This window comes from Streptococcus hillyeri (assembly GCF_041081565.1).
Lineage (GTDB): Bacteria > Bacillota > Bacilli > Lactobacillales > Streptococcaceae > Streptococcus > Streptococcus hillyeri.
On sequence record NZ_CP163513.1, the window covers coordinates 1 to 57,671 of the forward strand.

A 57,671-nucleotide genomic window follows, 5' to 3' on the forward strand; every position below is an offset into this window, starting at 1 on the left:
ATGACCGATAATGAACAACGATTTTGGGATCGGGTCTTGGAATTAGCAAAGGGTAAATTTTCACAGGCTGTCTTTGATTTTTTTATCGCTGATGCTAAACTCATACGAATCTCTGACCAGGTGGCCACTGTTTTGATGGAAGAAAAAAAAGAACTGTATTGGAAGAGTAATCTCACTGATATTGTTCTAACAGCAGGGTTTGAGGTGTTTAATCAGGAAATCTTAATTGATTATATCTTTGAGGAGCCGATTGAACAAGATGAGTTATCAGAAGAGTTCCAATCACCAGTGACACCCTTAATTCCAAGTGATATTCTCTATCAATCACCCGTTATCTCAGATTTAAATCCTAAGTATCGCTTTGATAATTTTATTTCTGGTAAAGGTAGCCAATGGGCACTTGCTGCGGCACTTGCTGTTGCTGGAAGTCCAGGGACTGTCTACAATCCTCTTTTTATCTGGGGAGGACCTGGTTTAGGTAAAACTCACCTACTAAATGCTATTGGTAATAGTGTCTTAGAGGATAATCCACGCGCCAGAATCAAATACATTACAACTGAGAATTTTATCAATGAATTTACAACTGCTATCAGACTAGGGACAATGGAAGAGCTGAAAGAGGCTTTTCGTCATTTAGATGTTCTACTGATTGACGATATTCAGTACATGGCTAAAAAGACTATGGCTGGAACTCAGGAAGAGTTCTTTAATACCTTCAACGCCCTCCATTCAAATAACAAGCAGATTATCCTTACTAGTGATAGGGCTCCCGAGCAGTTAAATGACCTAGAAGAGCGTCTCGTATCACGTTTTAGCTGGGGATTAACGCAAGATATTACCCCACCTGATTATGAGACTAGGATTGCTATTTTACAAGATAAGATTCAGGATTATCCGTATCAGTTTTTACCAGAGACGATTGAGTATCTTGCAGGACAATTTGACTCTAACGTTCGTGAACTTGAAGGAGCTCTCAAAAATATTAGCTTAGTTGCCAGCGTCAAAAGAGTTGACACCATTACTGTCGACATTGCAGCAGAAGCTATCCGAGCAAAGAAACAAGAACCACTAACAATATCTGTCATTCCAATCGAAACGATACAGACAGAGGTTGGTAAATTCTATAACGTATCTGTCAAAGAAATCAAATCAACCAAACGAAACCAGAATATTGTAATGGCACGTCAGGTTGCCATATTTCTTGCGCGTGAAATGACTGATAACAGTCTTCCTAAAATTGGTAAAGAATTTGGTGGAAGAGATCATTCAACTATCCTTCATGCTTATAACAAAATCAAAAATATGTTAAAAACAGACGATGGTCTTCGTATTGAAATTGAAACACTACGACAAAAAATAAAATAGCTTGTGGATAAGTAGCTTAGTTTTAAGAGAGTTTTCCATAAGTTATACACAGCCATAACCCCTAATAAACAGTAGCCAAAGTCTATTTTTCCACGTTATCCACAAGACCTACTACTACTACTAAATTTAATACTTATAAAATAAAGGAGAATCCATGATTCATTTTTCAATTAATAAAGCCTATTTTTTACAAGCCTTAAACGCAACTAAAAGAGCCATTTCATCTAAAAATGCTATTCCAATTTTATCAAGCTTAAAATTAGAAATCACAAAATCAACGATTACATTGACGGGATCAAATGGACAAATTTCGATTGAAAATACCATTTCAATTCAAGATGAAAATGCAGGACTCCTTATTACACAACCAGGTGGTATCTTATTAGAAGCTAACTTCTTTATCAATATTGTTTCAAGTTTACCAGATGTGACTCTTGATTTTGAAGAAATTGAACATCATCAAGTTGTTCTAAGAAGTGGGAAATCTGAGATCACCCTTAAAGGAAAAGATATTGATCAATACCCTCGTTTACAAGAAGTTACAACCACAAATCCGCTCTTATTTGAAACACACATTTTAAAACAAATTATTTCCCAAACAGCTTTTGCAGCAAGCACTCAAGAAAGTCGCCCTATTTTAACAGGGGTACACATGACGTTAAAAAATCATAATGCTTTTAAAGCTGTTGCGACAGACTCGCATCGTATGAGTCAACGTCAGATTGAGCTTGAAAAAGCGACAGATGATTTTGATGTGGTAATTCCAAGTCGTTCTCTACGTGAATTTTCAGCTGTATTTGGTGAGAATGTTGAACAAGTTGAAGTATTTTTATCACCTAGCCAAGTTCTTTTCAGAAGTGAACATACGTCATTTTACACGCGATTGCTAGAAGGAAATTACCCAGACACAGACCGTTTGTTGACAAATACTTTTGAAACGGAGGTTACGTTTAATTCTTCTGCTCTTCGTCAATCAATGGAGCGTGCACAGCTTATTTCAAACGCTAGTCAAAATGGGACTGTTAAATTAGAAATTAGTAATGGCAAGGTGAGTGCTCATGTTAATTCACCTGAAGTTGGTAAGGTTAATGAGGAAATTGATGCAATCAGTTTATCAGGAAATGATTTGACAATAAGCTTTAACCCAACTTACCTTATTGATGCTCTTAAAGTCTTGAAGAGTGAGACGGTTGTTATTCGCTTTATTTCACCAGTTCGTCCATTTACGTTGATTCCTGGTGACGATACGGAAGACTTTATTCAATTGATTACGCCAGTACGTACAAACTAAGTTAGATTTACTTTAAGATTAGTTTAAGGAAAGAGAATTATACTATAATTATCCTAAAACTTTTTCATATCTCCGAAAACATCCAGCGTAAACGTCTGGGTGTTTTTTTTGGTATAATGGCAGAAAGGAAAAGGAGTGTAGCAATGTATCAGGTAGGATCGCTTGTAGAAATGAAGAAGCCGCATGCGTGTACGATTAAATCAACTGGAAAAAAAGCTAATGAATGGCAAGTGACACGCGTTGGAGCAGATATTAAGATTCAATGTACCAATTGTGAACATATTGTTATGATGAGTCGACATGATTTTGACAAACGTTTGAAGAAGGTAGTGCAACCGTAAAAGTATTGATTTTATAAGCTTTTTAGCAGTTGCGCAACAACTGGTTGCGGTAAAAAGTGCTAGTCTAATGCCCTAATGTTTAGCTATAATAAGACTAGAAAGAGAAAGGTGGTAATGGTTATGACCTTATTTGCAGAACAGCTCAAAAAACTGCGGCAGGAAAAGAATATCTCGCAAGAGGATTTAGCACAAGAACTCTTTATCTCTCGTCAAGCCATTTCAAAATGGGAGAATGGCGCTGCCACACCAGATTTGGAAAATTTAGTCAAACTATCTGAAATCTTAACTGTTAGTCTGGATGAACTGGTTAAGGGAGAAAAAAGAAGTTCTGATAATCAAGAAGATGATGATGACAATTTACATCTTCTAAGAGGACGTGAATACGTGATTAATCCTGAAACTGGAAAGTATGAGAAAAGAGACGGCTTAGCCATTTTTATCGACCTCATTTCAGAATACTGGTGGGGCATCTTTTTTGTGCCACTCTTTGTGATGTGGATAAAAATATTAATCGATTTATTTTAGTGGCTCTTGCTATTCAGAAAGCTTTTTTTGTCATTTTTTGGTATAATACTCGTGATTGAAATTTTGAATGGAGAAACAAAAAACATGGCTTTAACAGCAGGTATCGTTGGTTTACCAAACGTTGGGAAATCAACCCTATTTAATGCGATTACAAAGGCAGGTGCAGAGGCTGCTAACTATCCTTTTGCGACTATTGACCCAAACGTCGGTATGGTAGAAGTACCCGACGAGCGTTTACAGAAATTGACAGAATTGATCACCCCTAAAAAAACCGTTCCAACAACTTTCGAATTTACTGACATTGCAGGTATTGTCAAAGGGGCTTCAAAAGGTGAGGGACTTGGGAATAAATTCTTGGCTAATATTCGTGAAGTAGATGCCATTGTTCACGTTGTTCGTGCCTTTGATGATGAAAATGTCATGCGTGAGCAAGGGCGTGAAGATGCCTTTGTCGATCCTTTGGCAGATATTGAGACCATTAACCTTGAGTTGATTTTAGCTGACCTTGATAGCATTAACAAACGCTATGCGCGTGTGGAAAAAATGGCGCGTACGCAAAAAGATAAGGATTCTGTGGCTGAGTTTAACATCTTGCAAAAAATCAAGCCTGTTCTTGAAGATGGTAAGTCAGCGCGTACGATTGACTTTACAGATGATGAACAAAAAATCGTCAAGCAACTCTTCCTTTTGACCACTAAACCAGTGCTTTATGTAGCAAATGTTGACGAAGATAAAGTCGCTGAACCAGATGATATCTCTTATGTGCAACAAATTCGTGAGTTTGCGGCAACAGAAAATGCTGAAGTGGTTGTCATCTCAGCGCGTGCAGAAGAAGAGATTTCAGAATTGGATGATGAAGACAAGGCTGAATTCCTAGAAGCTATTGGATTGACGGAATCAGGTGTTGATAAATTAACACGTGCTGCTTATCACTTGCTTGGTCTTGGAACCTATTTCACAGCTGGTGAGAAAGAAGTCCGCGCTTGGACCTTCAAACGTGGTATCAAGGCACCACAAGCAGCTGGAATTATCCACTCAGACTTTGAGCGTGGCTTTATCCGTGCAGTAACCATGTCTTATGACGACCTTATCCAATATGGTTCTGAAAAAGCGGTTAAAGAAGCAGGACGTCTTCGTGAAGAAGGAAAAGAATACGTTGTTCAAGATGGTGACATCATGGAATTCCGTTTTAATGTTTAAACATATTATTAAAGTATGAGGCCTGTGCCTTATGCTTTTTTCTGCTAGATGAGAGGAGTTAATAACAATCACATGGTAAAACTTATTGTAGGTCTGGGAAATCCAGGCTCTAAATATCATGAAACTAAACATAATGTAGGCTTTATGGCAATCGATTTATGGGCTAAGGCTTTAGGTGTCACTTTTACAGAAGAAAAAGTCTTTAAAGCAGAAGTGGCTTCTAGCTTTATTAATGGTGAAAAGGTTTATCTAGTCAAACCAACCACATTTATGAATCTTTCAGGAATCGCTGTGCGAGCGTTACTAGCTTACTACAACATTCCTATCGAAGACTTCATTGTCATTTATGATGATTTGGATATGGAAGTTGGTAAGATTAGGTACCGTCAAAAAGGCTCAGCCGGTGGGCATAATGGCATCAAGTCCATTATTGCAGAATTGGGTACTCAGGAATTTGACCGTATCAAGATTGGTATTGGTCGTCCAAAACAGGGAATGACAGTCATCAATCATGTTCTTGGTCGTTTTGAGACTGATGATTATATCACAATCACAATGACCTTGGATAAGGTAGTTGAATCTTTGAAGTATTATTTGAAAACAAATGATTTTGAAGGGACAATGAGGCGGTATAATGGCTAATATTGTAGAGTTATTTGGTCAGCATAAAACGCTTGTCGAATGGCGAGATAAGGCGTCATTATTGGGACGTCAGCTGGTCATGGGATTATCGGGAAGTAGCAAGACTTTAGCTATTGCTTCTTATTTTGCAGAAGAAGGGGGCAAGCTCGTTGTTGTTACAGCTACCCAACATGAGGCAGAGACCTTAGCGGCTGATTTGACCGGTTTGATTGGCGAGGAAAATGTTTTTCAATTCTTTGCAGATGATATTGCTGCTGCAGAATTTATCGTGGCTTCTCAGGAAAGAGCTATATCGCGAGTTGAGGCTCTCAATTTTCTAGTGGACGATAAGGCGTCCGGCGTTCTCTTAGTTAGCTTGGTTGGTACTCGGATTTTACTGCCAAATCCAATGGACTATGTTGCTCAGCTATTGAGCCTAGCAGTCGGTGATGAGTACGATTTAGAGGCTTTAACCAAGCAATTGCTCATGATGGGTTACACCAAGGTTAGTCAGGTGATGAGTCCTGGTGAGATTAGCCGCCGTGGTGATATTTTAGATATCTATGATAGTAAGAGTGATAAAGCTTACCGCTTAGAGTTTTTCGGTGATGAGATTGACGGGATTCGTCTATTTGATAGTGACACCCAAAAATCTTTGGAAACCTTAGATGAGGTGAGGTTGTCTCCAGCGGAAGAAGTGATTCTAACAAGAGATGATTTGGCGCGTGGTCAAAAACGACTGGAAAAAGCGTTGCAGAAAACAGCTAAGGACAATCCTGCCCATGACTGGTTAGTCGAGCTGATTTCGGTAACCGCAGATGGGCATAAGCACCGAGATATTCGCAAATTCCTTTCGTATTTCTATGAAACGTCTTATACCTTGTTGGATTATATTCCTAAAGGAACACCACTCTTTATTGATGATTTCCAAAAATTGGTTGATCGCAATGCCCGTTTTGATTTGGAAGTTGCTAATTACTTGACAGAGGAACTTCACCAAGGAAAGGCTGTGAGTGATTTAACTTATTTTGGAGAGAGTTATCAGATCATTCGCCAGTATCAGCCAGCAACTTTCTTTTCTACCTTTCATAAGGGGCTTGGGAATATCAAATTTAACCAGTTGCATAACTTGACCCAGTATGCCATGCAGGAATTTTTCAATCAATTCCCTCTCCTGGTTGATGAAATCAATCGTTACCTCAAAAATAAGGCAACAATTGTGATTCAAGCAGACAGTCAAGTTGGTCTGGAAAAATTACAAGAAACCCTTCGAGAGTATCAACTAGACTTACCAATTGTGGCTGCAGATGCTATTGCGATTGGTCAGGCACAGCTGGTCGTAGGTCATCTGTCACATGGGTTTTACTTTGCTGACCAAAAATTGGTACTCATTACAGAAAAAGAAATTTTCCATAAGACCATCAAGCGTCGTATCCGCCGTCACAACATCAGCAATGCCGAGCGCCTTAAAGATTACAATGAACTGGAAAAGGGAGACTACGTTGTTCACCATGTGCATGGTATTGGACGTTTCATGGGGATTGAAACCATTGAAATTAAAGGTGTCCACCGAGACTATCTCACGATACAATATCAAGACGCCTCAACCATTTCCTTACCTGTCGAGCAGATTGAGAGCCTCTCAAAATACGTTTCGGCAGATGGCAGAGAACCGCAAATCAATAAACTTAATGATGGACGATTTAAGAAAACCAAGCAGAAGGTTACCAAGCAAGTCGAAGATATTGCGGATGACCTCTTAAAACTCTATGCCGAACGTAGCCAATTAAAAGGCTTTGCCTTTTCACCGGATGATGATAATCAACAGGAGTTTGACGAGGATTTTCCTTATGTGGAGACAGAAGATCAGCTACGCTCCGTCAAAGAAATTAAGACTGACATGGAAAGTGACCGACCAATGGATCGTCTTTTGGTTGGAGACGTTGGATTCGGTAAGACAGAAGTTGCCATGCGGGCAGCCTTCAAAGCGGTTAATGATGGTAAGCAGGTAGCTGTTTTGGTACCGACAACAGTCCTTGCTCAGCAACATTATAATAATTTCAAGGAACGCTTTGAGAATTATGCGGTCAATGTCGGTGTCCTCAGCCGTTTCCAAAGCAAGAAAGAGCAGACACAGACCATTGAGAAATTGAGTAAGGGGCAGGTGGATATTATAATTGGTACCCATCGTCTCTTATCAAAAGATGTGGCATTTTCAGATTTGGGGCTGATTGTGATTGATGAGGAACAACGATTTGGAGTAAAACACAAAGAAAAATTAAAAGAGCTGAAAACTAAAGTTGATGTTTTGACGCTAACGGCAACCCCGATTCCAAGAACACTGCACATGTCCATGTTGGGCATTCGTGATTTATCCGTTATTGAAACCCCACCAACCAACCGTTACCCTGTCCAGACCTATGTGATGGAAACCAATCCTGGAGTTATTCGTGAAGCTGTTATGCGTGAAATGGATCGTGGGGGTCAGGTATTTTACGTTTACAACAAGGTTGAAACGATTGAGCAAAAAGTGTCTGAACTTCAAGATTTATTACCCGAGGCTAGCATCGGTTTTGTTCATGGACAGATGAGTGAGGTGCAGCTCGAAAATACCTTACTTGATTTTATTGAGGGACAGTATGATGTTTTGGTAGCGACAACGATTATCGAGACAGGTGTCGATATTTCTAACGTCAATACGCTTTTCATTGAAAATGCTGATCACATGGGCCTATCAACCCTCTATCAGCTAAGAGGGCGTGTCGGGCGCAGTAATCGTATTGCCTATGCCTATCTCATGTACCGTCCAGATAAGATTTTGACAGAAGTTTCGGAAAAACGTCTTGATGCTATCAAAGGCTTTACAGAGCTTGGTTCTGGGTTTAAGATTGCCATGCGAGATTTGTCGATTCGTGGGGCTGGTAATATTTTAGGGGCATCGCAGAGCGGTTTCATTGATTCCGTTGGTTTTGAATTGTATTCACAGATGCTAGAAGAAGCGATTGCTAAGAAGCAGGGCAAATCGCAAGCACGTCGTAAAGGCAATGCGGAACTCAACCTTGCTATTGACGCCTACCTTCCAGCTGATTACATCTCAGATGAACGTCAAAAAATTGCCATTTACAAACGGATTCGTGAAATTGAAAATCGCAAGGATTATCAAGAATTACAAGAAGACCTTATCGACCGTTTTGGAGACTATCCAGATCAAGTGGCTTATCTTATTGAAATCGGCTTAGTCAAAAGTTACATGGATGCTGTCTTTGTTAATATGGTTGACAGAAAAGACAATCAGTTGATTGTTCGATTTGAGAAGGTTGCTCAAGCCCTATTTTTAACACAAGATTACTTTGAAGCCCTATCGAAGACAAATTTAAAAGCTCGTATCAGTGATGATAAGGGACAGATGGAAATTATTTTTGATATTCGTGGCAAAAAAGACTACGAAATTCTTGAAGAACTCCTTAAATTTGGCGAAGGTTTTGTCGCCATTAAAGAACGAAAAAATCAAGAAAAAGAAGCTTAAAAAGCCTATAAAATTAACGTGTCAAAGCCTTTTGACAAGGAAAATGCTAGACTGACAAAGGGTTTGTATGGTAACATTTCTAAAAAGTCCTAGAATAAAATTATCAAGGAGATCGAAATGGAACTACACAATCGTTTGGTTGATTTACGGAAAAGTAAGCAGCTTTCCCAAGAAGAATTGGCAGAGAAACTTTATGTTTCACGCCAAACCATTTCTAACTGGGAACGTGGTAAGACTTATCCAGACATTAACTCACTCTTATTGATAGCTACCTTTTTCGATGTCTCCTTGGATAAGCTAATCAAAGGAGATGTTGATATTATGAAACATCAAGTTGACCAATCGCAGTTCAAGAAGTGGCTGATAGCCACTGGACTATCGATTTTGACTCACTCATTTATTCAACCACTTGGCCGTTTTTACCAAATAGAGAATTTTCAAATTCTAAATTTTATATCCTTATTGCCCATATTTTATTGCCTGTATAAGCTGTATCAACTGATGAAAAACCATAAGTTACAAACTTACAGTCAAATTTTAGATTTTATGAGCGATAAAGAAAAAAGTAGATTTTCTTGGCTAAGAGAGGGAAAACTTGTAGTAACAATCATTTTTATACTTTGGTTTCTAATCATTTTAGGACAGTTTATCTGAACACTATTATTTTACTAGGAGATTACTTCTTCCCTTTTTCGCAGGCAAGATGAAAATTTCTTGACAAATATTATAGGAAACGTTTACAATTTAATTGTGAACTTTATTAATTAATACTCATTCAAAATCAAAATTAGCAGTTTAAGTAAAATCAAGAACCAATAAATGGCTTGATTTACCAGAGCTTCTTTCGCCATAGTGGTATTCTTATCAAGAGTTTACTCTTGATAAGAACGGACTTTTTGAGACCTAGGCTCAAAAAGTAGCAATGAAACTCCGTAGGAGGTTGCTTGCGTCCGCACCTTTTTAGAAAGAAGCAAAAAAGTAATTTTTGATTTTTGTTAAGCATAAAAGGAGATAGCGATGAAAAAGAAGTTATTTACAGTATTAGCCCCTTTGGCTTTAATGGTGTTTAGTCCAGTAGCCTTTGCGGCAACAAAACCTCTTGCCAATACGACATTAGGGAATCAATACCCTTATCAATTATCCTATTTCTTAGAACTTGATGTGGATGGTAATCGACGTAGCTCGGCTATGTACATTGGAAATGGTTATCTGTTGACAGCTGCCCATGCTATAACAGATGATTCAGGTCAGGTGCCTAGTTACAGGGTTTTTGGATATGCTAATGGTAAAAATTTAGATACTCGAACAGACCATTCTGATATTGATAGTGGAGCTGCTGATAAGGTATTTCAACCAATGCCAGGTTATCTTGGAAAAGGTGATATGGCATACGATATTGGATTAGTAAGACTCACAAGACCAAGCCAGAGAACAACTGCGTTGAACACAAGTCAGGTACGCTTTGGTGTCTATAGCCAATTATCTAAACTAAAAGGGAAACAGTTTACTATTATCAGTAATAGTTTAAATGTTGGTGGGCGATGGGCCTATGAAACAGGGACAATTGCAGAAGTAAGAAACGATGGTTTACTACGAGCAAATATTACGGCTGTGCAAGGACAATCTGGTTCACCGATTATTGTCGATGGTGAAATTGTTGGTGTAGCAACTGGAACGTTACCGAACGGTCAATTGATTATTACTCCTTTGACGACAGAAATTGCTGATAATTTATTACGTCCAAATGGCTTTACATCTATTTCAATCAAATAGTAAATCAAGAAATTATTCTGTATGCGACATACAATTATGAAGAGGAGCGTGAAGCTCCTTTTTCTATGACATTTTGGTAACAAAACAGATTGGCTCTGCTATTTTTCTAAAAAAGTGATAAAATAAAAAGGTTAGTGAGTATGAGGAGGATTCTTATGAGATTAGATAAATACCTAAAGGTATCAAGAATTATCAAACGCCGAACAGTTGCGAAAGAAGTAGCTGATAAAGGGCGTATCAAAGTAAATGGTGTCTTAGCGAAATCATCCACAGATCTCAAATCAGGAGATGAAGTTGAAGTACGTTTTGGTAATAAATTATTAACGGTTCGTGTTTTAGAAATGAAAGATAGCACTAAAAAAGAAGATGCGGCTAAAATGTACGAGATTATTAGTGAAACAAGGATAGAAGCTGATGCGTAAGAAACAAAGTATTGTTCAATTGAACAATGAATTTATTCAGAATGAAAATCAGCGTCTTCGTTTTGAAGAAGAAGAAATTAGCAAGCGTCACCGTTTTATCGGCTTTATCATGGTGATAATTGTGTTTCTTTTCATTCTACCTACTTATAACTTGATGTCTAGTTACGTTGACTTACAAGAGAAAAAAGAAAATGTTGTGCAGCTCAAAAAAGATGTTGAAGAGCTGACCGAGCAGATGAAAGCAAAGAAAGCTTTGGCAGAGCAGTTAAAAAATGAAGAGTTTATTCTGAAATATGCACGGGCAAAATATTATTACATTCGAGATGGAGAAGTCGTTTACTCGACACCTGAATTACTACCAAAATAATGGACAATTTAATTAAAACAGTGGAAACTTTTTTAGCCTATTCTGAAGAAAAACTAGAAGAATTGGCTGATAAAAATAGAGCCTTGAAAGCTGAGCGAGAGCAATTTGATAAGATGCCTAATAAAAAGAACATTAAAGGGAGCTAGACAGATTAGTTATCGACCAAGATTTATCTACTCGTCCAAAATCTTAGAATTCTAATATCATTGATAGAGCACCGAACGAAGTGAGGCTAAAATGTTTCTTTCGCTATAGTAGTATTCTTATTAGTGAAACTGTCCAGTGGATAGTTTCAGCCTGAGCTTAGAAATCAAAAAGCGAAGAATTTACTCTTAATAAGAACGGACTTTTTGGGAGAACTACAGAAATTGAGAATCAATTTCGTAGTAGTTCCCCCGCAAGGATGATTAGGTTGGACGCTGTCGAGTAGTCGACAAGTACAGCCAATCATCTACTGCGATAGAGGGGCTCAAAAAAATAGCAATGAAACTCCGCAGGAGGTTTTGACGCTGAATTCTTCAGCTTCATTTCCCACCTCCAAAGGTCTCCTAGACCTTTGGAGCGTCCGCACTTTTAAGAAAGAAACAAAAAAGTAATAAGTATAAACTAATGACAAAATAAATTGAAAGGGGAAGGTTATGAAAAAAGTATTTGCTTTATTTTTAGCATTTGCCTTTTTTGTTCCCCTGAAAATTGTCAGTACAGAACAAGTGGTCACAGAAGTGTCTAATGGTATCCAGTATCAATTGACGCAAACCCTTACCAATCAAGTTCTTGATTATAAGGACATTCCGAAGCGCCCCCTAACCTTAGTTGAAGTCGCAAGTTATACTGACATTAATTTGACTGATTTTGCTAACGTTATTCCTGCTGAAACACCTTTAAAAATAAAAAAACTTCTAGTAAATAATCAGTTGATACCGGTTTTTGAACTTTCAGATGGCACCTATCTCCCCGCCAGGCAAAATCTCATTATTTCTGATGTTGTTCTGGAAGAGGATAATTTTGAGGGGACATTTTGGCTAGAGAATAGTTTTTCTGTCTATAACACCCCCTACTATGTAGGGGCAAAAGCCATGTCTACCAAACTACAGCCTTATACTGCTGTAAAAGTGACCCAAAAAGCTCAAACTCTAAGTGGTCATTATTATTATGTTGACAATCAAGGATGGATTTCAGAAGACTTTTTATCACAAACTGATAACCGTATCAAAAAGGTTCAAGAAGTCCTAGAGCGCAAATACAATAAGGCAAATCTATCAATCTATGTCGAACAAATCTCGACAGGTCTATCCGCTGGTATTAATCCAGATAAAACCATGTATTCTGCCAGTGTAACCAAACTTCCTTTACTATATTACACTCAACGTCAATTGGATCAGGGAAAAATTGCTTTAAGTGACAAACTCAAATACGAAGCGAAGATCCACGAATTTAAAGGAGCATTTGATCCAGAAGGAAGTGGCTCTATCAGTAAAACGGCAGACAATAAAGATTACACGATTGAAGAACTCATGAAAAAAGTTACCCAAGAATCCGATAATGTAGCAACTAATATCTTGGCCTACCATGTTACGAAACAATATGGTGCTGATTACCAGAAAGTAATGTCAGAATTTCCAAAATGGGATATGGAAAAACGTGAGGTATCTTCAAAAACAGCAGCGAGTGTGATGTTAGCCATTTATGAACAGGGTGGTGATGTTATTGACTATCTCTCTCATACGCGCTTTGATGACCAACGAATTTCCAAAGATATAGATGTTCAAGTTGCACATAAAATAGGTGATGCCTATGATTTTAGGCACGATGTGGCTATTGTTTATACTGACGAGCCATTCATACTATCTATTTTTACCGAAAATACTAGCTATGATGAGATTTCAACGATTGCTAAGGATATTTACACAATTTTAAAATGACCTATCAAACACTTTTTCAAGAAGTCGTCAAAAATCATTTTTTTGACCACCATAACAAAGTATTAATAGCCTTATCAGGTGGAGTAGATTCTATGAATTTACTGCACTTTTTGTCTTTATACCAGAAAGAGTTAGGAATCAGTCTTGGGATAGCCCACATCAACCATAAACAACGTCCTGAGTCAGATGTTGAAGAAGATTACCTCCGACATTTGGCTGAGAACCAAGGATATCCGTTTTATCATGCGGATTTTTCAGGGATTTTTTCGGAAAAAGCCGCGCGTGATTTTCGTTATGACTTTTTCAAGAAAGTAATGATTGAAGAAGGTTATACAGCACTAGTCACAGCTCACCATGCCGATGATCAAGCTGAAACCATGTTGTTGAAACTTTTACGTGGCAGTAGATTACGCCATCTCACAGGGATCAGAGCTGTTCAGGAGTTTGGGCCAGGTCAACTCATAAGACCATTTTTGACGCTCAAAAAATCTGAACTTCCAGATGTTTTCCATTTTGAAGACTCTTCAAATACAAGCCGAAACTATTTTAGAAATCGTGTAAGACATGACTATCTGCCACAATTAGAAAAAGAAAACCCACAATTTTCAACCTATTTAGCAGATTTAGCCAGAGAAAATCAGATTTTCCAAACGGCCCTTTTGGAATTAACGCAGGGATTTGACGTGACTGATTTAAGATTTTTCAAGTCGCAAAGTAAGGCTTTAAAAGAAGTTTTACTGGGAAATTATTTAGAAGAGTTTCCAAAACTACAACTCACTAAAGTTCAGTTTACACAGTTACTGACCCTTTTAGAAAATAGCAATACTTATCAAATTCCCTTAAAAAATGGTTACGAATTACTAAAAGCCAAAGAGACCTTTTGTATTCAAAAAATCAGCCCTACGACCGATAGCACTCTCACCTCTAAAGTGCTAAAATTTCAAGAAATAGTAATTTTTAACGGCTTTCAATTTTCATTTCTAGAAGATGGAGAAGGAATCCCACTTTTTAGTCAGTCATCTCTAATTCTTAGAGGGCGTCAACCTCAAGATAAAATTAATTTTGGAACGTTTTCTAAAAAATTGCGCAGGCTTTTTATTGATGAAAAGATCCCTAAAAAAGAGAGAGAGAAAGCTATTGTTGGAGAACAAGAGGGAAAAATTGTCTTTGTACAGACACCGAATAATCTTTATTTGAGAAAATTTGCTGAAAGTGATACAATGAAAGCTGCTTTAAATATAAAAAAACTATAAAAGGTGACAAAATGTTAGAACAAGATATTAAAAAAGTTCTTTTTTCAGAAGAAGACATTATCGTGAAATGTAAGGAGCTAGGCGCTCAACTGACAAAAGATTATGCAGGTAAAAATCCCCTCCTAGTTGGTGTTTTAAAAGGTGCTGTACCATTTATGGCAGAATTGGTAAAACATATTGACACGCATGTTGAGATGGATTTCATGGTCGTTTCAAGCTATCATGGTGGTACAAGTTCTAGTGGTGAAGTCAAGATTTTGAAAGATGTTGACACGAATATTGAAGGACGAGATGTCATCTTTATTGAAGATATCATTGATACTGGTCGCACTCTTCTTTATCTTCGTGATATGTTCAAATATCGCAAGGCAAAGTCAGTTAAAATTGCTACCCTTTTTGATAAACCAGAAGGACGTGTTGTTGAAATCGAAGCAGACTATGTTTGTTACAATGTTCCAAATGAATTTGTTGTTGGTTTTGGCTTGGATTACAATGAAAATTATCGTAATTTGCCATACGTTGGTGTTTTGAAAGAGGAAATTTATAATAAGTAAGAGAGAATAGATGAACAATAAAAAACCAAATGGACTCATGCGCAACTCTTTTGTGACCATTTTGTTGCTAGTAACAGCTATCTTTAGTTTTCAATTTTTATTTAGCGACATGGGTGCGGATAGTCAAAAAATTAATTATTCAACCTTAGTAAAACAATTAGAGGAAGGTAAAGTCAAAGAACTGACTTATCAACCAAGTGGTGCTATCGTAACCGTTTCAGGAACCTATACTAAAGCACAAAAAGTTGAAGCAGATACCTCTTTTCCATTTCTAGGAAATCGTAGTGCTAAGGTAACCAATTTTACAAGTACCTTTCTAGCAAGTAATATTTCTTTTGAAAAATTAGAAACTGCTGCAGATAAAGCTGACACAGAAATCACCGTAAAACAAGAAAGTTCGATGGGGTCTTGGATAAGTACCTTGTCACTTTGGATTCCGATGGGATTTTTGATTTTCTTCATGTTTAACATGATGGGAGCTGGGCAAGGTCGTGGCGGAAATAATCCAATGAGTTTTGGACGTAGCCGTGCCAAAACATCAAGTAAGGATTCTATTAAAATTCGATTTACAGATGTTGCCGGTGCCGAGGAGGAAAAACAAGAGCTTGTTGAAGTTGTTGACTTCCTTAAAAATCCTAAAAAATATAAGGCTCTAGGTGCTCGTATTCCAAAAGGCGTCCTTCTTGAGGGCCCTCCAGGGACAGGTAAAACCCTTCTTGCAAAAGCAGTTGCTGGTGAAGCGGGTGTGCCGTTCTTCTCAATTTCAGGTTCTGATTTTGTAGAGATGTTTGTCGGTGTCGGTGCGAGCCGTGTTCGCTCACTTTTCGAAGATGCTAAAAAAGCAGAGCGTGCTATCATTTTCATCGATGAAATCGATGCTGTCGGTCGTCGTCGTGGTGCTGGTATGGGCGGTGGTAACGATGAACGTGAACAAACCCTGAACCAACTCCTGATTGAAATGGATGGTTTTGAGGGCAATCAAAATATTATTGTTATTGCCGCAACAAACCGTTCTGATGTTCTTGACCCGGCTCTTCTTCGTCCAGGTCGTTTTGACCGTAAGATTTTAGTTGGTCAACCAGATGTCAAAGGTCGTGAAGCTATTCTTCGTGTCCACGCTAAGAATAAACCATTGGCAGACGATGTTGATTTGAAAGTTGTAGCGCAACAAACTCCAGGTTTTGTTGGTGCTGATCTTGAAAATGTTCTCAATGAAGCTGCCCTTGTTGCTGCTCGTCGTGACAAGAAGAAAATTGACGCTTCTGATATTGATGAAGCAGAAGATCGCGTGATTGCAGGTCCAGCAAAGAAAGATCGTCAAGTATCTCAACGCGATCGTGAAATTGTAGCTTACCACGAAGCAGGTCACACAATTGTAGGTCTTGTCTTATCAGATGCGCGTGATGTCCATAAAGTGACAATTGTTCCTCGTGGTCGTGCAGGTGGCTATATGATTTCCCTTCCAAAAGAAGATCAAATGCTCCTTTCAAAAGAAAATATGAAAGAACAATTAGCTGGTCTTATGGGTGGTCGTGTTGCTGAAGAAATTATCTTCAATGTTCAGACAACTGGTGCTTCTAATGACTTTGAACAAGCAAGTGCTATGGCGCGTGCGATGGTCACTGAATATGGAATGAGTGAAAAACTTGGTCCTGTTCAATATGCAGGTAGTCATGCCATGATGGCCGGTCAATTATCACCAGAGAAAACTTACTCAGAAGAAACAGCACGTATGATTGATGATGAAGTACGTGAACTTCTCAATGAAGCACGTAACAAAGCAGCAGACATCATTAATCAAAATCGTGATACCCATGCCTTAATCGCACAAGCCCTTCTTAAATATGAAACACTTGATGCAGCTCAAATTAAATCCCTTTACGAAACAGGGAAAATGCCTGAAGAAAGTGAAGAACAAGAAGCTCGTGCATTGTCATATGACGAAATCAAAGAAAAAATGTCTGAATAACTATCAAGAGACTGGAATGCTTTCCAGCCTCTTATTTTTTACAGTAATAATAGTTATAGTCGAATGGATTAGCTTTAATAACCATTCAAAATCAAAAATAGAATTTTATAATATCTAATACTATCGGTTGAGCACCGAACGAAGTGAGGCTAATACTCATTCAAAATCAAAATTAGATTTTTATAACCTCTATTTTGATGGGTTAGTGAAAGTAAGGGGGTAAACCGTTTCTTTCACCACAGTGGACAGTTCCCATAATATCTACTTTGTCATCTTGGACACTGTAGCTGTATAAGTAGAAAGCGATAATTCTCAACTCTCCTAGTAGCTAAAGCTATAAATCCACAGTTTTGTTGGAGTGCCAGCCGCATGAGAAGACTTTAGAGAAAAGAAAATATTTTTGTCTCCATCTAATTTTGATTTTTATATAGTATAAAATGTTTCCTTCGCTATAGTGGCATTCTTATTAGTGAAACGGTCCAGTGGACAGTGTCAGCCTGAGCTTAGAAATCAAAAAGCGAGGGGAATTTGTTTGATATGAACGGATTTTTGGGAGAACTACAGAAATTGAAAGTCAATTTCGTAGTAGTTCCCGCAAGGATGATTAGGGTGGACGCTGTCGAGTAGTCGACAAGTACAGCCAATCATTTACTGCGATAGAGATAAGTTCAAATCTAGCAATGAAACTCCGTAGGAGGTTTTGACGCTGAATTCTTCAGCTTTATTTCCCAACTCAAAAGGTTCCCCAAACCTTATCGACTGTGACGAACTCTGTTCGTCTTATTTCCCACCTCCAAAGGTCTCCCAGACCTTTGGAGCGTCCGCACTTTTAAGAAAGAAACAAAAAGTAATTTTTGAATTTGGTTAAGTATAGGACAAGAAGCTGAGACGTAGACAGTACTTGAGTGCAGCAAGTTGAAAGTGACGATTGACTATGTAGTGTTAGTATCGATACTTTATACAAATGTGATAAAGCGTTATAGAATTTCTTTTAGCTTTTTTGAAATGTATGAACATGAGAGTAAAATTAATCATTAGATCAGATTGTTTCAACTTACTCCACGACAAACGCATGAAGAAAATATCGCTTTCAGATAACGATTTTTCATAAAAAGATATATTTTTAACCATGAAATTTTGTTATAATATAGACGAAAAAGAGGCTGAATCGATGTATGTGTGTAAATGTCGTGAAAATATTTTGAAAAAATGCATGTAGCTAGAAAATGGTTACATGCATTTTCTTCATGCGTACGGCGTGAACTTACTCTCATTTCACTTGTCATAAAGATTATATTTATGATAGACTAAGAAGGTTACTACCTTTATGTAAATGCATTTTTCATTAAGATAAAAAGAATAGGAGGTTTTTATGAATATTTTCAGAAAAAAAGAAAATCATCATCGTAAAAGTTCTATGAAACGCCATCTAGGTGTGATAGATTTAATTTTTCTTGGTTTAGGCTCTATGGTGGGAACTGGTATTTTTACGATAACAGGTAAAGGTGCTGCCATCTATGCAGGTCCAGCCTTAATTATTTCGATTGTCATTTCAGCTATTGCAGTTGGGATTATTGCCTTGTTCTATGCCGAATTTGCTTCACGTCTTCCAGGAAATGGCGGAGCTTATAATTACGTCTATGAAACACTTGGAGAATTTCCAGCATGGATTGTTAGTTGGTATATTATCATGGAATTTATGACAGCTGTTTCTAGCGTTGCCGTTGGATGGGCTGGTTATTTCAAAGGTATCCTTTCAAATCACGGTATCGTATTACCAACTGCGATTAATGGAACATTCGCCCCTGAAAAAGGACAGTATGTTGATTTACTTCCTATTCTAGTTGTCCTAGCAGTAACCGGATTGGTTTTGATGAATTCAAAATCTGCACTGAGATTTAATAGCGCTCTCGTATTATTCAAATTTTCAGCACTAGCTATTTTCATTGGAGTAGGGATATTTTTCATCAATAAAGGAAACTGGTCAGATTTTGCACCGTATGGTTTTGGAGAAATCTACGGAGGACAAACAGGAATTATGGCGGGTGCTTCAATCATGTTCTATGCCTTTTTAGGTTTCGAATCTATCTCAATGGCGGTCGATGAAGTCAAAGAGCCTCAAAAAAATATTCCAAAAGGAATTATTTTCTCCCTTAGCATCGTTACAATACTCTATATCATCGTAACGCTAATCCTAACAGGAATGGTAAATTATAAAGAACTAAATGTTGATGATGCAGTTGCATTTGCTCTTCGTCGCATAGGTCTAGATTGGGCTGGAAACTACGTGTCTGTAGTTGCTATTTTGACCCTTATCACTGTTTGTATTTCAATGACTTATGCTCTTGCGCGTACAGTTTATACGATTAGTCGAGACGGTCTCTTGCCGAAAGGTTTAAGCCAAATAACTGAAAAACATAAAGTTCCTAGAAATGCAACGATTGCAGTGGGTGTTTTATCAATGATTTGTGCTGGAATTTTTCCATTGACAACGATAGCCGAATTATTAAGTATTTGCACATTAGCTTATTTGATTATTATGTCCATTGCACTCATCAAATTACGTAAAGAAAAAGGTCTACCGAGTCAGTCAGAGTTTAAAACACCATTAGTACCATTTCTGCCAATTTTAGCAATCATTATTTGCTTATCATTGATGAGTCAATATCAAACAATTACATGGTATGCATTTGCTATTGCGACATTAATTGGAATACTCATTTATGTTATCTATGGCTATAATCATTCAAACGAAGCATAAAGTGGATTTTCAGGAAAATGATCAAGGCATCATTTTCCTGAAATTTTTTGAAAATATGAAAATTCAAAGAAAAAGTAGTTGACAAGTCATGGAAATATTTGGTAAGATATATGAGTTGTCTCGCGAGGGACGCTGGCAAAGATGACTTGAAAAAACTTTAAAAAAGTAGTTGACAAGTTATTAAAGATTTGCTAGAATATAGAAGTTGTCTCTTAGGAGAAGTCCATTGAAAACTGAACAAGACGAAGCAAGTGCGGGTTATGAAAATAACCTGTCAAGAAAAACAATAAGTCAGCGATGACAAAACAGTGAGTTAAGAACTCAAACTTTTAATGAGAGTTTGATCCTGGCTCAGGACGAACGCTGGCGGCGTGCCTAATACATGCAAGTAGAACGCTGAAGTCTGGTGCTTGCACTAGACGGATGAGTTGCGAACGGGTGAGTAACGCGTAGGTAACCTACCTTATAGCGGGGGATAACTATTGGAAACGATAGCTAATACCGCATAACAGGTGTTAACACATGTTAATATCTTGAAAGGGACAACTGTCTCACTATAAGATGGACCTGCGTTGTATTAGCTAGTTGGTGAGGTAACGGCTCACCAAGGCGACGATACATAGCCGACCTGAGAGGGTGATCGGCCACACTGGGACTGAGACACGGCCCAGACTCCTACGGGAGGCAGCAGTAGGGAATCTTCGGCAATGGGGGGAACCCTGACCGAGCAACGCCGCGTGAGTGAAGAAGGTTTTCGGATCGTAAAGCTCTGTTGTAAGAGAAGAACGGGTGTTAGAGTGGAAAGTTAACACTATGACGGTATCTTACCAGAAAGGGACGGCTAACTACGTGCCAGCAGCCGCGGTAATACGTAGGTCCCGAGCGTTGTCCGGATTTATTGGGCGTAAAGCGAGCGCAGGCGGTTTCGTAAGTCTGAGGTCAAAGGCATTGGCTCAACCAATGTACGCCTTGGAAACTGCGGAACTTGAGTGCAGAAGGGGAGAGTGGAATTCCATGTGTAGCGGTGAAATGCGTAGATATATGGAGGAACACCGGTGGCGAAAGCGGCTCTCTGGTCTGTAACTGACGCTGAGGCTCGAAAGCGTGGGTAGCGAACAGGATTAGATACCCTGGTAGTCCACGCCGTAAACGATGAGTGCTAGGTGTTAGGCCCTTTCCGGGGCTTAGTGCCGCAGCTAACGCATTAAGCACTCCGCCTGGGGAGTACGACCGCAAGGTTGAAACTCAAAGGAATTGACGGGGGCCCGCACAAGCGGTGGAGCATGTGGTTTAATTCGAAGCAACGCGAAGAACCTTACCAGGTCTTGACATCCCTCTGACCGTCCTAGAGATAGGACTTCTCTTCGGAGCAGAGGTGACAGGTGGTGCATGGTTGTCGTCAGCTCGTGTCGTGAGATGTTGGGTTAAGTCCCGCAACGAGCGCAACCCCTATTGTTAGTTGCCATCATTAAGTTGGGCACTCTAGCGAGACTGCCGGTAATAAACCGGAGGAAGGTGGGGATGACGTCAAATCATCATGCCCCTTATGACCTGGGCTACACACGTGCTACAATGGTTGGTACAACGAGTGGCAAGCTGGTGACAGTAAGCAAATCTCTTAAAGCCAATCTCAGTTCGGATTGTAGGCTGCAACTCGCCTACATGAAGTCGGAATCGCTAGTAATCGCGGATCAGCACGCCGCGGTGAATACGTTCCCGGGCCTTGTACACACCGCCCGTCACACCACGAGAGTTTGTAACACCCGAAGTCGGTGAGGTAACCTTTTAGGAGCCAGCCGCCTAAGGTGGGATAGATGATTGGGGTGAAGTCGTAACAAGGTAGCCGTATCGGAAGGTGCGGCTGGATCACCTCCTTTCTAAGGAAATGGAAGCACTTGTAGCGTCTTGTTTAGTTTTGAGTGGTCTCAGGAAGAGACAGATGTGGGGCCTTAGCTCAGCTGGGAGAGCGCCTGCTTTGCACGCAGGAGGTCAGCGGTTCGATCCCGCTAGGCTCCATTAACATCGAAGAGATGTTAAGGATTGTCCATTGAAAATTGAATATCTATATCAAATTCCACGATTCAAGAAATTGAATTGTAAGAATAGTAACAAGAAAATAAACCGAAAACGCTGTGAATTAATGAGTTTTCTAATTTGAAAGAATTAGGTTAATAAGGTTAAGTTAATAAGGGCGCACGGTGGATGCCTTGGCACTAGAAGCCGATGAAGGACGTGACTAACGACGAAATGCTTTGGGGAGTTGTAAGTAAGCGCAGATCCAGAGATGTCCGAATGGGGGAACCCACTAACTAATGGTTAGTATCCATATCTGTTAAGGATATGAGAAGGAAGACGCAGTGAACTGAAACATCTAAGTAGCTGCAGGAAGAGAAAGCAAAAGCGATTGCCTTAGTAGCGGCGAGCGAAACGGCAGGAGGGCAAACCGAGGAGTTTACTCCTCGGGGTTGTAGGACTGCAACGTGGACTTAAAGATTATAGGAGAATTACCTGGGAAGGTAAGCCAAAGGGAGTAATAGCCTCGTATCTGAAATAGTCTTTATACCTAGCAGTATCCTGAGTACGGCGAGACACGCGAAATCTCGTCGGAATCCGGGAGGACCATCTCCCAACCCTAAATACTCTCTAGTGACCGATAGTGAACCAGTACCGTGAGGGAAAGGTGAAAAGCACCCCGGGAGGGGAGTGAAATAGAACCTGAAACCGTGTGCCTACAAGAAGTTCGAGCCCGTTAATGGGTGAGAGCGTGCCTTTTGTAGAATGAACCGGCGAGTTACGATATGAAGCGAGGTTAAGTTGAAGAGACGGAGCCGTAGGGAAACCGAGTCTTAATAGGGCGAATTAGTATCATGTCGTAGACCCGAAACCATGTGACCTACCCATGAGCAGGTTGAAGGTGCGGTAAGACGCACTGGAGGACCGAACCAGGGCACGTTGAAAAGTGCTTGGATGACTTGTGGGTAGCGGAGAAATTCCAAACGAACTTGGAGATAGCTGGTTCTCTCCGAAATAGCTTTAGGGCTAGCGTCGATGTTAAGTCTCTTGGAGGTAGAGCACTGTTTGGGTGAGGGGTCCATCTCGGATTACCAATCTCAGATAAACTCCGAATGCCAACGAGATATAATCGGCAGTCAGACTGCGAGTGCTAAGATCCGTAGTCGAAAGGGAAACAGCCCAGACCACCAGCTAAGGTCCCAAAATATATGTTAAGTGGAAAAGGATGTGGGGTTGCACAGACAACTAGGATGTTAGCTTAGAAGCAGCTATTCATTCAAAGAGTGCGTAATAGCTCACTAGTCGAGTGACCCTGCGCCGAAAATGTACCGGGGCTAAAACATATTACCGAAGCTGTGGATCCCGTAAGGGATGGTAGGAGAGCGTTCTATAGGCGACGAAGGTGTACCGTGAGGAGCGCTGGAGCGTATAGAAGTGAGAATGCCGGTATGAGTAGCGAAAGACAGGTGAGAATCCTGTCCACCGTAAGACTAAGGTTTCCAGGGGAAGGCTCGTCCGCCCTGGGTTAGTCGGGACCTAAGGAGAGACCGAAAGGTGTATCCGATGGCCAACAGGTTGATATTCCTGTACTAGTGTATATAGTGATGGAGGGACGCAGTAGGCTAACTCAACCCAGCGAATGGAAGAGCTGGGCTAAACAGTGAGGTGTGATATGAGTCAAATGCTTATATCTCTAACATTGAGCTGTGATGGGGAGCGAAGTTAAGTAGCGAAGTGAGTGACGTCACACTGCCAAGAAAAGCTTCTAGCGTTAAGTATACACTACCCGTACCGCAAACCGACACAGGTAGTCGAGGCGAGTAGCCTCAGGTGATCGAGAGAACTCTCGTTAAGGAACTCGGCAAAATGACCCCGTAACTTCGGGAGAAGGGGTGCTGACTTAAAGTCAGCCGCAGTGAATAGGCCCAAGCAACTGTTTATCAAAAACACAGCTCTCTGCTAAATCGTAAGATGATGTATAGGGGGTGACGCCTGCCCGGTGCTGGAAGGTTAAGAGGAGGGTTTAGCGGTAACGCGAAGATCTGAATTGAAGCCCCAGTAAACGGCGGCCGTAACTATAACGGTCCTAAGGTAGCGAAATTCCTTGTCGGGTAAGTTCCGACCCGCACGAAAGGCGTAATGATTTGGGCACTGTCTCAACGAGAGACTCGGTGAAATTTTAGTACCTGTGAAGATGCAGGTTACCCGCGACAGGACGGAAAGACCCCATGGAGCTTTACTGCAGTTTGATATTGAGTATCTGTACCACATGTACAGGATAGGTAGGAGCCATTGATTACGGGACGCCAGTTTCGTATGAGGCGATGTTGGGATACTACCCTTGTGTTATGGCTACTCTAACCCGGATAGGTTATCCCTATCGGAGACAGTGTCTGACGGGCAGTTTGACTGGGGCGGTCGCCTCCTAAAAGGTAACGGAGGCGCCCAAAGGTTCCCTCAGATTGGTTGGAAATCAATCGCAGAGTGTAAAGGTATAAGGGAGCTTGACTGCGAGAGCAACAACTCGAGCAGGGACGAAAGTCGGGCTTAGTGATCCGGTGGTTCCGTATGGAAGGGCCATCGCTCAACGGATAAAAGCTACCCTGGGGATAACAGGCTTATCTCCCCCAAGAGTTCACATCGACGGGGAGGTTTGGCACCTCGATGTCGGCTCGTCGCATCCTGGGGCTGTAGTCGGTCCCAAGGGTTGGGCTGTTCGCCCATTAAAGCGGCACGCGAGCTGGGTTCAGAACGTCGTGAGACAGTTCGGTCCCTATCCGTCGCGGGCGTAGGAAATTTGAGAGGATCTGCTCCTAGTACGAGAGGACCAGAGTGGACATACCGCTGGTGTACCAGTTGTCTCGCCAGAGGCATCGCTGGGTAGCTATGTATGGAAGGGATAAGCGCTGAAAGCATCTAAGTGCGAAGCCCCCCTCAAGATGAGATTTCCCATGATTTTATATCAGTAAGAGCCCTGAAAGAAGATCAGGTAGATAGGTTAGAAGTGGAAGTGTTGTGAGACATGTAGCGGACTAATACTAATAGCTCGAGGACTTATCCTAGAAATAAGAAAGTATATTGACAGCGTAGCGGTTTCTTGATAGAATATAGGTATTCAATTTTGGATGGATAATCCAAGAAGAAGTTAAGTGACGATAGCCTAGGAGATACACCTGTACCCATGCCGAACACAGCAGTTAAGTCCTAGAACGCCGGAAGTAGTTGGGGGTTGCCCCCTGTGAGATAGGGTAGTTGCTTAGCGAATCATAAGGATTCAAACAAATCCTTTGGGAGTTTAGCTCAGCTGGGAGAGCATCTGCCTTACAAGCAGAGGGTCAGCGGTTCGATCCCGTTAACTCCCATGATTAAGGAAACTTAATAGGTCCCGTAGTGTAGCGGTTATCACGTCGCCCTGTCACGGCGAAGATCGCGGGTTCGATTCCCGTCGGGACCGAAGACTCGTTAGCTCAGTTGGTAGAGCATTTGACTTTTAATCAAAGGGTCGCTGGTTCGAGCCCAGCACGGGTCATGATGCGGGTTTGGCGGAATTGGCAGACGCACCAGATTTAGGATCTGGCGCCGAAGGGCGTGGGGGTTCAAGTCCCTTAACCCGCATAGGAAATATAAGCCGGCTTAGCTCAGTTGGTAGAGCATCTGATTTGTAATCAGAGGGTCGCGTGTTCAAGTCATGTAGCCGGCATTTTTTTATTTTGGGCGCGTAGCTCAGGTGGTTAGAGCGCACGCCTGATAAGCGTGAGGTCGGTGGTTCGAGTCCACTCGTGCCCATCAAATTTGGAGAATTACTCAAGAGGCTGAAGAGGACGGTTTGCTAAATCGTTAGGTCGGGTAACTGGCGCAAGGGTTCGAATCCCTTATTCTCCGTATGTTCAAACGATGTTATCTTTTAGGTAACTCGTTTTATTTTTGCTAGATTTTGGGGTTTGTTGTGCGAAAATTACGTTTTTCTCGTTTTTTATTGATTAGTGTAGTGACTGTAACGTTTGTTGCTTCACTTATTTTTTTTCTTTTAAGGGATGTTAAAATAAGGAAGAATTTTTCGCAAAATTTATCTAATGTTTCAGTAACTTTGTCGTCCCTGATTTCTTATCCAGTTTCAACGGTAAAAAATTTTATTTTTGATTTTAAGTCATTAGATGAAGTTAGGGAAGAAAATTCTAAGCTAAAAGAGAGACTTTTATCTTTAGAGCCTCATGAAGAAAAATTGAAGGATCTAACTGAGGAGAATGAGTCTTTAAAGGCTAGTTTAGGGGTTAAAAATATTTATGAGAATCAAGAGGTATTAACTGGAAAAGTAATTAGTCGGTCTACAATTGCTTGGTTGGATTGGGTTTCTCTTGATATTGGCCAAAAACAAGATGTTTCTGAAAATATGTTGGTCTTATCAAATGGATACTTAGTGGGAACAATTTCTCAGGTAACATCTTATTTTTCAACCGTTAATTTATTAACTAATACTGATAATGTTAGTGAAATCCCGGTTAAAATATCGACGAATTCAGGTGATGTTTATGGTATATTATCTGGATTTGATTTGGATAAAAATACTTTTATAGTTACGAAATTGAATAAAAAGTTAGATGTATCTAAAGATGCTACAGTTTTTACAAGTGGTTTAGATGGGAAATCAGCAGCTAATGTAAAAGTGGGTAAAGTTTTAGATATTGTTTCTGAAGATGAGTTGAATCGAACGGTTTATGTTTCACCTGGTGCTGATTTTGATCATTTGACTTATGTGACACTATTGGGTGAATAATTATGGTGAAATTAAAATCATTTTTTGTGATATCGTTTTTTTTGATTCTATCTTTTATTTTTGATAGTCAGATAGTGTTACTTCTTGAAGGTGTGATTCCAGGTCCTTTCCTGTTTTCAAGTCATATGAGTCTTATTGCTTTGTTGTATTTTGAGAAGAAATATTCAAGTTTTGGACTTTATTTAATTTCAGTTATACTAGGTCTTATTGTTGATAGCTATTTTTACCATACCGTTGGATTAGCTATTTTTATTTATCCTCTACTGGTTTATTTGGTAAAGAAGCATAGCGGTTTGATTTCAATGGGATTTACCAGGTTTTTAATGATGGTAGTTCTGATTTTAATTTTTGAAGGTGGCACTTATTTTTTAGCAGTGGTCTATGGTTTAACAAAATACCCTATTAATTTAGCGATGGCCTATCACCTTATGCCAACTTTAGTGCTCAATAGTCTTGTTTTATTAGGAGTATCTCCTATTTTTAAAAGTGTTACATAGCATTATTTCTTGTGTTTTAAACTATCAATAAACTGTAACAATAGCGTAACATAGTGCCTGCTTTTTTTTGGTAGAATGTATACTGTCTTATCGAAAGGAAATTATTATTCTATGAAGAAACGTATCTTATCAGTAATATTACTCAGTGGTATCGCATTGAGTACAGCTTCAAATCTGACTCTCGTATCTGCAACTGATTATGAAGCACAAATTGCTGCAAAAGAAGCAACTATTAGTACACTTTCAGCAGAGCAGTCTGCTGCTAAAGCGCAGGTTACAGCAATCAAAACACAAGTATCTTCTCTTCAAAGTGAAAAAACGAAATTAGAGGAAGAAAATAAACGTTTGGAAGCTGAATCTGAACGATTGATTAGTGAAATTAAGGTTTTATCAGATAAAATTATTGCTCGTACAGGAGCTTTAGAAAATCAGGCTCGTAGTGCTCAACAAAATGGTGGAGCTACAAATTACATTTCAGCTATTATCGATGCAGACTCTATTTCAGATGCTATTGGTCGAGTTGTCGCTATTAGAGAATTTGTTTCAGCTAGTGAAAGTATGTTGAAACAGCAAGAAGAAGATAAATCTTCTCTTGAAAAAAAACAAGAAGAGAACCAAGCAGCTATTAATACGGTTTGGGAAAATCAAAAAACTCTTGCTGCTAATGAGGTTGCTTTGAAAACGCAACAAGCAGAACTTGAGGTGGCTCAAATTAATCTAGCTGTTCAGTTGACAACCGCTGAGAATGAAAAATCTGCTCTTCTTCAAGAAAAGGCTGCCGCAGAAGCCGCAGCTGCTGCTGCAGCAGCTGCTGAGAAAGCAGCACGTGAACAAGCTGCAGCCGCAGCTGCTGCGCAAGCACAATCAGCTCAAGCTGTTCAAGCTCAGCCTCCTGTAGCACAAGCAACGCCAGCTGTAGTAGCTAGTCCAACTGCTGCGCCAGTTGCTGTTGCATCATCAAGTGCAAAAGTAACTTATTCTGCTTCAAATACTTATCCTGCAGGTCAATGTACTTGGGGAGTAAAAGCTCTTGCACCTTGGGTTGGAAATTATTGGGGAAATGCTGGACAATGGTTAGGTAGTGCACGTTCTGCTGGTTATTCAACTGGTACAACTCCTCAAGTTGGTTCTGTAGCAGTATGGACAAACTCTTATTATGGACACGTTGCAGTTGTAACGGCTGTTCATTCTGATGGTACTATTGAAGTTATGGAATGTAATATGGATGGCACTGGAACACAACCAATTGCTAATTATCGTGGTGCTTTTAATCCAAGTAGCATTGCTGGATACATTTATCCATAAAATTTTGAGGTAAGGTAGGAATTATTTGAAGTTGAATAACTTCCTATTTCTAAAGAGAGGACTAAAATTAGTCTTCTTTTTTTGTTTAGATGACAATAGGATCTCATACTCATCCAAAATCAAAATTAGCATTTTAGAACCTCTAATACTTTTGATGGACTACCGAACAAAGTGAGGCTAAAATGTTTCTTTCTTAAAAGTAATGAGTATTAAATGGTTTCGTAGAGTTTTTGAGGTGTGAAATGAAGCTGATAAAGTCAGTATCAAAACATTTTAAGGAGTTCAATTTCTTTTTGGAGAGCCAAAGTTTTCATTCATTTTCTAATTTCTAAGCTCAAGATGAAATTATTTACCAATATGGAAAGTTCTAGAAGTCATAATCTATTTAAAAATTATTATCACTTGTTAACAATATATATTGCTGGCTTTGTCAAGTGTTACATTGGTCTGTATTGAAATCGGTTATTAAGAGACAATGGATTTCTGGTATCTAATTTTGATTTTTAACGAGTATTAGTTTTAATTTCTATTTTTGTTGACTTTATTTCATTGAAAAATCCTTTAAAAAGGGTTAAAATAGAGTTTGAAGAAAAATCTTGGAGGAAGTCATGTCTTACAACAACTTGAAGCTCTTTGCTTTGTCGTCTAATCAAGAATTGGCAAAAAAGGTAGCAGATTCCATGGGAATTTCACTTGGAAAATCATCTGTTCGTCAATTTTCTGATGGTGAAATTCAAGTTAATATTGAAGAATCTATTCGTGGGCACCATGTTTATATTCTTCAATCAACTTCTGCCCCAGTTAATCATAATCTAATGGAAATTTTAATTATGGTTGACGCCTTAAAACGTGCTAGTGCAGAGACAGTTAATGTTGTGATGCCTTATTATGGCTATGCACGTCAAGATCGTAAGGCACGTGCTCGTGAGCCAATCACATCAAAATTGGTAGCTAATATGCTTGAAGTCGCTGGTGTAGATCGTTTGTTGACGGTGGATCTTCATGCTGCACAGATTCAGGGATTCTTTGATATTCCTGTAGATCATTTGATGGGAGCGCCACTTATTGCGGATTATTTTGACCGTGCGGGATTGACTGGTGAGGATGTTGTTGTTGTCAGTCCAGACCATGGTGGTGTGACACGTGCGCGTAAATTAGCGCAGTTCCTTAAAACTCCAATTGCCATCATTGATAAGCGCCGTAGTGTGGATAAAATGAATACTTCAGAAGTGATGAATATCATTGGTAATGTAGCAGGTAAGACGTGTATCCTAATTGATGATATGATTGATACGGCTGGTACGATTTGTCATGCGGCTGACGCTTTGGCTGAAGCTGGTGCAACGGCTGTTTATGCTTCATGTACTCACCCAGTTCTTTCTGGTCCAGCACTTGAAAATATTACGAAATCTGCGATTAAGAAGTTAGTGGTCCTTGATACGATTTATCTTCCAGAGGAGCGCTTGATTGATAAAATTGAACAAATTTCAATTGCTGATCTTTTAGCGGATGCTATTATTCGTATCCATGAAAAACGTCCGTTGTCACCACTTTTTGAATTGGGCCAAAAGTAAGACTTGTATAAAATCTGTCCTATGGGCAGATTTTTTTGGTATAATGGGTCTATTATCTTTATGAGGTGAGTTTTATGGACCTTACACAACGTTTTAATAAGAATTTAAATAAGATTGAAGTGTCATTGATTCGTCAATTTGATCAATCTATTTCAGATGTTCCTGGTATTTTGAAATTGACTTTAGGTGAGCCTGATTTTAATACTCCAGATCATGTTAAGGAAGCGGCTAAGGTAGCTATTGATGCTAATCAGAGTCATTATACTGGGATGGCTGGTTTATTAGAATTGCGTCAAGCTGCGTCAGCTTTTGTCAAAGAAAAATATGGGCTTGACTATGCGCCAGAAAATGAGGTTTTGGTAACTGTGGGAGCAACAGAAGCGCTATCTGCGACTTTAACGGCTATCTTAGAGCCTGGAGATGTGGTGCTTTTACCTGCTCCTGCTTATCCTGGTTATGAGCCTATTGTGACTCTTGTAGGGGCTGAGATTGTCGAGATAGATACAACTGCTAATGACTTTGTCCTAACACCAGAAATGCTTGAAGGAGCTCTTAAACAGTATGGAGAGAGAGTTAAAGCTGTATTGCTTAATTATCCTGCTAATCCTACAGGGGTGACTTATTCGCGTGATGAAATTAAAGCTTTTGCAGCTGTTTTGGAAAAGTACCCTGTTTTTGTTGTGAGTGATGAGATTTATTCAGAACTGAATTATACCAATGAACCTCATGTGTCGATAGCATCATTTTTACCAGATCAAACAATTGTCATCAATGGTCTTTCCAAATCACATGCGATGACAGGATGGCGTTTGGGTCTGATTTTTGCACGAGAGGCTCTAGTAGCACAGATTATCAAGAGTCACCAGTATCTCGTGACTGCAGCAACTACTTCTGCTCAATTTGCTGGTATTGCAGCTTTAACAGCTGGTAAAGATGATGTAAAGCCAATGAAAGTGGAATATATTAAACGTCGTGATTACATTATTGAGAAGATGTCAGCGATGGGATTCAAAATTATTAGACCAAATGGGGCTTTCTATATTTTTGCTAAAATTCCTGTAGCCGAAGGTCAAGATTCCTTTGCTTTTCTTCAAAAATTAGCACGTGAGCAGTCTGTTGCCTTTATTCCTGGTGTTGCTTTTGGGCAATATGGTGAAGGGTATTTACGTATTTCTTATGCTGCTAGTATGGAGATTATTAAAGAAGCTATGCGCCGCTTGGAAGTCTTTATGGAGCAATATGGAAATTAAGGAAACGCGAGGAATAGTCCTCTATAATCGTAATTACCGTGAAGATGATAAATTAGTTAAGATATTTACGGAGACTGCTGGTAAGCGTATGTTTTTTATCAAGCATGCTAGTAAATCAAAATTAGCTTCAGTTATCCAACCTTTAACACAGGCTGATTTTTTAGTAAAATTGAATGATACGGGATTATCTTATATTGACGATTATCATGGTTCAGAGGCCTATCAAATGATTAACGAGGATATTTTTATCTTATCTTACGCAACTTATGTGGTTGCTTTAGCAGATGCTGCTATAAATGATAATCAACCAGATCCTCATTTATTTGCTTTTTTAGTTAAGACCTTGGAATTGATGAATGAGGGGTTGGATTATGAAATTTTAACCAATATTTTTGAGGTCCAAATTTTAGAGCGTTTTGGGGTTGCTTTGAACTTTCACGACTGTGTTTTTTGCCATCGTGTTGGTCAACGATTTGATTTTTCTTATCAGTATTCAGGTCTTTTATGTCCTGAGCACTATGATCGTGATGAACGTCGGAGTCACTTGGATCCCAATGTTCCTTACTTGTTGAATCAGTTTCAGTCAGTTAAATTTGAAGAGTTGAAAACCATTTCAGTAAAGCCAGAAATGAAGCAGAAGCTCCGCCATTTTTTAGACGATATCTATGATAATTATGTGGGTATTCATCTAAAAAGTAAGAAGTTTATTGATGGTTTGGGAGAATGGGGAAATATGATACGAAAGGACAACTAATGTTGTCTTTTTGGTTTTGTGGTATAATATGAGTATCAAATGATTTGGTGAGGAAATTATGAAAAAAATTGCAGTAGATGCTATGGGTGGTGACAATGCTCCTCAGGCTATTGTAGAAGGTGTGAACCGTGCCTTGGCAGATTTCGCAGATATTGAAGTGATTTTGTATGGGGATGACACGAAGATTCGTCCTTATTTGACAGCAACTGAGCGTGTGACGATTGTTCATACGGAGGAAAAAATCAATTCAGATGATGAGCCAACTAAGGCTATCCGTACCAAAAAGAAAGCTAGCATGGTTTTGGCTGCCAAAGCGGTTAAGGATGGTGAGGCAGATGCTGTTTTATCAGCTGGTAATACAGGTGCTTTGCTGACTGCTGGGACATTGATTGTGAAGCGTATTAAGGGGGTAGAGCGTCCAGGTTTGATGACGACTTTGCCAACAATGAGTGGTCAAAATTTTGACATGCTTGATTTAGGTGCTAATGCTGAAAATACGGCAACTCACTTACATCAGTATGGTATTCTAGGGTCTTTTTATGCTAAGAATGTGCGTGGTATTGAAAAACCACGTGTTGGTTTATTAAATAATGGTACGGAGGAGACCAAAGGAACTCCAGTACATCAAGAAGCTTATCGCTTGCTAGCGAATGAACCGTCGATTCATTTCATTGGAAATGTGGAAGCGCGTGAATTACTGAATGATGTTGCGGATGTGGTGGTATCGGATGGTTTCACGGGAAACGCTGTGCTGAAAACCATTGAAGGGACAGCAAAGTCTGTCATGGGAGCTTTGAAATCAGCGATTACTTCGGCAGGAGTCAAAGGGAAATTAGGGGCTCTTTTGTTGAAGGATAGTCTCTATGGTTTGAAGGATACGATGGATTATTCTAAAGCTGGTGGTGCGGTGTTATTTGGTGTGCAAGCACCGGTGGTTAAGGCTCATGGCTCTAGCGATGCAACTTCGATTTACTATACGATTAAACAAATTCGTACCATGTTGGAGACAGATGTGGTGTCACAGTTAGTGACAGAATTTGCAGATAAAACATAAAAATAAATAACCAAAATAAGTTATTGTTCGGATTTTAAGAATAATAACTTTTTATTTTATCTATTTTTAGTGTTTTGGTTGATGAAAGGCGAATTTTTTGGTAAAATCGTAACAACAACTGATGAAAGGCGAACATTTTCATGTCCAATCAACTTATTTATCAAGGAAAAGCTAAAGATATTTATACGACAGAAGACGAACATGTGATTAAAGCAGTCTATAAGGACCAAGCCACAATGCTGAATGGTGCTCGTAAGGAGACGATTGAAGGCAAAGGCATGCTTAATAATCAGATTTCGTCTCTTATTTTTACCAAATTAAACGCAGCTGGTGTGGCAACGCATTTTATTAAACAAGTATCAGAAACGGAACAATTAAACCAGAAAGTGACGATTATTCCTTTGGAAGTTGTCCTTCGTAACGTGACAGCAGGGTCATTTTCAAAACGTTTTGGAGTCGAAGAGGGGATGGCTTTGGAAACGCCAATTGTGGAATTCTATTATAAAAATGATGACTTGGACGACCCATTTATTAATGATGAGCATGTGCAGTTCTTGAAGATTGCGACAGAGGAAGAGATTGCCTATCTCAAGGCTGAGACACGTCGTATCAATGATTTGCTGAAAGATTGGTTTGCTCAAATAGGTTTGCAGTTGATTGATTTTAAACTGGAGTTTGGCTTTGATAAGGATGGTAAGATTATTTTAGCGGACGAATTTTCGCCAGATAACTGTCGCCTTTGGGATGTTGACGGTAATCATATGGACAAGGATGTTTTCCGTCGTGATTTAGGCAATTTGACTGATGTTTATCAAGTGGTTTTGGATAAATTGAAAGCTCTAGATTAGTCGCAGTGTTTTAGGAAAGAAAGGAAATTCGATTGGCATAACCCATCGAGCTGGTGTGAAAGAAATGGATAAACGTATTTTCGTTGAAAAGAAGGCTGATTTTCAGGTAAAATCACAGGCTTTGGTTAAGGAATTGACCCATCGTTTGCAGTTGACTAGTTTGTCAACTGTTCGCATTGTGCAGGTTTATGATGTGTTCAATTTAGTAGAAAATCTCGTTGAACGCGCTGAGAAACACATTTTTTCTGAGCAGGTGACCGATAACATTTTGTCAGAAACTGAAGTAGCAGAAGTTCTTAGTCAATCAGCCTTTTTTGCGATTGAAAGTTTGCCTGGACAATTTGATCAACGGGCAGCCTCAGCTCAAGAAGCTCTGCTATTGCTCGGCAGTGAGAGTGATGTCGTCGTGAATACCGCTCAACTTTATTTGGTGAATCAGGATATTGCAGAAGCGGAATTTGCTGCTGTAAAAAACTATCTTTTAAATCCAGTTGATTCACGTTTCAAGGATATTACGGTAGCGATTCAACCGAAGGCATTTTCAGTGTCAGATAAAACGATTCCAACCTTGGATTTCTTTGAAACTTATACGGCAGAAGATTTTTCGGTTTATAAGGCAGAGCAGGGAATGGCTATGGAGGTTGCGGACCTTGTCTTTATTCAAGATTACTTTAAATCCATTGGGCGCGTGCCGACTGAAACTGAGTTGAAGGTTTTGGACACTTATTGGTCAGACCACTGCCGTCACACGACTTTTGAAACAGAATTGAAGCAAATCAATTTTTCGGAATCACAATTTCAATCGCAGTTACAAGCAACCTATGATAAATATTTGGCGATGCGTGAGGAATTGGGTCGTTCTGAAAAGCCACAAACTTTGATGGATATGGCGACGATTTTTGGACGTTATGAGCGTGCTAATGGTCGCTTGGATGACATGGAGGTATCAGATGAAATCAATGCCTGTTCTGTAGAGATTGAGGTTGATGTCAATGGCGTCAAAGAGCCGTGGCTTCTTATGTTTAAAAATGAAACTCATAATCACCCAACAGAAATTGAGCCGTTTGGTGGAGCAGCGACTTGTATTGGCGGTGCGATTCGTGATCCCTTGTCGGGGCGTTCTTATGTTTACCAAGCGATGCGGATTTCAGGGGCTGGCGATATTACAGCTCCGCTTGCGGAGACGCGTGAAGGAAAATTGCCACAGCAGGTCATTTCAAAAACAGCAGCTCATGGGTATTCTTCATATGGAAATCAGATTGGTCTAGCAACGACTTATGTTCGTGAATATTTCCACCCAGGCTTTGTGGCTAAACGCATGGAGCTTGGTGCGGTTGTCGGTGCGGCTCCAAAGGAAAATGTTGTCCGTGAAAAACCAGAAGCTGGTGACGAGGTTATCCTTCTTGGAGGAAAAACAGGTCGTGACGGCGTTGGTGGTGCGACAGGGTCGTCTAAAGTTCAGACAGTCGAATCGGTTGAAACAGCTGGCGCAGAGGTTCAAAAAGGAAATGCCATTGAAGAACGGAAAATTCAACGCCTTTTCCGTAATGGTGAAGTGACTCGGCTTATTAAAAAATCAAATGACTTTGGTGCAGGTGGTGTCTGTGTCGCCATCGGTGAATTGGCTGACGGACTTGAAATTGATCTTGATAAGGTGCCACTTAAATATGCTGGTCTAAACGGTACAGAAATTGCTATCTCAGAATCACAGGAACGTATGGCGGTTGTGGTGCGTCCTAGTGATGTGGATGCTTTTATCTCAGCTTGTGCGACAGAAAATATTCATGCTGTAGTTGTGGCAACAGTGACTGAAAAACCAAATCTTGTCATGACGTGGAATGGGCAAACGATTGTAGATATTGAGCGTCGCTTCCTTGATACCAATGGGGTGCGCGTGGTAGTAGATGCTAATGTGGTGGACAGCGAAGTAGCTGTTCCAGAAGTACGCGTCACTTCAGCAGAAACTCTTGAAAAAGATACTCTAGCTGCTTTGGCTGATTTGAACCACGCTAGTCAAAAAGGGTTGCAGACGATTTTTGATAGTTCTGTTGGTCGCTCTACTGTTAATCATCCGCTTGGTGGCCGTTATCAAGTGACTCCAACAGAGGCCTCTGTACAGAAATTACCAGTTCAACATGGTGTGACAACGACAGCTTCTGTGATAGCACAAGGATTTAATCCTTATATCGCAGAATGGTCTCCATATCATGGGGCGGCTTATGCGGTCATTGAAGCGACTGCACGGTTAGCAGCAACAGGAGCTAACTGGTCTAAGGCGCGTTTCTCTTACCAAGAATATTTTCAGCGTATGGATAAACAAGCTGATCGTTTTGGTCAACCAGTAGCAGCTCTCCTTGGCTCTATTGAAGCTCAACTTCAGCTTGGTTTGCCATCAATCGGTGGTAAGGATTCGATGTCAGGTACTTTTGAAGATTTAACTGTCCCTCCAACGCTCGTTGCCTTTGGGGTAACGACTGCGGATACTCGTAAGGTCTTGTCGCCAGAGTTCAAAGCTGCCGGAGAGAACATTTACTACTTACCAGGTCAAGGCATTACTGCTGATATTGATTTTGCACTGATTAAGCAGAATTTTGAAACCTTGTCTGCTATTCAAGAAAAACATACGTTGACCTCAGCTTCCGCTGTCAAATATGGTGGTCTGATTGAAGCTCTAGCTCTAGCGACATTTGGTAATCGTATCGGTGTTTCTGTGGAAATAGCAGAGCTTGACAGTAGCTTGACAGCTCAATTGGGTGGTTTCATCTTTACTTCAAAAGAGGAGATTGCTGACGCTGTGAAAATTGGTCAAACGACAGCGGACTTTAACGTGGTTGTCAATGGTGTCAACTTATCTGGTGAGAGCCTACTAGCAGCCTTTGAAGGCACACTAGAAGATATCTATCCAACGGTGTTTGAACAAGAAACAACCTTGGAAACAGTACCCGCTATTGTCACTGATACCGTGAAACAAGCTAAAGAAATCGTTGACAAACCTTTGGTTTACATTCCAGTTTTCCCAGGGACAAACTCGGAATATGATTCGGCTAAGGCTTTTGAACAGGCTGGTGCTAAGGTGAACATGGTTCCGTTTGTCACTCTTGATGGTGAAGCGATTGAGCAGTCTGTTGACACCATGGTTGACCATATTAACCAAGCCAATATCCTCTTCTTTGCAGGTGGCTTCTCTGCTGCAGATGAACCAGACGGGTCTGCTAAGTTTATCGTGACGATCTTGCTAAATGCGAAGGTCCGCTCTGCTATTGACAACTTTATCGCGCGTGGTGGTCTTATCATCGGAATCTGTAATGGTTTCCAAGCTCTTGTGAAATCAGGCCTCCTACCTTATGGTAATTTTGAGGATACGACTGAAACCAGCCCAACCCTTTTCTATAACGATGCTAACCAGCACGTTGCCAAAATGGTGGAAACTCGTGTGGCGAATACCAACTCTCCATGGCTTGCAGGTGTCCAAGTAGGCGATGTTTATGCGATTCCAGTATCACACGGTGAAGGAAAATTTGTTGTGACGGCAGAAGAATTTGCAGAGTTGCGTGACAATGGGCAAATTTGGAGCCAATATGTGGACTTTACGGGTCAGCCAAGTATGGATAGCCAATATAATCCAAATGGTTCTCTTCATGCCATCGAAGGCATTACGAGCAAGAACGGGCAAATCATTGGTAAGATGGGACACTCAGAACGTTGGGAAGAAGGTCTTTTCCAAAATATTCCAGGAAATAAAGATCAAAAACTCTTTGAAAGTGCCGTGAAGTACTTTACAGGGAAATAAAATGAATGAGCGAACGAAAGTGAACTCGTAGTAGGTGCTTTTCACCGTGATAAAAAGTGATAACATCACTCTTGAGGTGTCAAAGGCTATTGACTTAGTCATGAAATGATGCCATCACCACATCAGAAAAACACCCAAAAAGGAAAAATCAAATGACATACGAAGTAAAATCATTAAACGAAGAATGTGGTGTCTTCGGCATTTGGGGACACCCACAGGCAGCCCAAGTGACTTATTTTGGGCTTCATAGCCTGCAGCACCGCGGTCAAGAAGGGGCGGGGATTGTCTCAAATGACCAAGGACATCTGTTGGGCCACCGTGATACGGGGTTGCTTTCAGAGGTCTTTAAAAATCCAGCTGATTTGGAAAAATTAACAGGAACAGCAGCGATTGGGCATGTGCGCTATGCGACAGCAGGCGCAGCCTCAATCAATAACATTCAGCCCTTCCTTTACACCTTTACCAATGAGCAACTAGCCCTTGCCCACAATGGGAATTTAACCAATGCGGTGTCGTTAAAAAAAGAATTGGAAGCGCAAGGGGCCATTTTTAATGCTTCATCAGATACGGAAATCTTGATGCACCTCATTCGCCGTAGCCACAATCCAGAATTTATGGGTAAGGTTAAAGAGGCTTTGAATACTGTCAAAGGTGGCTTTGCTTATCTTTTGATGACAGAGGACAAGCTCATTGCGGCGCTTGATCCTAATGGCTTCCGTCCGCTTTCTATTGGACAAATGAAAAATGGCGCTTGGGTAGTCTCTTCAGAAACCTGTGCCTTTGAAGTGGTTGGTGCCGAGTGGGTTCGTGATGTCAATCCCGGTGAAGTGATTATCATTGATGACAATGGCATCCAGTACGATACTTACACCACTGATACACAGTTGGCTATTTGTTCGATGGAATATGTGTATTTTGCGCGTCCTGACTCCACCATTGCGGGTGTCAACGTCCATACGGCTCGTAAGAATATGGGAAGAAGGCTGGCGCAGGAATTCAAGCATGAAGCTGACATTGTGGTTGGTGTGCCAAACTCATCCTTATCAGCAGCTATGGGCTTCGCTGAAGAATCAGGTCTGCCAAACGAAATGGGATTGGTCAAAAATCAATACACGCAGCGGACCTTTATCCAACCAACGCAAGAATTGCGTGAGCAGGGTGTTCGCATGAAACTCTCAGCGGTATCTGGTGTCGTCAAGGATAAACGTGTGGTCATGGTTGATGACTCGATTGTTCGAGGGACAACGTCACGCCGTATTGTTCAATTATTGCGTGAAGCTGGTGCCAAAGAAGTCCATGTGGCGATTGGAAGTCCAGAACTAAAATACCCATGTTTTTACGGGATTGACATCCAGACGCGTCGGGAATTGATTTCTGCCAATCATAGTGTGGAAGAAGTGTGTGACATTATTGGGGCAGATAGCCTAACCTACCTCTCTCTTGATGGCTTGATTGAGTCTATTGGTCTTGAAACCAATGCGCCAAATGGTGGGCTCTGTGTGGCTTATTTTGACGGGAACTACCCAACACCACTTTACGATTATGAAGCAGAATATCTTCGTAGCCTTGATGAGAAGACAAGCTTTTATATTGAAAAGGTGAAGTAATGGAGAAGGCTATTAACAAAATACATCATCTCATGGCTGGCATTAGTCTTATACTGTTACCGATATTGAGTATTTTAACGGTTGTCTCTCTCATGGAGAAACATATCTGGGCAGGATTAGGTTATGGTGTAGCGGTCTTGGTTTGGCTCTACTCTCTCTATCAGTGGAATGAAATTTTAAAACTATTAAAAGACGATAAGGTTAAATAGCACTGCTATTTTCCAAAAGGATTGACGGTAAATTGACGGTTGGTTTACAAGGTTGACAGGTTTGTCAACATCAAAAAGGAGAAAGAAATGTCTGAAAACAAAAATGCGTATGCCCAATCTGGTGTGGATGTTGAAGCTGGTTATGAGGTTGTTGAGCGAATTAAGAAGCATGTGGCGCGTACAGAGCGTCTTGGTGTGATGGGAGCTCTCGGTGGCTTCGGTGGGATGTTTGACCTAACGACAACAGGTGTCAAAGAGCCAGTCCTTATCTCTGGGACAGACGGTGTTGGGACCAAGCTCATGCTAGCGATCAAGTATGATAAGCATGACACGATTGGTCAGGACTGTGTGGCCATGTGTGTCAACGACATCATCGCTGCTGGTGCTGAGCCACTTTACTTCCTTGACTATGTGGCGACGGGTAAAAATGTTCCTGAAAAGTTGGAACAAGTCGTGGCTGGTGTGGCAGAAGGCTGTGTGCAAGCTGGGGCTGCTCTTATTGGTGGAGAAACCGCTGAAATGCCTGGAATGTATGGCGAAGACGACTATGATTTAGCTGGTTTTGCAGTAGGGATTGCTGAGAAGTCTCAGATTATTGATGGCTCAAAAGTTAAAGCAGGCGATGTTCTTCTTGGACTTGCTTCTAGCGGGATTCATTCGAATGGGTATTCTCTCGTTCGTCGTGTTTTTGCAGATTACACAGGTGACGAAGTATTGCCTGAGTTAGAGGGGCAAAAACTGAAAGATGTTCTTCTTGAACCAACCCGCATCTATGTCAAAGCCGCTCTGCCATTGATCAAAGAAGAACTGGTTAATGGGATTGCCCACATCACGGGTGGTGGATTCATTGAAAATGTGCCTCGTATGTTTGCGGATAATTTAGCGGCAGAAATTGATGAGGATAAAATTCCAGTTTTGCCGATTTTCAAAGCCCTTGAGAAATACGGTGACATTAAGCATGAGGAAATGTTTGAAATCTTCAATATGGGGATTGGGCTCATGTTGGCGGTTAGTCCGGAAAATGTGGCGCGTGTGACAGAGCTTTTGGATGAACCAGTTTATGAGATTGGTCGTATTGTGGAAAAAGCTGACGCAAGTGTGGTGGTTCGCTAATGGCAAAAAAGATAGCAGTATTTGCTTCGGGTAACGGTTCTAACTTTCAGGTCATTGCAGAGCAATTTCCAGTTGAGTTCCTCTTCGCTGATAAACGAGAGGACTATGTGCTAGAACGTGCTCAGAACTTGGGTGTGATTAGCTATACCTTTGAACTCAAAGAATTTGAAAACAAGGTGGCTTACGAAGAAGCCATTGTGGAATTGCTAGATAAGCACCAGATTGATTTGGTTGTTTTGGCAGGCTATATGAAAATTGTGAGTCACACCTTGCTATCTGCCTATGAAGGACGCATCATCAATATTCACCCAGCCTACTTGCCAGAATTTCCGGGTGCTCACGGTATCGAAGACGCTTGGAAAGCTGGTGTTTCTCAGAGTGGAGTAACTGTTCACTGGGTGGATTCAGGGGTAGATACAGGACAAATTATCAAACAAGTCCGTGTACCGCGTTTAGCAGATGATACGCTTGACAGTTTTGAAACGCGAATTCATGAGGCGGAGTATCAGCTTTATCCAGAAGTGTTGAGAGAGTTGGGAGTGGAAGGATGACTGTTGAAACGCACTATATTGCTTTAAAAGAGATGCTAAAGTCGAAACCCAAAAAGCTAGAGAGTCAATCGGACTGGCTATTGGTTTTGGCAAATACCATGCGGGCTATGGTTGTCAATACAGACAAATGTCAGTTGGCTTATCTCGATAGTTTATTGGTAAAAGGAACCAGTCAAGAGTTAAAGCTTGCTTTTGATTTCTGCCAAGGGCGATTTGGAGGAAATGGTTTTTCTTATCGTAGGCATCCTAATTACCTATATTTGTGTAGTTTAGTAGCAACCTTTCCAGAATTTGAAGTATCCTCAGAAGATCAAGCTTACCTCAAGGAAGTGATAGGATACAATCACTATCTTTTATATGACATAGACTAGTTTTTATGACGTTAATAAACTAGAGATTGAGTGACTGGAGGTCATTCATTGAAAAGGAGATATCATGACAAAACGTGCACTGATCAGTGTATCTGACAAAGCGGGCATTGTAGAATTTGCCCAGGAATTAACAGCCCTTGGTTGGGAGATTATCTCAACGGGTGGTACAAAAACTGCTCTTGACAATGCAGGGGTAGCTACCATTGCTATCGACGATGTGACAGGTTTCCCTGAAATGATGGACGGTCGTGTTAAGACCCTTCATCCAAAAATCCACGGTGGGCTTTTGGCACGTCGTGATTTGGATAGCCATTTGGAAGCGGCAAGCCAGCATGAGATTGGCTTGATTGACCTTGTGGTGGTCAACCTTTATCCATTTAAAGAGACGATCTTGCGTCCAGATGTGACTTACGATTTGGCGGTGGAAAATATCGATATCGGTGGCCCTTCTATGCTCCGCTCCGCTGCGAAAAACCATGCTAGCGTAACGGTTGTGGTAGATCCAGCAGACTATGCGGTGGTTCTTGATGAGCTCAAGGCAGATGGTGAAACGACTTACGCTACTCGTCAACGTTTGGCGGCTAAAGTTTACCGTCACACAGCAGCTTATGATGCCTTGATTGCGGATTACTTTACAGCGCAAGTTGGTGAAACCAAGCCTGAAAAACTAACCATCACTTACGACCTCAAACAGCCGATGCGCTACGGCGAAAACCCTCAACAGGATGCTGATTTCTACCAGTCAGCGATTCTGACGGAGTATTCTATCGCGTCAGCGAAACAGCTCAACGGTAAGGAACTTTCATTCAATAACATCCGTGATGCTGATGCGGCTATTCGCATTATCCGTGATTTCACAGACAAACCGACAGTGGTGGCGCTCAAGCACATGAACCCTTGTGGTATCGGTCAAGCAGACACGATTGAAGGGGCTTGGGACAATGCTTACGCTGCTGACCCAGTTTCGATTTTCGGTGGAATTGTCGTTCTCAACCGTGAGGTGGATGCGGCTACCGCAGAAAAAATGCATCCGATTTTCTTAGAAATCATCATTGCACCAAGTTATTCAGAAGAAGCGCTAGCTATTTTGACCAATAAAAAGAAAAACTTGCGCATCTTGGAGTTGCCATTTGACGCACAAGAGGCGAGTGAGAATGAAGCGGAATACACAGGTGTAGTTGGCGGAATGTTGGTGCAAAACCAAGACGTCATCAAGGAAAATCCAGCCGACTGGCAAGTCGTGACCAAACGTCAACCAGATGCGCGTGAGCAAGTGGCTCTTGAGTTTGCTTGGAAGGCCATCAAGTATGTGAAATCAAACGGTATCTTGATTGCCAACGACCACATGACCCTTGGCGTTGGCCCGGGTCAGACCAACCGTGTGGCCTCTGTCCGTATCGCGATTGAGCAGGCTAAAGACCGCCTTGATGGTGCAGTCCTTGCCTCAGATGCCTTCTTCCCATTTGCAGATAACATCGAAGAAATCGCAGCCGCAGGCATCAAAGCCATCGTCCAACCAGGTGGCTCCGTCCGCGACCAAGACTCGATTGACGCTGCAGATAAGCACGGTATTGCAATGATCTTTACGGGTGTGAGACATTTTAGACATTAAGGAGAATATATGAAAAATGTAATAAACAAGAAAGTTAATGGGAATGTAAATAACATTGATAATTCAATAAAACAAACAAATAATTATTTTCTTACCAATATAACAACTAATGTTGGTGAGAGTGGCTCATCAAGTGGTGAGGCGGAAATGTTTGGAATTGGAATTCTTGCACTAGCTGTAATGGCAATTTTAGTTATATTTTTTAATCCAGTCATGGATTTTCTAAATAATAATATCAACTATGTGTGGTCATATCTTGTTGTTGTTTCTTTAGTTCCGTTAATCTATATTGTTATAAAATCAGGTGATTATAAAATAAAAAATACAATTATTGCAGTAGTGCAGATTGTTGTAGTTGTGATTGCGAATATTATTAATCAGAATCTTCATTTCCCAGAGGAATTAACCAATTATTTGAGTCAATATTCTAACGGACAATTAGGAGCAGACAACTTTTCAAATGCTTTTGCTAGTTATTTTAGTGAAGGAAATTCTCAGTTGGTTGTCTATTTATTTTTGTATAGCATATGTTATGCACTTTCTCTCTTATCTCCGGTTGCTATTGCATATGGAACTTTTAGATTTAAAAAGATACCTAATATTTTGCCATGGATAGCTATAATAATTTCACTACTATTCAGTTTTTTTGGACTAAAAATAATTGAGTAGGGTTACAAGGATATTGAAATTTTAGATATTTAGCTTTACTTAAACAAGGAAAGCTATACTAGAATCAATCCTAAATAACTTTTCTTTTTTCATAATCTCCTAGAGAATCTCAATTCACAAGAGTTGGGATTTTCTTTTTTATTTTACGAATTAATTATAAAATGACTGCTTTATTGACAAGAGAAGGGAAAAGTTCCAAAATAAGAATCAAAGTATTCAAGAGGTGGAAAATATGGCAACAATGACACTACGTATCAATGATCAAGATGGTGAATTGATTAAGAAATATATCCAAGTAAACGGGTTGACCATTTCAGAATTTGCGCGTCAGGCTATGTTGGAAAAAATTGAAGAAGAGTACGATTTGCAAGTACTTCGTCAGGCGATGGCCGAGGATGATGGGGTGAGAATTTCTCACGAAGAACTGATGAAGGAATTCGGTCTATGAGTTATCAGGTAACTTATACCCAAAAGGCAGTCAAGCAACTTAAAAAATTAGATGCTTTCACTCGTTCTACAATTTTGTATTGGATTGATAAGCATTTAGCGAATACAGACAATCCTCTCCAATATGGCAAAGGTCTAGCCGCTAATTACTCTGATAAGTGGTGCTATCGTGTCGGACTTTATTGTATCCTATCCAACATTTATGACGATGTCATCGTGATTGAAAGTGTTGCAGTCGGATATCGTAAAGAAATCTACTAAAACAAGCTGTCTGGCTTGTTTTTTGCTATAATGAAATCAGAAACTCACAGGAGGTCATTATGACAGAGGGAAAACAGTACAACTGGGCGACATTGGGGACGGGTGTGATTGCAAATGAGTTAGCGCAAGCCTTGGAGAGTCAAGGTAAAAAGCTTTACTCGGTTGCCAATCGGACCTATGATAAGGGCGTAGCTTTTGCCCAAAAATATGGGATTGAGAAAGTTTATCAGAACATTGATGAGGTTTTTGAGGATCCTGAGGTGGATATCATTTACATCTCGACGCCACACAATACCCATATCAATTTCTTGCGAAAGGCTTTGGCTAAGGGCAAGCATGTGCTGTGTGAGAAGTCCATTACGCTGAATTCTGAAGAATTGGCAGAGGCGATTGCTTTAGCAGAAGAAAACCATGTGGTATTGGCGGAAGCTATGACTATTTTCCATATGCCGATTTACCGTAAGTTGACAGAGGTGGTGGCTTCTGGCAAGTTGGGTGAGCTCAAGCTGATTCAGATGAATTTTGGGAGTTATAAGGACTACGACATGACCAATCGCTTTTTCAGCCGAGAGCTAGCAGGCGGTGCTTTACTTGACATCGGTGTTTACGCTCTTTCTTTTGTTCGTTGGTTCATGAGTTCTATCCCAAATCAGATGGCTTCACAGGTCAAGCTGGCGCCGACTGGCGTGGATGAGCAGGTGGGGATTCTTCTGACCAATGCCGAAGGAGAGATGGCGACGATTGCGCTCAGTCTTCACGCCAAGCAACCAAAACGCGGAACCATCGCTTACGACAAAGGTTACATCGAGCTCTACGAGTACCCACGTGGGCAAAAGGCGGTCATTACTTACACTGAGGATGGTCACCAAGAAGTGATTGAAGCTGGTGATACCGCACAGGCCCTTTCTTATGAACTGGCTGATATGGAAAAAGCTGTCGCAGGTATTGAGAATCGTATGTATCTTGATTATACCCGTGATGTCATGGCGATGATGACGCGGCTCCGCAGGGAATGGGGCATGACTTACCCAGAGGAAGAGTAAATAAAATGATTTTAAGAATTTTTAAAGAAAACTTTTAGGAATGCTTAAGGATGACAAGCTATACTATAACCATCCTAAATAAATTTTTTCTTTTTTATAAATCTCCTAAGAAGAAGGTTGGGACATAAATCTCAACCTTCTATTTTTAATGGTAATAACAGATTGACGCAGTGGTTGATTGGAAGTCTCCAACTGGGCACTTCTTCATTTTCAAGTGTCCACCTAAAACAGTTCACCGGACTGTTTTAGTACTACGCAATCGTTAGCGGTCATCCTAATCAACTGTGCGGAGGTGAGATGACAAAATCGAAATCGTCATTTTTTGACGATTTAACGATTTTTGTCCCCCTCTCTTTTTTACGTTTTACATCAGATCACCCAGTTTTGGGTGATTTTTTTTGATACCACCGCATATTATTTTAAAAATAACGAACAAATATGTTATAATGTAACTATATTATTCGTAAGTTAAATCCGTAATCACTGATGTGATGGTTTGAAGGATTAAGGTGAGGTAATCGAAATGAAATTACTTGTTGTTGGTTCAGGTGGTCGTGAACATGCGATTGCTAAGAAATTGCTAGAGAGTCCCCAAGTTACAGATGTCTTTGTCGCGCCAGGAAATGATGGCATGACCTTGGATGGCTTGCAATTGGTTAATATCGGAATTTCCGAACATTCTACGATGATTGATTTTGCTAAAGCAAATGACATTGCTTGGACTTTTATTGGACCAGATGATGCCTTGGCAGCTGGCATCGTTGATGAGTTTAATCAAGCGGGACTCAAAGCCTTTGGGCCATCACGTTTAGCAGCGGAGCTGGAGTGGTCAAAAGATTTTGCTAAGGAAATCATGGTCACATACGGTATTCCGACAGCAGCCTATGGCACATTTTCCGACTTTGACAAAGCAAAGGCCTACATCGAAGAAAAGGGTGCACCAATCGTGGTGAAGGCGGACGGCCTAGCGCTCGGTAAGGGTGTGGTCGTGGCTGAGACGGTGGAGCAGGCGGTTGAGGCGGCGCGTGACATGTTTTTGGACAATAAGTTCGGCGATTCAGGTGCGCGCGTGGTGATTGAGGAGTTTCTGGACGGTGAGGAATTTTCGCTCTTTGCCTTTGTTAATGGCGAGCAGTTTTACCTCATGCCAACGGCTCAGGATCACAAACGTGCCTTTGATGGCGATAAGGGGCCAAATACGGGTGGTATGGGGGCTTATGCGCCAGTTCCTCATCTCCCGCAAAGTGTTGTGGACACAGCGGTTGAGACTATCGTGAAGCCAGTCCTCAAGGGGATGATAGCAGAAGGGCGTCCTTACCTTGGGATTCTCTACTGTGGCTTGATTTTGACAGCTGACGGACCGAAGGTCATCGAGTTCAACGCTCGCTTTGGAGATCCCGAGACTCAGATTATCCTCCCTCGCCTAACCTCAGATTTTGCGCAGAATATCACGGATATTTTAGAGGGCAAACCAGCCAACATCACGTGGCACGAAGACAGCGTGACCCTTGGCGTTGTCGTCGCATCAAACGGCTACCCGCTCGATTACGAAAAAGGCGTAGTCCTTCCAGAAAAGACTACTGGCGATATCGTCACCTACTATGCAGGGGCTAAGTTTTCGGAAAATAGCAAAGCATTGCTATCTAATGGCGGTCGCGTCTATATGCTCGTCACCACAGCCGATACTGTCCCAGCAGCGCAGGAAAAAATCTATGCTGAACTCACTAACCAAAACACCGAAGGCCTCTTTTACCGAAATGACATCGGAAGCAAAGCCGTGAAATAAAATATAATGTAATCAGAAGAACGAGCGTAAGCGAGATAAACCCGTCAGTTGTTGCCGTTCAGAAAAGCATAAATGAGAAAGAATTTAGAAAGAAATTTGACATTAGAAGGTTTGCGACACGAAGAAGCGATTTCGATAATAAATCGCTGATGAGTTAGTGCAGTGCTTAGGCTATGTCCGATAGGAATAGCCGTAGTTGGTTGAGTGAAGTATTCACCAACCAAACTCAGCACTGCCTGACGTCCCACAGCACTTAAACACCTTATCAAAAAGAAAAAAAGGAATTAAAAAATGAAACCAATTATTTCCATTATCATGGGCTCAAAATCAGACTGGGCGACCATGCAAAAAACAGCTGAAGTCCTCGACCAGTTTGGCATAGCCTACGAGAAAAAAGTCGTCTCTGCCCACCGCACACCAGACCTTATGTTCAAACACGCGGAAGAAGCACGCGACCGTGGCATCAAAATCATCATCGCAGGTGCTGGCGGAGCAGCCCACCTTCCTGGTATGGTCGCAGCCAAGACAACTTTGCCTGTCATCGGTGTGCCTGTGAAATCACGTGCCCTTAGTGGTTTGGATTCCCTCTATTCCATTGTTCAGATGCCTGGCGGTGTGCCTGTAGCAACCATGGCGATTGGAGAAGCGGGAGCAACCAACGCAGCACTAACTGCCCTTCGTATCCTTTCTATCGAGGATGGAAAAATAGCAGAGCAGCTCAGCCATTTCCACGAGGAACAAGGACGCATCGCAGAGGAGTCAACCCATGAACTCAACTAAAACAATTGGAATTATCGGTGGCGGTCAGCTGGGGCAGATGATGGCGATTTCTGCCATCTATATGGGGCACAAGGTCATCACCCTTGATCCAGCAGCGGATTGTCCAGCGTCGCGCGTGAGTGAGGTGATCGTAGCGCCTTACAGCGATGTGGAGGCGCTTCGCCAACTGGCAGAGCATTGTGATGTGCTTACCTATGAGTTTGAAAATGTTGATGCGGATGCGCTGGATGCTGTCGCCAAAGAAGGACAATTGCCTCAGGGGACAGACCTTCTTCGCATATCGCAAAACCGTATTTTTGAAAAAGATTTCTTGGCCAATAAAGCTGGCGTGACCGTGGCACCTTACAAGGTGGTGACTTCTAGCCTTGACTTGGAACATCTTGACCTGTCAAAAAAACATGTCCTCAAAACAGCGACAGGTGGCTATGATGGACATGGTCAAGTCGTTATTCGCTCGGAAGCAGACCTTGAAGATGCTAACAAACTAGCAAACTCTGCCGAGTGCGTCTTGGAAGAATTTGTGAGCTTTGATTTGGAAATTTCCGTTATCGTGTCTGGCAATGGCAAAGATGTCACTGTCTTTCCTGTTCAGGAAAATATCCACCGTAACAATATCCTGTCAAAAACCATCGTCCCAGCCCGAATTTCAGACAAGTTGAGCGTTAAAGCGCAGGCTATGGCAGTGAAAATAGCAGAGCAGCTTAACTTATCTGGCACTCTCTGTGTGGAAATGTTTGTGGCAGGCGATGAGATTCTGGTCAATGAAATCGCCCCTCGTCCCCACAATTCAGGGCATTATTCCATCGAAGCCTGTGACTTTTCACAATTTGACACTCATATCTTGGGTGTGTTAGGAAAGCCACTACCAGCCATCAAACTCCATGCCCCAGCCGTCATGCTCAATGTCCTCGGCCAACACATGGAACAAGCCCAAGCCTATATCGCAGAAAAACCTAGCGCCCACCTCCACCTCTATGGTAAAATAGAAGCAAAGCACAACCGCAAGATGGGACATGTAACGGTGTTTAGTGATGAGCCTGATAGTGTGGAGTTTTAGGAGGTTACTATGGTTCAAGAATTATTTATTGATTTTCGAGACACAAATTCAACTGTAAATATTCCGCTAGGAGAGAATGTTGTGTTATTTGGAGAAAATGGAGCAGGAAAAACTCGTGTTTTGAGAACTATTCATTCAATAATTGAATTATCTAAAGCATCATCAAGTGCAAAATTAAGCAATATTTTAAAAGATTTAAATATAGAAAACTTTAAGTTGAATGGTGTCAAATATGATGAACTGTTCAAAGGAAAAACTCGACTAGTTTCAAGAGAGAATGATAGATTTAGAGAGTATTTTCAAGAGTATAAAGAATTATTCAAAATGTATGTGGAAATGAAAATGGATTTTATTTCTACGGGTTTAGTAATTGATAATTTTTCTAATGCTGATATTAGAAGATGCAGGGAAGCGTTAGATTACTTTGTAAGGAGTGACTTTCCAAATGATTTTTCCCCAAACCTTATAAGAAGGTGGGCATATGATACTAGTCGAGTATCGGTAAGTTTATTGAAAGATGATAGCATTCATTCAAGTAGGATTGAGCGTGATTTATATGAATATGAGCGTATAATTGAACAAGTAATAAATAATTACGTACATAATTTTGGAGCTATCAACGCCTTAGCAAAAACACAAAGGTTAGATAATAAGAAATCTAAACTAAAAAAAGAACTAGCTAGTAAGTCTTCAATAGTTATTTCAACTGGGGAAAAAGATTTTGAATTATTCTTTACAGAAATACGAAAACGAGTGTTGGATTTTAAAACGAGTCTATTTAATTCATTATGGGAACAGAGTGGAACCCCATCTAAAGTGATTGACGAGATTAATTTGTTGAAAAGAAAAGTAATACGTTTTAATGATGTGATCAGCAGATATTTTAATTTAGTGATTGAGCTTGATAGAAGTGGAGAATTTACTTTTTACAAATCAGGAAGTGAACTTGAAATATCAAAATTTTCATCAGGTGAACGGAATATTATATTTCTATTTTTTAATTTAATATTCATAGATGTGGATATATATCTTATAGACGAGCCAGAAATTTCATTATCTTTATCTTTTCAAAAGAGAATAGTTGGAGATATTTTTGATGTAGTTAAAGGAAAGTCTGTAATTATTGCGACACATGCTCCATATATTTACAAGGATTTTAAATCTTATAGTACTAATAATAAGGTGGTAAAAATAGAAAACAATGTTAGATATTGAAAGTGATGAAAGTTTAGAAACTTACGACGAATTTCTTGAAGAAGTTAGTTCAAAACCATTTTGCTTTGTAGAAGGAAATAATAAATTTTTTTATCAGCAAATTAAAGAATTGTATCCTTATGTTGTAGACAATGGTGGGAATTGTATTGATATAATAGAAAAGGTAGAACATGACAAAGATAAAGTAGGAATAATTGACAATGATTATAGAGACAAAACTAAACATTTTGATAACATTGTAAAAATTGACTACTATTCTATTGAAAATATTGCTTTACAAAAGGTTCCTGAATTCACTTGTCTTAAAAATGAGTTAAAGAAGAACCAATTAGAAGAGTTAAAAATCCATGATATAAAGGTTAATTTTTTTCCACAAGAGATTGAAAATGCCAATTTTGAATTACTGCTTGGTAGAAAATATACAGAAGATACTCGTATTAACTACGTTCAGGGAACGATTACATCTGTTGATTCCTTGATTAAGTATAAAAATTTAAAAGTAGCTGTTGAAGGAACGAGTAGATATTTAAAGATGAAATTTCAAAAAAATATACAGTATATTAATGATTTACATAACTATATTAATGATAAATCATTAAAAGAAATTTTATCTAAAGATGAGTACAATCGCTTCTTAGTAATTGATAAATCAGTACGTAAGCAAGTATAGTAAGTGAAATGTAAGGAGTAAAAATGCTAAAACGTTATTCACGCCCTGAGATGGCGAACATTTGGAGTGAAGAGAACAAGTACCGTGCTTGGTTAGAGGTGGAAATCCTCGCTGATGAGGCATGGGCTGAGTTGGGTGAGATTCCCAAGGAAGATGTGGCGAAGATTCGCGCCAATGCGAGCTTTGACATCAACCGCATTTTAGAAATTGAAGAGGAGACGCGTCACGATGTGGTGGCTTTCACCCGTGCGGTGTCTGAGACCCTCGGTGAGGAGCGCAAGTGGGTGCACTATGGCTTGACTTCTACTGATGTGGTGGATACGGCTTACGGCTACCTCTACAAGCAGGCTAACGATATTATCCGTCGTGACCTTGAAAACTTTACCAACATCGTGGCAGAGAAAGCAAAAGAGCACAAGATGACCATCATGATGGGGCGTACCCACGGGGTGCATGCGGAGCCAACGACCTTCGGTCTCAAATTAGCGACTTGGTACAGTGAAATGAAGCGCAACCAAGAGCGTTTTGAGCGCGCAGCAGCTGGTGTTGAGGCTGGTAAAATTTCTGGTGCCGTTGGGAACTTTGCCAACATTCCTCCTTTCGTCGAGGAGTATGTTTGTAGTAAATTAGGCATCCGCCCGCAAGAAATTTCAACGCAGGTGTTACCTCGTGACCTCCATGCCGAATATTTTGCGGTATTGGCTAGCATCGCGACATCCATTGAACGGATGGCAACAGAGATCCGTGGTCTGCAAAAATCTGAGCAACGTGAAGTCGAAGAGTTCTTTGCCAAAGGTCAAAAAGGCAGCTCTGCTATGCCTCACAAACGTAACCCAATCGGTTCAGAAAACATGACAGGGCTTGCGCGTGTCATTCGTGGGCACATGGTGACGGCTTATGAGAACGTGGCTCTCTGGCACGAGCGTGATATTTCGCACTCATCTGCGGAGCGTATCATCACACCAGACACGACCATCCTCATCAACTACATGCTCAACCGTTTTGGTAATATCGTCAAGAATTTGACGGTCTTCCCTGAAAACATGATCCGCAACATGAATTCTACTTTTGGCTTGATTTATAGCCAACGTGTGATGTTGAAACTCATCGAAAAAGGCATGACGCGTGAGGAAGCTTACGACTTGGTACAACCAAAAACAGCCTACTCATGGGACAACCAAGTGGACTTTAAACCGTTGCTTGAAGCAGACGAAAAAGTCACTGCCAAACTTACCCAAGACGAAATCGACGAACTCTTCAACCCGGTTTATTATACAAAACGAGTGGATGATATTTTTAAACGTCTAGGACTAGACTAATCACTAACGAAACTGATGGCAAAAGCTGTCAGTTTTTTGTGTGTGAAATATATAATGTTCGTAAATTACTATTGAAACATTAAGATAATCTTAAGATAACCATAAGATTACATAAATTCTGCTTATTATTGAAAAAAACATTCTGAAATTTAATACAATGTAGATAATAAATATGTGGAGAGCGTGAAATGCTAAATGGTTTTGGTCAAAAAGTAAGAGATTTACGTGAAGGTTTGCATATTACTCGAGAAGAGTTTTGTGGCGATGAAACCGAGTTGTCTATTCGGCAATTAGCGCGTATTGAAAGTGGGCAGTCTATTCCAACGCTAGCTAAAGTAGAATACATTGCTCAACAACTAGGAGTAACTGTAGGAAGTCTCACAGATGGAGAAAACTTAGAATTGCCCAAGAGATATAAGGAGTTAAAGTACCTGATATTAAGAACTCCCACTTATCTAGACGAAGAGCGCTTAAAAGTTCGCGAAGAGCAATTTGATGAGATTTTTGAGGAATATTATGATAAGTTGCCAGAAGCTGAACAAGTGTTAGTTGATATTGTACAAGCAAGATTTGAAGTTTTTAATAGTGGCAATAAAGAGTTCGGATCAAGTATTCTAGAGGATTATTTTGAACAAGTAAAAAAGAAAAAATTTTATGGTATTAATGATATGGCTTTAATTGATCTTTATCTGATTTGTGTGCTTGTTGAAAATTTTGATGTAGAATTTTATGATGAGGTCACTTATAATCAATTTATTCAAAATTTAAGGAATCAAGGATCATATTTAAATGTTGAGGATTTATTTTTCTTAAATAAAATTTATCTTATAATCTGCTCGGTATTGGTCAAAAAAGGAGACTATGCACAATTGGAGGATTATTTAGATGAGTTATATCACCTTATTTTAAAAAGTCAGGATTTCCAACGAATGCCACTTTATTATATGTATCGTTGGAAATACAGTTTATCTTATTTAGATGATAAAAATAGTGCTGAAGAATTTTATGCGCACGCTATTCTTTTTGCAGAGATGACTAGTGATTTGTATTTAGTCAAAAAATTAAAAGATGAGTGGAAGAAGAATATCGGTGAGGAGATGTAAATTTAAGCTTAATTTGCAATATGACATTTTTGTCATGTTACTTCTTTGGTTGATACTGTAGAATAACATTTGTAAATAAAAAATAATATTCATGAGGAGCAATTTACAAATGAAAAAAATCTATTATTACTATCTACTAATTTTACCTTTATTGGCTTGTGTTTTGCAAAAGTTAGGGGAATCTAATTGGTGGGAAGGATTGTAGAGATAAACAATGATTCAACATATTATCAATATTTTACAAGGAGAACAAACATGCAACTTATGATTACCAACAAAACCTTTATTCCACAGCTCATTTGGATTTCGTCACCTGATACGCTCACTGAAGAGGTGGTTCTGTTAAAATCTCGTGAAACAAAGTGTGTGAGAGGAAATTCTTCTTTACGTGATGTAACGGTTTGGGATAGAAGTGTTGACTATCGTTTGGGACAACTTGATAAGAAGCGTATGAGCAGACATTTTAGCATTAAGACGATTGGCTAAATTTGTCTAAAATTTTTTGAAAAGAGCCATTTATAAGGAATTAGAATGCTTCTTTGACCTGATTCCTTGTAAGTGGTTCTTTTATGATTGAATGATAGAGCTGACCTTTCAGAAGAACTTCTATTTTGATTATTGGTAGAATATAGTTTGGAAAAATTATAGTAGTGACTCCATAAACACTAAATGTCGATATCAATCAAATAAGAGTCTTTTTTGTGCCAATGCTCTGCCTTTATTTTTAACTACCGAAGTGATAAAATACTGTTATGACTAGATTTTTAGATGCAGAAACAATGGGTGATGAAGCTACTGTTGAGCGCACGCTTCGCCCGCAATATTTTAGGGAATACATCGGTCAGGATAAGGTTAAAGACCAGCTTTCAATCTTTATTGAGGCTGCTAAGTTGCGTGATGAGGCGCTGGATCATGTCTTGCTTTTTGGTCCTCCTGGTCTTGGTAAGACGACGATGGCTTTCGTGATTGCCAATGAACTTGGTGTTAATCTCAAGCAAACTTCGGGTCCAATTATTGAGAAGGCTGGCGATTTGGTGGCCATTCTTAATGATCTTGAGCCTGGGGATGTCCTTTTTATTGATGAAATCCACCGGATGCCGATGGCGGTTGAAGAAGTGCTTTACAGTGCCATGGAAGATTTTTACATCGACATCATGATCGGTTCTGGCGAGACTAGCCGAAGTGTTCACCTTGATTTGCCGCCGTTCACGCTAATTGGGGCGACGACTCGGGCGGGGATGCTTTCCAACCCTTTGCGTGCTCGCTTTGGGATTAGTGGTCATATGGAGTATTATGAGCTGGATGATTTGGCGGAAATAGTAGAACGTACGGCCGATATTTTTGAGGCGGAAATTACGCATGAGGCCGCAATCGAGTTGGCTAGACGTAGCCGAGGGACGCCTCGTATAGCTAATCGTCTATTAAAACGCGTGCGTGACTTTGCTCAAATTATGGGGGATGGTTTAATTGATGACCAAATGACCGATAAGGCTCTCAATATGTTAGATGTTGACCATGAAGGTTTGGATTACGTTGACCAAAAAATTTTACGTACCATGATTGAGACATATGGAGGAGGTCCGGTTGGTCTAGGGACTCTTTCTGTCAATATCGCTGAAGAACGAGATACGGTAGAAGATATGTATGAGCCTTATCTCATTCAAAAAGGGTTTATTATGAGGACACGGACAGGACGGGTTGCCACAGCAAAAGCCTATGAACATTTGGGATATCCTTATCAGGAAAAATCTTAATTTATCTGAATGTCCAATCTATAACTAATACTTGAAAGCTAGGTTGCTACCTAGATTTTATAGCGTAATCCTAGTGTTACGCTATTTTTCTTTTATGACAATCATGCTATTTTTTGCTACAATAACGGCAAGAATAGGGTAATACTTAACCAAATTCAAAAATTACTTTTTTACTTCTTTCTAAAAAGGTGCGGACGCTCAAAAGGTTCGGGGAACCTTTTGAGGTGGGAAATAAAGCTAACGAAGTCAGTGTCCCAACCTCCTACGGAGTTTCATTGCTACTTTTTGAGCCTAGGTCTCAAAAAGTCCGTTCTTATCAAGAGTAAACTCTCGATAAGAATACCACCATGACGAAAGAAGCTCTGGTAAATCAAGCCATTTATTGGTTCTTGATTTGACTTAAACTGCTAATTTTGATTTTAAATGAATATAAGTATCTTTTTGGTCTTATCCACAGAGAAGGAGATTGCTATGTCAATGTTATTATCACCAGTTGAATTATCTGGTCTATCACTGAAAAATCGTGTGGTGATGCCGCCAATGTGTATGTACGAAGTTAAAGCAGAAGATGGTCTTCCAACAGCTTTTCACCATGCTCACTACGGAGCGCGTGCGATTGGAGGTGTCGGTCTTATCATTCAAGAAGCGACAGCTGTTGAACCAGATGGACGTCTAACTAAATATGATTTAGGGCTTTGGAATGATGAGCAAAAGGACGCATTATCAGCATTAGTAACTGAACTGCATACGTTTGGAGCTAAGGTAGGTGTTCAGTTAGGTCATGGTGGCCGTAAGTCTGCGGATGCACCAAACCCCTATGCTCCAAGTGCCATTCCTTTTGATGATAGCTACCATGCTCCTCAAGAGATGACTCGTGATGATATCGAGCGTATTAAAGGGGCTTTTGTTGCGTCAGCTATTCGTGCCGACCAAGCAGGATACGACATGATTGAGCTTCACGGGGCTCATGGTTACCTCATTAACCAATTTTTAGAACCAATAACAAACCAACGTACAGATGCTTATGGAGGTTCTTTGGAAAATCGCTTCCGCTTCTTAAAGGAAATCGTTGAAGAGATTAAAAAAGTCTTTTCAAAACCTATCTGGGTTCGCCTATCTGTAACATCATACGATGAAAATAGAAATACACTTGAAGATTATCAGCAAATTGCAAAGTGGTTAGAAGAGTTAGGCGTTGCAGCGCTTGATATTTCGACAGGAGGCCTTTTACCAATCAGACCGAATATCCCAATTTACGGTGGATACCAAGCAGGATTTTCAGCAAAAATCAAGGAAGTTGTCACAATTCCAGTGACAGCAGTTGGACTTCTTAATAGCCCAGAACTCTGTGAGTATATTTTACAAAATGGCCAAGCAGACTTGATTCAAGTTGGACGAGGTCTGATTCGTAATACGAATTGGTTAGCAGATGCAGCGGAAATCCTCCATGATCATGATTATAACGTTTATAATAATTCATACAAACGTGGACAGGTCAGATAGGATTAAAAGATTTATTAAAAACATAGCGCTTCAAAAAAAGTGCTATGTTTTTTGATAATTGTTCCTGCTAGATAAAAAGGTATAAATTTTTGTAATGAGGAAGTTATCTTTAAGTTAAACATCAAGTTTTGTAAACAAGACTTGCAACATATTGTAGCAAAAACAAGTGGGTAATAATAAAAATAGTTATCCTATCTAATTGACAATACAAAGTAGATGGATTATGATAAGGATATAAAATCTACTTGGTATTACAAAGTAGTCAGAAAGGAGGAGGAGATGGCTGTTGACACGCAATTACTAAAAGGTATTTTAGAGGGCTGTGTATTGGGGATTATCGTGCGTGGGGAAACCTATGGTTATGAGATATTGTCTGAATTGGAAAAGACAGGACTAGCTGGCATTGGTGAAGGAACCCTCTACCCCGTCTTGACGCGTTTGGATAAGCAGGGCTATATCACTTGTCGAAGAGGCAAATCTCCTCTTGGTCCTATCCGAAAGTATTATAGCATTACTCCAGAAGGTCGTGAAAAATTGCAGAGCTTCCAAGCTGATTTTCAGACCATAGTAGCCAGTGTGGAGCAGATTTTAGAATCGAAATAGGAGGTTTTATGAGTTTCTTTCAATTAGCAGAGCAGTTATCAGATCCTTACAAGGCGGTATTTAATCGAGTATATTTGTATGCAACTATTCAAGAAATTCCTGATGACGTATGCAATGATGCCATGCTCAATTTATACGATGTTTTGTATACAGCACAGGCGGAAAAGAAGCCAATTGAGCAGATTGTTGGAGATGACATTGAAGCTTTTTGTCAGTCCTATTTTGATCAACGCAAGCTTCACCGTTTTC

General features: G+C 40.3%; 48 protein-coding genes, 8 tRNA genes and 3 rRNA genes (1 of these 59 running past the window's edge). All 59 read left to right on the plus strand.

The genetic code is table 11. From position 1 onward, the window contains the following. Positions 1-1,365, plus strand: a complete 1,365-nt coding sequence (gene dnaA, locus AB6M99_RS00005) for a chromosomal replication initiator protein DnaA (RefSeq protein WP_121835381.1) — start codon at positions 1-3, stop codon at positions 1,363-1,365. Between the two features lie 154 nt (positions 1,366-1,519). Further along, positions 1,520-2,656, plus strand: a complete 1,137-nt coding sequence (gene dnaN, locus AB6M99_RS00010; RefSeq protein ID WP_121835383.1) for a DNA polymerase III subunit beta — start codon at positions 1,520-1,522, stop codon at positions 2,654-2,656. A gap of 143 nt (positions 2,657-2,799) precedes the next feature. Then, complete coding sequence (locus AB6M99_RS00015) at positions 2,800-2,997, plus strand: DUF951 domain-containing protein (RefSeq protein ID WP_369350829.1); 198 nt, start codon at positions 2,800-2,802, stop codon at positions 2,995-2,997. Positions 2,998-3,117: 120 nt separating this feature from the next. Continuing rightward, positions 3,118-3,522, plus strand: coding sequence for a helix-turn-helix domain-containing protein (locus AB6M99_RS00020; RefSeq protein WP_121835415.1), 405 nt, complete (start codon positions 3,118-3,120; stop codon positions 3,520-3,522). Between the two features lie 84 nt (positions 3,523-3,606). Further along, positions 3,607-4,722, plus strand: a complete 1,116-nt coding sequence (ychF, locus tag AB6M99_RS00025; RefSeq protein WP_121835387.1) for a redox-regulated ATPase YchF — start codon at positions 3,607-3,609, stop codon at positions 4,720-4,722. A gap of 72 nt (positions 4,723-4,794) precedes the next feature. Next, positions 4,795-5,364 carry an aminoacyl-tRNA hydrolase gene (gene pth, locus AB6M99_RS00030; RefSeq protein WP_121835389.1) on the plus strand — a complete coding sequence of 190 codons (570 nt, stop codon included), beginning with the start codon at positions 4,795-4,797 and terminating at the stop codon, positions 5,362-5,364. After that, positions 5,354-8,869, plus strand: a complete 3,516-nt coding sequence (gene mfd, locus AB6M99_RS00035) for a transcription-repair coupling factor (RefSeq protein WP_183121657.1) — start codon at positions 5,354-5,356, stop codon at positions 8,867-8,869. Before pth ends, mfd begins: the two co-directional genes overlap by 11 nt. A gap of 117 nt (positions 8,870-8,986) precedes the next feature. Then, positions 8,987-9,523, plus strand: coding sequence for a helix-turn-helix domain-containing protein (locus AB6M99_RS00040; protein ID WP_369350833.1), 537 nt, complete (start codon positions 8,987-8,989; stop codon positions 9,521-9,523). Positions 9,524-9,886: 363 nt separating this feature from the next. Further along, positions 9,887-10,642, plus strand: a complete 756-nt coding sequence (locus AB6M99_RS00045) for a serine protease (RefSeq protein ID WP_245962695.1) — start codon at positions 9,887-9,889, stop codon at positions 10,640-10,642. Positions 10,643-10,797: 155 nt separating this feature from the next. Beyond that, the gene (locus AB6M99_RS00050; protein WP_121835395.1) at positions 10,798-11,064 is read left to right on the plus strand and encodes an RNA-binding S4 domain-containing protein; all 267 of its coding nucleotides are present in this window, start codon (positions 10,798-10,800) and stop codon (positions 11,062-11,064) included. After that, on the plus strand, positions 11,057-11,431 hold the full coding sequence (locus AB6M99_RS00055) for a septum formation initiator family protein (RefSeq protein ID WP_121835397.1): 375 nt from the start codon (positions 11,057-11,059) through the stop codon (positions 11,429-11,431). The genes AB6M99_RS00050 and AB6M99_RS00055 overlap by 8 nt, the downstream gene beginning before the upstream one ends. Next, positions 11,431-11,577 carry an SP_0009 family protein gene (locus AB6M99_RS00060; RefSeq protein ID WP_121835399.1) on the plus strand — a complete coding sequence of 49 codons (147 nt, stop codon included), beginning with the start codon at positions 11,431-11,433 and terminating at the stop codon, positions 11,575-11,577. Before AB6M99_RS00055 ends, AB6M99_RS00060 begins: the two co-directional genes overlap by 1 nt. 492 nt (positions 11,578-12,069) lie before the next feature. After that, a complete protein-coding gene (locus tag AB6M99_RS00065) occupies positions 12,070-13,353 on the plus strand; it encodes a serine hydrolase (protein WP_121835401.1) in 1,284 nt (427 codons plus the stop codon). Further along, positions 13,350-14,606 (plus strand): tRNA lysidine(34) synthetase TilS, encoded by a 1,257-nt coding sequence (tilS, locus tag AB6M99_RS00070; protein WP_121835403.1) that lies wholly within the window; start codon positions 13,350-13,352, stop codon positions 14,604-14,606. Before AB6M99_RS00065 ends, tilS begins: the two co-directional genes overlap by 4 nt. A gap of 11 nt (positions 14,607-14,617) precedes the next feature. Beyond that, entirely contained in the window at positions 14,618-15,160 is a 543-nt protein-coding gene (gene hpt, locus AB6M99_RS00075; protein ID WP_121835405.1) for a hypoxanthine phosphoribosyltransferase, read from the plus strand. A 10-nt stretch (positions 15,161-15,170) separates the two neighbouring features. Beyond that, positions 15,171-17,129 (plus strand): ATP-dependent zinc metalloprotease FtsH, encoded by a 1,959-nt coding sequence (ftsH, locus tag AB6M99_RS00080; RefSeq protein WP_121835407.1) that lies wholly within the window; start codon positions 15,171-15,173, stop codon positions 17,127-17,129. Positions 17,130-18,501: 1,372 nt separating this feature from the next. Further along, positions 18,502-19,890 (plus strand): APC family permease, encoded by a 1,389-nt coding sequence (locus AB6M99_RS00085; protein ID WP_369350838.1) that lies wholly within the window; start codon positions 18,502-18,504, stop codon positions 19,888-19,890. Positions 19,891-20,218: 328 nt separating this feature from the next. Next, positions 20,219-21,767 (plus strand): 16S ribosomal RNA (locus AB6M99_RS00090). A 66-nt stretch (positions 21,768-21,833) separates the two neighbouring features. After that, positions 21,834-21,906, plus strand: a tRNA-Ala gene (locus AB6M99_RS00095). 159 nt (positions 21,907-22,065) lie between these two features. Further along, positions 22,066-24,965: ribosomal RNA gene (locus AB6M99_RS00100) — 23S ribosomal RNA — on the plus strand. A gap of 83 nt (positions 24,966-25,048) precedes the next feature. Beyond that, positions 25,049-25,164: ribosomal RNA gene (gene rrf, locus AB6M99_RS00105) — 5S ribosomal RNA — on the plus strand. Together the 16S, 23S and 5S rRNA genes with 8 tRNA genes alongside form the textbook arrangement of a ribosomal RNA operon. Before the next feature lie 28 nt (positions 25,165-25,192). Further along, positions 25,193-25,265: transfer RNA gene (locus tag AB6M99_RS00110), tRNA-Val, on the plus strand. 19 nt (positions 25,266-25,284) lie between these two features. Beyond that, a tRNA-Asp gene (locus tag AB6M99_RS00115) sits at positions 25,285-25,357 on the plus strand. A 2-nt stretch (positions 25,358-25,359) separates the two neighbouring features. Then, positions 25,360-25,432: transfer RNA gene (locus AB6M99_RS00120), tRNA-Lys, on the plus strand. 4 nt (positions 25,433-25,436) lie between these two features. Continuing rightward, a tRNA-Leu gene (locus AB6M99_RS00125) sits at positions 25,437-25,518 on the plus strand. 12 nt (positions 25,519-25,530) lie between these two features. After that, positions 25,531-25,603: transfer RNA gene (locus tag AB6M99_RS00130), tRNA-Thr, on the plus strand. 12 nt (positions 25,604-25,615) lie between these two features. Continuing rightward, positions 25,616-25,689, plus strand: a tRNA-Ile gene (locus tag AB6M99_RS00135). Positions 25,690-25,697: 8 nt separating this feature from the next. Continuing rightward, positions 25,698-25,785, plus strand: a tRNA-Ser gene (locus AB6M99_RS00140). A gap of 64 nt (positions 25,786-25,849) precedes the next feature. Next, a complete protein-coding gene (gene mreC / locus AB6M99_RS00145) occupies positions 25,850-26,677 on the plus strand; it encodes a rod shape-determining protein MreC (protein WP_183121673.1) in 828 nt (275 codons plus the stop codon). A 2-nt stretch (positions 26,678-26,679) separates the two neighbouring features. Beyond that, positions 26,680-27,174 (plus strand): rod shape-determining protein MreD, encoded by a 495-nt coding sequence (gene mreD / locus AB6M99_RS00150; protein ID WP_121835858.1) that lies wholly within the window; start codon positions 26,680-26,682, stop codon positions 27,172-27,174. 111 nt (positions 27,175-27,285) lie between these two features. Continuing rightward, on the plus strand, positions 27,286-28,479 hold the full coding sequence (gene pcsB, locus AB6M99_RS00155; protein WP_121835859.1) for a peptidoglycan hydrolase PcsB: 1,194 nt from the start codon (positions 27,286-27,288) through the stop codon (positions 28,477-28,479). Positions 28,480-29,087: 608 nt separating this feature from the next. Beyond that, entirely contained in the window at positions 29,088-30,053 is a 966-nt protein-coding gene (locus AB6M99_RS00160) for a ribose-phosphate diphosphokinase (RefSeq protein WP_121835860.1), read from the plus strand. A 74-nt stretch (positions 30,054-30,127) separates the two neighbouring features. Continuing rightward, a complete protein-coding gene (locus tag AB6M99_RS00165; protein ID WP_121835861.1) occupies positions 30,128-31,303 on the plus strand; it encodes a pyridoxal phosphate-dependent aminotransferase in 1,176 nt (391 codons plus the stop codon). Beyond that, on the plus strand, positions 31,293-32,057 hold the full coding sequence (recO, locus tag AB6M99_RS00170) for a DNA repair protein RecO (protein ID WP_369350842.1): 765 nt from the start codon (positions 31,293-31,295) through the stop codon (positions 32,055-32,057). Before AB6M99_RS00165 ends, recO begins: the two co-directional genes overlap by 11 nt. A gap of 58 nt (positions 32,058-32,115) precedes the next feature. Next, the gene (gene plsX, locus AB6M99_RS00175; protein ID WP_121835863.1) at positions 32,116-33,111 is read left to right on the plus strand and encodes a phosphate acyltransferase PlsX; all 996 of its coding nucleotides are present in this window, start codon (positions 32,116-32,118) and stop codon (positions 33,109-33,111) included. Positions 33,112-33,251: 140 nt separating this feature from the next. Further along, positions 33,252-33,959 carry a phosphoribosylaminoimidazolesuccinocarboxamide synthase gene (gene purC / locus AB6M99_RS00180; protein ID WP_121835864.1) on the plus strand — a complete coding sequence of 236 codons (708 nt, stop codon included), beginning with the start codon at positions 33,252-33,254 and terminating at the stop codon, positions 33,957-33,959. Positions 33,960-34,023: 64 nt separating this feature from the next. After that, complete coding sequence (locus tag AB6M99_RS00185; protein WP_369350845.1) at positions 34,024-37,749, plus strand: phosphoribosylformylglycinamidine synthase; 3,726 nt, start codon at positions 34,024-34,026, stop codon at positions 37,747-37,749. Between the two features lie 152 nt (positions 37,750-37,901). Continuing rightward, a complete protein-coding gene (gene purF / locus AB6M99_RS00190; RefSeq protein ID WP_369351242.1) occupies positions 37,902-39,356 on the plus strand; it encodes an amidophosphoribosyltransferase in 1,455 nt (484 codons plus the stop codon). Further along, positions 39,356-39,565 (plus strand): hypothetical protein, encoded by a 210-nt coding sequence (locus AB6M99_RS00195; RefSeq protein ID WP_121835866.1) that lies wholly within the window; start codon positions 39,356-39,358, stop codon positions 39,563-39,565. Before purF ends, AB6M99_RS00195 begins: the two co-directional genes overlap by 1 nt. Before the next feature lie 87 nt (positions 39,566-39,652). Continuing rightward, positions 39,653-40,678, plus strand: a complete 1,026-nt coding sequence (purM, locus tag AB6M99_RS00200) for a phosphoribosylformylglycinamidine cyclo-ligase (protein ID WP_121835867.1) — start codon at positions 39,653-39,655, stop codon at positions 40,676-40,678. Further along, complete coding sequence (gene purN / locus AB6M99_RS00205; RefSeq protein ID WP_121835868.1) at positions 40,678-41,229, plus strand: phosphoribosylglycinamide formyltransferase; 552 nt, start codon at positions 40,678-40,680, stop codon at positions 41,227-41,229. The genes purM and purN overlap by 1 nt, the downstream gene beginning before the upstream one ends. Next, positions 41,226-41,600 (plus strand): hypothetical protein, encoded by a 375-nt coding sequence (locus AB6M99_RS00210; RefSeq protein WP_121835869.1) that lies wholly within the window; start codon positions 41,226-41,228, stop codon positions 41,598-41,600. Before purN ends, AB6M99_RS00210 begins: the two co-directional genes overlap by 4 nt. Positions 41,601-41,664: 64 nt before the next feature. Next, a complete protein-coding gene (gene purH, locus AB6M99_RS00215; protein ID WP_121835870.1) occupies positions 41,665-43,212 on the plus strand; it encodes a bifunctional phosphoribosylaminoimidazolecarboxamide formyltransferase/IMP cyclohydrolase in 1,548 nt (515 codons plus the stop codon). Positions 43,213-43,221: 9 nt separating this feature from the next. Continuing rightward, positions 43,222-43,881 carry a hypothetical protein gene (locus AB6M99_RS00220; RefSeq protein ID WP_369350851.1) on the plus strand — a complete coding sequence of 220 codons (660 nt, stop codon included), beginning with the start codon at positions 43,222-43,224 and terminating at the stop codon, positions 43,879-43,881. A gap of 232 nt (positions 43,882-44,113) precedes the next feature. Continuing rightward, entirely contained in the window at positions 44,114-44,329 is a 216-nt protein-coding gene (relB, locus tag AB6M99_RS00225; protein ID WP_121835873.1) for a type II toxin-antitoxin system RelB family antitoxin, read from the plus strand. Beyond that, complete coding sequence (locus tag AB6M99_RS00230) at positions 44,326-44,589, plus strand: type II toxin-antitoxin system RelE/ParE family toxin (protein WP_121835874.1); 264 nt, start codon at positions 44,326-44,328, stop codon at positions 44,587-44,589. The genes relB and AB6M99_RS00230 overlap by 4 nt, the downstream gene beginning before the upstream one ends. A gap of 59 nt (positions 44,590-44,648) precedes the next feature. Continuing rightward, positions 44,649-45,632, plus strand: a complete 984-nt coding sequence (locus AB6M99_RS00235; RefSeq protein ID WP_121835875.1) for a Gfo/Idh/MocA family protein — start codon at positions 44,649-44,651, stop codon at positions 45,630-45,632. 523 nt (positions 45,633-46,155) lie between these two features. After that, complete coding sequence (gene purD, locus AB6M99_RS00240; RefSeq protein WP_369350854.1) at positions 46,156-47,418, plus strand: phosphoribosylamine--glycine ligase; 1,263 nt, start codon at positions 46,156-46,158, stop codon at positions 47,416-47,418. A gap of 291 nt (positions 47,419-47,709) precedes the next feature. Next, positions 47,710-48,198, plus strand: coding sequence for a 5-(carboxyamino)imidazole ribonucleotide mutase (gene purE / locus AB6M99_RS00245; RefSeq protein WP_121835877.1), 489 nt, complete (start codon positions 47,710-47,712; stop codon positions 48,196-48,198). Next, complete coding sequence (purK, locus tag AB6M99_RS00250; RefSeq protein ID WP_121835878.1) at positions 48,185-49,255, plus strand: 5-(carboxyamino)imidazole ribonucleotide synthase; 1,071 nt, start codon at positions 48,185-48,187, stop codon at positions 49,253-49,255. Before purE ends, purK begins: the two co-directional genes overlap by 14 nt. 9 nt (positions 49,256-49,264) lie before the next feature. Continuing rightward, positions 49,265-50,470: an AAA family ATPase gene (locus AB6M99_RS00255; RefSeq protein WP_121835879.1), complete on the plus strand. Its 1,206-nt coding sequence runs from the start codon at positions 49,265-49,267 to the stop codon at positions 50,468-50,470. Continuing rightward, positions 50,457-51,140 carry a hypothetical protein gene (locus tag AB6M99_RS00260; RefSeq protein WP_121835880.1) on the plus strand — a complete coding sequence of 228 codons (684 nt, stop codon included), beginning with the start codon at positions 50,457-50,459 and terminating at the stop codon, positions 51,138-51,140. Before AB6M99_RS00255 ends, AB6M99_RS00260 begins: the two co-directional genes overlap by 14 nt. A 23-nt stretch (positions 51,141-51,163) precedes the next feature. Then, positions 51,164-52,459, plus strand: a complete 1,296-nt coding sequence (gene purB, locus AB6M99_RS00265; RefSeq protein ID WP_121835881.1) for an adenylosuccinate lyase — start codon at positions 51,164-51,166, stop codon at positions 52,457-52,459. A 188-nt stretch (positions 52,460-52,647) separates the two neighbouring features. Further along, positions 52,648-53,562: a helix-turn-helix domain-containing protein gene (locus tag AB6M99_RS00270; protein WP_369350858.1), complete on the plus strand. Its 915-nt coding sequence runs from the start codon at positions 52,648-52,650 to the stop codon at positions 53,560-53,562. A gap of 255 nt (positions 53,563-53,817) precedes the next feature. Beyond that, positions 53,818-54,048 carry a hypothetical protein gene (locus tag AB6M99_RS00275; protein WP_121835883.1) on the plus strand — a complete coding sequence of 77 codons (231 nt, stop codon included), beginning with the start codon at positions 53,818-53,820 and terminating at the stop codon, positions 54,046-54,048. A gap of 266 nt (positions 54,049-54,314) precedes the next feature. Further along, positions 54,315-55,316 (plus strand): Holliday junction branch migration DNA helicase RuvB, encoded by a 1,002-nt coding sequence (ruvB, locus tag AB6M99_RS00280; RefSeq protein WP_121835884.1) that lies wholly within the window; start codon positions 54,315-54,317, stop codon positions 55,314-55,316. Between the two features lie 471 nt (positions 55,317-55,787). Beyond that, positions 55,788-56,819 carry an NADH:flavin oxidoreductase/NADH oxidase gene (locus AB6M99_RS00285; protein WP_369350861.1) on the plus strand — a complete coding sequence of 344 codons (1,032 nt, stop codon included), beginning with the start codon at positions 55,788-55,790 and terminating at the stop codon, positions 56,817-56,819. A 279-nt stretch (positions 56,820-57,098) separates the two neighbouring features. Continuing rightward, positions 57,099-57,422, plus strand: coding sequence for a PadR family transcriptional regulator (locus AB6M99_RS00290; protein WP_121835886.1), 324 nt, complete (start codon positions 57,099-57,101; stop codon positions 57,420-57,422). An 8-nt stretch (positions 57,423-57,430) separates the two neighbouring features. After that, on the plus strand, positions 57,431-57,671 hold the 5' portion of the coding sequence (locus AB6M99_RS00295; RefSeq protein WP_121835887.1) for a hypothetical protein. It continues 83 nt past the right edge of the window; only the first 241 of its 324 coding nucleotides appear in the window; the start codon lies at positions 57,431-57,433; the stop codon falls past the right edge of the window.

Coding starts and splice junctions, on each gene's coding strand:
- dnaA (WP_121835381.1), top strand. CDS start 1: ATGACCGATAATGAACAACGATTTTGGGATCGGGTCTTGGAATTAGCA.
- dnaN (WP_121835383.1), top strand. CDS start 1,520: ATGATTCATTTTTCAATTAATAAAGCCTATTTTTTACAAGCCTTAAAC.
- AB6M99_RS00015 (WP_369350829.1), top strand. CDS start 2,800: ATGTATCAGGTAGGATCGCTTGTAGAAATGAAGAAGCCGCATGCGTGT.
- AB6M99_RS00020 (WP_121835415.1), top strand. CDS start 3,118: ATGACCTTATTTGCAGAACAGCTCAAAAAACTGCGGCAGGAAAAGAAT.
- ychF (WP_121835387.1), top strand. CDS start 3,607: ATGGCTTTAACAGCAGGTATCGTTGGTTTACCAAACGTTGGGAAATCA.
- pth (WP_121835389.1), top strand. CDS start 4,795: ATGGTAAAACTTATTGTAGGTCTGGGAAATCCAGGCTCTAAATATCAT.
- AB6M99_RS00040 (WP_369350833.1), top strand. CDS start 8,987: ATGGAACTACACAATCGTTTGGTTGATTTACGGAAAAGTAAGCAGCTT.
- AB6M99_RS00045 (WP_245962695.1), top strand. CDS start 9,887: ATGAAAAAGAAGTTATTTACAGTATTAGCCCCTTTGGCTTTAATGGTG.
- AB6M99_RS00050 (WP_121835395.1), top strand. CDS start 10,798: ATGAGATTAGATAAATACCTAAAGGTATCAAGAATTATCAAACGCCGA.
- AB6M99_RS00055 (WP_121835397.1), top strand. CDS start 11,057: ATGCGTAAGAAACAAAGTATTGTTCAATTGAACAATGAATTTATTCAG.
- AB6M99_RS00060 (WP_121835399.1), top strand. CDS start 11,431: ATGGACAATTTAATTAAAACAGTGGAAACTTTTTTAGCCTATTCTGAA.
- AB6M99_RS00065 (WP_121835401.1), top strand. CDS start 12,070: ATGAAAAAAGTATTTGCTTTATTTTTAGCATTTGCCTTTTTTGTTCCC.
- tilS (WP_121835403.1), top strand. CDS start 13,350: ATGACCTATCAAACACTTTTTCAAGAAGTCGTCAAAAATCATTTTTTT.
- hpt (WP_121835405.1), top strand. CDS start 14,618: ATGTTAGAACAAGATATTAAAAAAGTTCTTTTTTCAGAAGAAGACATT.
- ftsH (WP_121835407.1), top strand. CDS start 15,171: ATGAACAATAAAAAACCAAATGGACTCATGCGCAACTCTTTTGTGACC.
- AB6M99_RS00085 (WP_369350838.1), top strand. CDS start 18,502: ATGAATATTTTCAGAAAAAAAGAAAATCATCATCGTAAAAGTTCTATG.
- mreD (WP_121835858.1), top strand. CDS start 26,680: ATGGTGAAATTAAAATCATTTTTTGTGATATCGTTTTTTTTGATTCTA.
- pcsB (WP_121835859.1), top strand. CDS start 27,286: ATGAAGAAACGTATCTTATCAGTAATATTACTCAGTGGTATCGCATTG.
- AB6M99_RS00160 (WP_121835860.1), top strand. CDS start 29,088: ATGTCTTACAACAACTTGAAGCTCTTTGCTTTGTCGTCTAATCAAGAA.
- AB6M99_RS00165 (WP_121835861.1), top strand. CDS start 30,128: ATGGACCTTACACAACGTTTTAATAAGAATTTAAATAAGATTGAAGTG.
- recO (WP_369350842.1), top strand. CDS start 31,293: ATGGAAATTAAGGAAACGCGAGGAATAGTCCTCTATAATCGTAATTAC.
- plsX (WP_121835863.1), top strand. CDS start 32,116: ATGAAAAAAATTGCAGTAGATGCTATGGGTGGTGACAATGCTCCTCAG.
- purC (WP_121835864.1), top strand. CDS start 33,252: ATGTCCAATCAACTTATTTATCAAGGAAAAGCTAAAGATATTTATACG.
- AB6M99_RS00185 (WP_369350845.1), top strand. CDS start 34,024: ATGGATAAACGTATTTTCGTTGAAAAGAAGGCTGATTTTCAGGTAAAA.
- purF (WP_369351242.1), top strand. CDS start 37,902: ATGACATACGAAGTAAAATCATTAAACGAAGAATGTGGTGTCTTCGGC.
- AB6M99_RS00195 (WP_121835866.1), top strand. CDS start 39,356: ATGGAGAAGGCTATTAACAAAATACATCATCTCATGGCTGGCATTAGT.
- purM (WP_121835867.1), top strand. CDS start 39,653: ATGTCTGAAAACAAAAATGCGTATGCCCAATCTGGTGTGGATGTTGAA.
- purN (WP_121835868.1), top strand. CDS start 40,678: ATGGCAAAAAAGATAGCAGTATTTGCTTCGGGTAACGGTTCTAACTTT.
- AB6M99_RS00210 (WP_121835869.1), top strand. CDS start 41,226: ATGACTGTTGAAACGCACTATATTGCTTTAAAAGAGATGCTAAAGTCG.
- purH (WP_121835870.1), top strand. CDS start 41,665: ATGACAAAACGTGCACTGATCAGTGTATCTGACAAAGCGGGCATTGTA.
- AB6M99_RS00220 (WP_369350851.1), top strand. CDS start 43,222: ATGAAAAATGTAATAAACAAGAAAGTTAATGGGAATGTAAATAACATT.
- relB (WP_121835873.1), top strand. CDS start 44,114: ATGGCAACAATGACACTACGTATCAATGATCAAGATGGTGAATTGATT.
- AB6M99_RS00230 (WP_121835874.1), top strand. CDS start 44,326: ATGAGTTATCAGGTAACTTATACCCAAAAGGCAGTCAAGCAACTTAAA.
- AB6M99_RS00235 (WP_121835875.1), top strand. CDS start 44,649: ATGACAGAGGGAAAACAGTACAACTGGGCGACATTGGGGACGGGTGTG.
- purD (WP_369350854.1), top strand. CDS start 46,156: ATGAAATTACTTGTTGTTGGTTCAGGTGGTCGTGAACATGCGATTGCT.
- purE (WP_121835877.1), top strand. CDS start 47,710: ATGAAACCAATTATTTCCATTATCATGGGCTCAAAATCAGACTGGGCG.
- purK (WP_121835878.1), top strand. CDS start 48,185: ATGAACTCAACTAAAACAATTGGAATTATCGGTGGCGGTCAGCTGGGG.
- AB6M99_RS00255 (WP_121835879.1), top strand. CDS start 49,265: ATGGTTCAAGAATTATTTATTGATTTTCGAGACACAAATTCAACTGTA.
- AB6M99_RS00260 (WP_121835880.1), top strand. CDS start 50,457: ATGTTAGATATTGAAAGTGATGAAAGTTTAGAAACTTACGACGAATTT.
- purB (WP_121835881.1), top strand. CDS start 51,164: ATGCTAAAACGTTATTCACGCCCTGAGATGGCGAACATTTGGAGTGAA.
- AB6M99_RS00270 (WP_369350858.1), top strand. CDS start 52,648: ATGCTAAATGGTTTTGGTCAAAAAGTAAGAGATTTACGTGAAGGTTTG.
- AB6M99_RS00275 (WP_121835883.1), top strand. CDS start 53,818: ATGCAACTTATGATTACCAACAAAACCTTTATTCCACAGCTCATTTGG.
- ruvB (WP_121835884.1), top strand. CDS start 54,315: ATGACTAGATTTTTAGATGCAGAAACAATGGGTGATGAAGCTACTGTT.
- AB6M99_RS00285 (WP_369350861.1), top strand. CDS start 55,788: ATGTCAATGTTATTATCACCAGTTGAATTATCTGGTCTATCACTGAAA.
- AB6M99_RS00290 (WP_121835886.1), top strand. CDS start 57,099: ATGGCTGTTGACACGCAATTACTAAAAGGTATTTTAGAGGGCTGTGTA.